The 57,671-nt window shown below is 63.9% G+C and carries 50 protein-coding genes and 2 pseudogenes (2 of these 52 cut by a window edge); 24 read left to right on the forward strand and 28 right to left on the reverse strand.

Features of this window, described 5'->3' with window-relative positions; translation table 11 throughout:
- Together ACFWO3_RS06100 and ACFWO3_RS06105 are read right to left on the reverse strand one after the other, a co-directional pair.
- Nucleotides 1-91 carry the 5' end (the start) of a methylated-DNA--[protein]-cysteine S-methyltransferase gene (locus tag ACFWO3_RS06100; RefSeq protein WP_378575018.1) on the reverse strand. Its footprint begins 521 nt before the window's first position, so only the first 91 of its 612 coding nucleotides appear in the window; it begins with the start codon at nt 89-91; its stop codon lies beyond the left edge, outside the window.
- Nucleotides 78-590 (reverse strand): RNA polymerase sigma factor, encoded by a 513-nt coding sequence (locus ACFWO3_RS06105; RefSeq protein WP_378575022.1) that lies wholly within the window; start codon nt 588-590, stop codon nt 78-80. The genes ACFWO3_RS06100 and ACFWO3_RS06105 overlap by 14 nt, the downstream gene beginning before the upstream one ends.
- Nucleotides 591-1,007: 417 nt before the next feature.
- Here ACFWO3_RS06105 and ACFWO3_RS06110 point away from each other — a divergent pair, with 417 nt between their 5' ends.
- The 3 genes from ACFWO3_RS06110 (at nt 1,008) to ACFWO3_RS06120 (ending at nt 3,676) form a co-directional block, all read left to right on the forward strand.
- Complete coding sequence (locus ACFWO3_RS06110) at nt 1,008-2,414, forward strand: protein kinase family protein (protein WP_378574837.1); 1,407 nt, start codon at nt 1,008-1,010, stop codon at nt 2,412-2,414.
- 159 nt (nt 2,415-2,573) lie between these two features.
- The gene (locus ACFWO3_RS06115) at nt 2,574-2,993 is read left to right on the forward strand and encodes a helix-turn-helix domain-containing protein (protein WP_378575024.1); all 420 of its coding nucleotides are present in this window, start codon (nt 2,574-2,576) and stop codon (nt 2,991-2,993) included.
- A gap of 197 nt (nt 2,994-3,190) precedes the next feature.
- Nucleotides 3,191-3,676 (forward strand): hypothetical protein, encoded by a 486-nt coding sequence (locus tag ACFWO3_RS06120; RefSeq protein WP_378574839.1) that lies wholly within the window; start codon nt 3,191-3,193, stop codon nt 3,674-3,676.
- A gap of 74 nt (nt 3,677-3,750) precedes the next feature.
- Here the strand turns inward: ACFWO3_RS06120 and ACFWO3_RS06125 are convergent, their stop codons facing one another.
- The 4 genes from ACFWO3_RS06125 to ACFWO3_RS06140 form a co-directional block, all read right to left on the reverse strand.
- On the reverse strand, nt 3,751-4,521 hold the full coding sequence (locus ACFWO3_RS06125) for an alpha/beta hydrolase (RefSeq protein WP_378574841.1): 771 nt from the start codon (nt 4,519-4,521) through the stop codon (nt 3,751-3,753).
- 855 nt (nt 4,522-5,376) lie between these two features.
- Nucleotides 5,377-6,078 (reverse strand): HAD family hydrolase, encoded by a 702-nt coding sequence (locus ACFWO3_RS06130; RefSeq protein WP_378574844.1) that lies wholly within the window; start codon nt 6,076-6,078, stop codon nt 5,377-5,379.
- 11 nt (nt 6,079-6,089) lie between these two features.
- Nucleotides 6,090-6,803 carry a cutinase family protein gene (locus ACFWO3_RS06135; protein ID WP_378574847.1) on the reverse strand — a complete coding sequence of 238 codons (714 nt, stop codon included), beginning with the start codon at nt 6,801-6,803 and terminating at the stop codon, nt 6,090-6,092.
- A gap of 103 nt (nt 6,804-6,906) precedes the next feature.
- The gene (locus ACFWO3_RS06140) at nt 6,907-7,239 is read right to left on the reverse strand and encodes a VOC family protein (RefSeq protein WP_378574849.1); all 333 of its coding nucleotides are present in this window, start codon (nt 7,237-7,239) and stop codon (nt 6,907-6,909) included.
- Between the two features lie 111 nt (nt 7,240-7,350).
- Between ACFWO3_RS06140 and ACFWO3_RS06145 the strand changes: the two are divergent.
- A pseudogene (locus ACFWO3_RS06145) lies at nt 7,351-7,635 on the forward strand (dienelactone hydrolase family protein); the annotation flags it as partial.
- Nucleotides 7,629-8,123, forward strand: coding sequence for a dienelactone hydrolase family protein (locus ACFWO3_RS06150; RefSeq protein WP_378575026.1), 495 nt, complete (start codon nt 7,629-7,631; stop codon nt 8,121-8,123). The pseudogene ACFWO3_RS06145 and the gene ACFWO3_RS06150, both read left to right, overlap by 7 nt.
- Before the next feature lie 15 nt (nt 8,124-8,138).
- Here the strand turns inward: ACFWO3_RS06150 and ACFWO3_RS06155 are convergent, their stop codons facing one another.
- Together ACFWO3_RS06155 and ACFWO3_RS06160 are read right to left on the reverse strand one after the other, a co-directional pair.
- Nucleotides 8,139-8,642, reverse strand: a complete 504-nt coding sequence (locus ACFWO3_RS06155) for a DinB family protein (RefSeq protein WP_378574851.1) — start codon at nt 8,640-8,642, stop codon at nt 8,139-8,141.
- Between the two features lie 188 nt (nt 8,643-8,830).
- Nucleotides 8,831-9,307: a GNAT family N-acetyltransferase gene (locus ACFWO3_RS06160; RefSeq protein ID WP_378574853.1), complete on the reverse strand. Its 477-nt coding sequence runs from the start codon at nt 9,305-9,307 to the stop codon at nt 8,831-8,833.
- Nucleotides 9,308-9,944: 637 nt separating this feature from the next.
- Between ACFWO3_RS06160 and ACFWO3_RS06165 the strand changes: the two genes are divergently transcribed.
- A complete protein-coding gene (locus ACFWO3_RS06165) occupies nt 9,945-10,322 on the forward strand; it encodes a hypothetical protein (protein WP_378574855.1) in 378 nt (125 codons plus the stop codon).
- A 955-nt stretch (nt 10,323-11,277) separates the two neighbouring features.
- On the opposite strand, the gene ACFWO3_RS06170 is transcribed toward ACFWO3_RS06165, so the two are convergent.
- From ACFWO3_RS06170 to ACFWO3_RS06180, 3 genes and pseudogenes are all read right to left on the reverse strand, one after another.
- Nucleotides 11,278-11,661, reverse strand: a complete 384-nt coding sequence (locus tag ACFWO3_RS06170) for an integrase core domain-containing protein (RefSeq protein WP_378574859.1) — start codon at nt 11,659-11,661, stop codon at nt 11,278-11,280.
- Between the two features lie 41 nt (nt 11,662-11,702).
- Nucleotides 11,703-11,801 (reverse strand): annotated as a pseudogene (locus ACFWO3_RS06175) (hypothetical protein); the annotation flags it as partial.
- A 295-nt stretch (nt 11,802-12,096) separates the two neighbouring features.
- Nucleotides 12,097-12,468 (reverse strand): IS3 family transposase, encoded by a 372-nt coding sequence (locus ACFWO3_RS06180; RefSeq protein WP_378574861.1) that lies wholly within the window; start codon nt 12,466-12,468, stop codon nt 12,097-12,099.
- A gap of 340 nt (nt 12,469-12,808) precedes the next feature.
- Between ACFWO3_RS06180 and ACFWO3_RS06185 the strand changes: the two genes are divergently transcribed.
- Nucleotides 12,809-13,462, forward strand: a complete 654-nt coding sequence (locus tag ACFWO3_RS06185; RefSeq protein WP_378575028.1) for a cutinase family protein — start codon at nt 12,809-12,811, stop codon at nt 13,460-13,462.
- A gap of 209 nt (nt 13,463-13,671) precedes the next feature.
- Here ACFWO3_RS06185 and ACFWO3_RS06190 read toward each other — a convergent pair whose 3' ends face one another.
- The 6 genes from ACFWO3_RS06190 to rpsF all read right to left on the reverse strand — a co-directional run bounded on the left by ACFWO3_RS06190 (nt 13,672) and on the right by rpsF (nt 19,066).
- Nucleotides 13,672-13,896 carry a DUF6527 family protein gene (locus ACFWO3_RS06190; RefSeq protein WP_378575031.1) on the reverse strand — a complete coding sequence of 75 codons (225 nt, stop codon included), beginning with the start codon at nt 13,894-13,896 and terminating at the stop codon, nt 13,672-13,674.
- A 344-nt stretch (nt 13,897-14,240) separates the two neighbouring features.
- A complete protein-coding gene (dnaB, locus tag ACFWO3_RS06195; protein ID WP_378574864.1) occupies nt 14,241-16,880 on the reverse strand; it encodes a replicative DNA helicase in 2,640 nt (879 codons plus the stop codon).
- Nucleotides 16,881-17,433: 553 nt separating this feature from the next.
- The gene (gene rplI / locus ACFWO3_RS06200) at nt 17,434-17,889 is read right to left on the reverse strand and encodes a 50S ribosomal protein L9 (RefSeq protein WP_378574867.1); all 456 of its coding nucleotides are present in this window, start codon (nt 17,887-17,889) and stop codon (nt 17,434-17,436) included.
- A 17-nt stretch (nt 17,890-17,906) separates the two neighbouring features.
- Nucleotides 17,907-18,149 carry a 30S ribosomal protein S18 gene (gene rpsR, locus ACFWO3_RS06205; RefSeq protein WP_378574870.1) on the reverse strand — a complete coding sequence of 81 codons (243 nt, stop codon included), beginning with the start codon at nt 18,147-18,149 and terminating at the stop codon, nt 17,907-17,909.
- A gap of 39 nt (nt 18,150-18,188) precedes the next feature.
- Entirely contained in the window at nt 18,189-18,713 is a 525-nt protein-coding gene (locus ACFWO3_RS06210; RefSeq protein WP_378574873.1) for a single-stranded DNA-binding protein, read from the reverse strand.
- A gap of 65 nt (nt 18,714-18,778) precedes the next feature.
- Entirely contained in the window at nt 18,779-19,066 is a 288-nt protein-coding gene (gene rpsF, locus ACFWO3_RS06215) for a 30S ribosomal protein S6 (RefSeq protein ID WP_378574876.1), read from the reverse strand.
- Between the two features lie 158 nt (nt 19,067-19,224).
- Between rpsF and ACFWO3_RS06220 the strand changes: the two genes are divergently transcribed.
- Nucleotides 19,225-20,589 carry a glycosyltransferase family 87 protein gene (locus tag ACFWO3_RS06220; protein WP_378574879.1) on the forward strand — a complete coding sequence of 455 codons (1,365 nt, stop codon included), beginning with the start codon at nt 19,225-19,227 and terminating at the stop codon, nt 20,587-20,589.
- Here the strand turns inward: ACFWO3_RS06220 and ACFWO3_RS06225 are convergent.
- The 4 genes from ACFWO3_RS06225 to ACFWO3_RS06240 all read right to left on the reverse strand — a co-directional run bounded on the left by ACFWO3_RS06225 (nt 20,536) and on the right by ACFWO3_RS06240 (nt 25,439).
- Nucleotides 20,536-22,119 (reverse strand): glycosyltransferase family 87 protein, encoded by a 1,584-nt coding sequence (locus ACFWO3_RS06225; protein WP_378575034.1) that lies wholly within the window; start codon nt 22,117-22,119, stop codon nt 20,536-20,538. The genes ACFWO3_RS06220 and ACFWO3_RS06225 overlap by 54 nt on opposite strands.
- An 82-nt stretch (nt 22,120-22,201) precedes the next feature.
- Nucleotides 22,202-24,436 carry a transglycosylase domain-containing protein gene (locus ACFWO3_RS06230; protein ID WP_378574881.1) on the reverse strand — a complete coding sequence of 745 codons (2,235 nt, stop codon included), beginning with the start codon at nt 24,434-24,436 and terminating at the stop codon, nt 22,202-22,204.
- Nucleotides 24,433-24,729: a hypothetical protein gene (locus tag ACFWO3_RS06235; RefSeq protein ID WP_378574883.1), complete on the reverse strand. Its 297-nt coding sequence runs from the start codon at nt 24,727-24,729 to the stop codon at nt 24,433-24,435. The genes ACFWO3_RS06230 and ACFWO3_RS06235 overlap by 4 nt, the downstream gene beginning before the upstream one ends.
- A 278-nt stretch (nt 24,730-25,007) precedes the next feature.
- Complete coding sequence (locus ACFWO3_RS06240; RefSeq protein ID WP_378574885.1) at nt 25,008-25,439, reverse strand: DUF5318 domain-containing protein; 432 nt, start codon at nt 25,437-25,439, stop codon at nt 25,008-25,010.
- Between the two features lie 217 nt (nt 25,440-25,656).
- On the opposite strand from ACFWO3_RS06240, the gene ACFWO3_RS06245 reads away from it, so the two are divergent.
- The gene (locus ACFWO3_RS06245; RefSeq protein WP_378574887.1) at nt 25,657-26,214 is read left to right on the forward strand and encodes a PadR family transcriptional regulator; all 558 of its coding nucleotides are present in this window, start codon (nt 25,657-25,659) and stop codon (nt 26,212-26,214) included.
- Nucleotides 26,207-27,313, forward strand: a complete 1,107-nt coding sequence (locus ACFWO3_RS06250) for an inositol-3-phosphate synthase (protein WP_378574890.1) — start codon at nt 26,207-26,209, stop codon at nt 27,311-27,313. The genes ACFWO3_RS06245 and ACFWO3_RS06250 overlap by 8 nt, the downstream gene beginning before the upstream one ends.
- Nucleotides 27,314-27,384: 71 nt before the next feature.
- Here ACFWO3_RS06250 and ACFWO3_RS06255 read toward each other — a convergent pair whose 3' ends face one another.
- Nucleotides 27,385-28,203 (reverse strand): hypothetical protein, encoded by an 819-nt coding sequence (locus ACFWO3_RS06255; protein WP_378574892.1) that lies wholly within the window; start codon nt 28,201-28,203, stop codon nt 27,385-27,387.
- Between ACFWO3_RS06255 and ACFWO3_RS06260 the strand changes: the two genes are divergently transcribed.
- The 8 genes from ACFWO3_RS06260 (at nt 28,202) to ACFWO3_RS06295 (ending at nt 44,795) form a co-directional block, all read left to right on the forward strand.
- Nucleotides 28,202-28,573: a putative quinol monooxygenase gene (locus ACFWO3_RS06260; RefSeq protein WP_378574894.1), complete on the forward strand. Its 372-nt coding sequence runs from the start codon at nt 28,202-28,204 to the stop codon at nt 28,571-28,573. The genes ACFWO3_RS06255 and ACFWO3_RS06260 overlap by 2 nt on opposite strands.
- 42 nt (nt 28,574-28,615) lie before the next feature.
- Nucleotides 28,616-29,233, forward strand: coding sequence for a GNAT family N-acetyltransferase (locus ACFWO3_RS06265; RefSeq protein WP_378574896.1), 618 nt, complete (start codon nt 28,616-28,618; stop codon nt 29,231-29,233).
- A gap of 9 nt (nt 29,234-29,242) precedes the next feature.
- Complete coding sequence (locus tag ACFWO3_RS06270; protein WP_378574899.1) at nt 29,243-37,069, forward strand: amino acid adenylation domain-containing protein; 7,827 nt, start codon at nt 29,243-29,245, stop codon at nt 37,067-37,069.
- On the forward strand, nt 37,066-39,426 hold the full coding sequence (locus ACFWO3_RS06275; protein WP_378574902.1) for an AMP-binding protein: 2,361 nt from the start codon (nt 37,066-37,068) through the stop codon (nt 39,424-39,426). Before ACFWO3_RS06270 ends, ACFWO3_RS06275 begins: the two co-directional genes overlap by 4 nt.
- A complete protein-coding gene (locus tag ACFWO3_RS06280; RefSeq protein ID WP_378574904.1) occupies nt 39,423-40,409 on the forward strand; it encodes an ABC transporter substrate-binding protein in 987 nt (328 codons plus the stop codon). Before ACFWO3_RS06275 ends, ACFWO3_RS06280 begins: the two co-directional genes overlap by 4 nt.
- Nucleotides 40,410-40,554: 145 nt before the next feature.
- Nucleotides 40,555-42,195 carry an ABC transporter ATP-binding protein gene (locus tag ACFWO3_RS06285; RefSeq protein WP_378574906.1) on the forward strand — a complete coding sequence of 547 codons (1,641 nt, stop codon included), beginning with the start codon at nt 40,555-40,557 and terminating at the stop codon, nt 42,193-42,195.
- 3 nt (nt 42,196-42,198) lie between these two features.
- Nucleotides 42,199-43,950, forward strand: a complete 1,752-nt coding sequence (locus tag ACFWO3_RS06290) for an ABC transporter ATP-binding protein (protein ID WP_378574909.1) — start codon at nt 42,199-42,201, stop codon at nt 43,948-43,950.
- Nucleotides 43,947-44,795 (forward strand): siderophore-interacting protein, encoded by an 849-nt coding sequence (locus ACFWO3_RS06295; protein WP_378574912.1) that lies wholly within the window; start codon nt 43,947-43,949, stop codon nt 44,793-44,795. The genes ACFWO3_RS06290 and ACFWO3_RS06295 overlap by 4 nt, the downstream gene beginning before the upstream one ends.
- Nucleotides 44,796-44,892: 97 nt before the next feature.
- Here the strand turns inward: ACFWO3_RS06295 and ACFWO3_RS06300 are convergent, their stop codons facing one another.
- From ACFWO3_RS06300 to ACFWO3_RS06325, 6 genes are all read right to left on the reverse strand, one after another.
- Nucleotides 44,893-47,073, reverse strand: a complete 2,181-nt coding sequence (locus tag ACFWO3_RS06300; protein WP_378574915.1) for a transglycosylase domain-containing protein — start codon at nt 47,071-47,073, stop codon at nt 44,893-44,895.
- 214 nt (nt 47,074-47,287) lie between these two features.
- Nucleotides 47,288-47,488 carry a hypothetical protein gene (locus ACFWO3_RS06305; RefSeq protein WP_378574918.1) on the reverse strand — a complete coding sequence of 67 codons (201 nt, stop codon included), beginning with the start codon at nt 47,486-47,488 and terminating at the stop codon, nt 47,288-47,290.
- 1 nt (nt 47,489) lies between these two features.
- Nucleotides 47,490-48,398, reverse strand: coding sequence for a carbohydrate ABC transporter permease (locus ACFWO3_RS06310; protein ID WP_378574920.1), 909 nt, complete (start codon nt 48,396-48,398; stop codon nt 47,490-47,492).
- Nucleotides 48,398-49,393, reverse strand: coding sequence for a carbohydrate ABC transporter permease (locus ACFWO3_RS06315; RefSeq protein WP_378574922.1), 996 nt, complete (start codon nt 49,391-49,393; stop codon nt 48,398-48,400). The genes ACFWO3_RS06310 and ACFWO3_RS06315 overlap by 1 nt, the downstream gene beginning before the upstream one ends.
- Nucleotides 49,394-49,440: 47 nt before the next feature.
- Nucleotides 49,441-50,706, reverse strand: coding sequence for an ABC transporter substrate-binding protein (locus ACFWO3_RS06320; RefSeq protein ID WP_378574924.1), 1,266 nt, complete (start codon nt 50,704-50,706; stop codon nt 49,441-49,443).
- A 179-nt stretch (nt 50,707-50,885) separates the two neighbouring features.
- Nucleotides 50,886-51,962, reverse strand: coding sequence for an ABC transporter ATP-binding protein (locus tag ACFWO3_RS06325; RefSeq protein ID WP_378574926.1), 1,077 nt, complete (start codon nt 51,960-51,962; stop codon nt 50,886-50,888).
- Between the two features lie 94 nt (nt 51,963-52,056).
- Between ACFWO3_RS06325 and ACFWO3_RS06330 the strand changes: the two genes are divergently transcribed.
- The 6 genes from ACFWO3_RS06330 to ACFWO3_RS06355 all read left to right on the forward strand — a co-directional run.
- Nucleotides 52,057-52,863, forward strand: a complete 807-nt coding sequence (locus ACFWO3_RS06330) for a DUF2786 domain-containing protein (RefSeq protein ID WP_378574928.1) — start codon at nt 52,057-52,059, stop codon at nt 52,861-52,863.
- The gene (locus ACFWO3_RS06335; protein WP_378574931.1) at nt 52,860-53,393 is read left to right on the forward strand and encodes a TIGR04338 family metallohydrolase; all 534 of its coding nucleotides are present in this window, start codon (nt 52,860-52,862) and stop codon (nt 53,391-53,393) included. Before ACFWO3_RS06330 ends, ACFWO3_RS06335 begins: the two co-directional genes overlap by 4 nt.
- A gap of 105 nt (nt 53,394-53,498) precedes the next feature.
- The gene (locus ACFWO3_RS06340) at nt 53,499-54,674 is read left to right on the forward strand and encodes a lipase family protein (RefSeq protein WP_378574934.1); all 1,176 of its coding nucleotides are present in this window, start codon (nt 53,499-53,501) and stop codon (nt 54,672-54,674) included.
- Nucleotides 54,675-54,746: 72 nt separating this feature from the next.
- The gene (locus ACFWO3_RS06345; protein WP_378574937.1) at nt 54,747-55,541 is read left to right on the forward strand and encodes an LLM class F420-dependent oxidoreductase; all 795 of its coding nucleotides are present in this window, start codon (nt 54,747-54,749) and stop codon (nt 55,539-55,541) included.
- A 96-nt stretch (nt 55,542-55,637) separates the two neighbouring features.
- On the forward strand, nt 55,638-57,452 hold the full coding sequence (locus ACFWO3_RS06350; RefSeq protein WP_378574939.1) for an ABC transporter substrate-binding protein/permease: 1,815 nt from the start codon (nt 55,638-55,640) through the stop codon (nt 57,450-57,452).
- Between the two features lie 3 nt (nt 57,453-57,455).
- Nucleotides 57,456-57,671, forward strand: the start of a protein-coding gene (locus tag ACFWO3_RS06355) for an amino acid ABC transporter ATP-binding protein (RefSeq protein WP_378574942.1). It continues 546 nt past the right edge of the window; only the first 216 of its 762 coding nucleotides appear in the window; the start codon lies at nt 57,456-57,458; its stop codon lies off the right edge, out of view.

Here is a 57,671-nt window from a genome sequence, read left to right on the forward strand (position 1 = left end):
GGTGTTCGAGTTGTTCGTGCAGACGTGCCAGCGCATCGGGCGTGACCGGAAACAGTGCAGCCACATCGTCTTCGCGCTCAGTGCTGTTCATCGCGTTCATGGATGTCTCTCTTCCTTTGCGTTCCCGGCTCGAAGCTCGCTCGCAACTTGTCGATTCCGTCTGCGGCCGCTCTTCGAACCGCCGACGGGGTGCTACCCGTCAGTTCGGCTGTCTCGACGTGCGATACACCTCCGAAGTAGTGGTAGGCGACCGCGAGCCGTTGACGCTCGGGAAGCGCCGACACCCGGTCCCACAAATCGCTGTCCTCGACGAGCGTGACCGAGTGATCGGCGACGTCGGGGAGCGTCTCGGTGGGAATCGGCGACCTTCCGCGTGCACGGGTGACGTCGATGGCCTTCCGCTTCGCCACCCGCACGAGCCACGCCTGGACGTTCGTGTCGTCTGCCAGCACATCCCACGACCGCAGGGCGGCGAGAAACGTTTCCGACCAGGCATCATCCGCGTCGGGCCCCGAACCGAGCACCGCACGACACACTCGCAGCACGGTTGCGCCGTGCTGCTCGACAGCCCGCTCGAACGGAATCTTCACAGTCATCGAAGAGTAGACGTGTGGGAGCGCCCGAATGTGAGGTCGCAGTACCGGCGATGTAGTCCGGCCAGCGCAACGTCTGCAATGATCGTGCAACACGCATTCGTGAGGGGGAGGAACAATGCGCGACAAACTGGGCAGGGCGCTGAAGAACATCGATCAGAACTCCATTCCGACCGACCGGAACGGCGCCATCGTTCTCGGCCCGAACACCCGACCTTCGACGCGATAGGGGATCACCATCATGCTCTACCCACCCGAGGTATACGACCTCGTCAACTCGATCATGAACTTCCTTCCGATCGGCACGACAGACTGGCTCAGCCGAGTGCTGCCCAGCTGAACCTCGTCACCAACACGGACGCCTGCCGACGGTGAAACTGGCCATCTCTCGCCAGAAACTGGAAGATGGCTGAGATGACTGATTCGACGCATGGAGACGAAGAGCATGGCGGCGCGCAACCGTCGCGACCAGCGCCCGGTGCGATGATCGGTGCTGGTCGCTACCGGCTACTCACGTCAAAGGGCGCGGCGAAAGGCTTCCAGTTCTGGTGTGCGTTCGATTCGACTCTCGAGCGTGAAGTTGCGCTCACGATCGTTCCCGCAGGTCCGGACCAGGCTTCGGTGCTGGAACGGACCTTGCGTCTCGGTCAGGTCGACAGTCCGGGACTGGCGCGAATCCTCGACGTTACCACGACCGGTAATGCAGACGGAATCGTGGTTGCGGAGTGGACGCCAGGCTGGTCCCTGCGCGAAGTCGCCGAGTCGTCACCCGCCGTATCAGCCGACGCCGTCCGGGCGCTGGCATCCGCGGCCGAACTCGCACACAGAGGTCAGGGTGCGCTGTCGATCGATCACCCGGACCGGATCCGAATCAACAGGGCCGGCGACGCCGTACTCGCCTTCCCCGCCGTGCCCGCCGATGCGGACCCGGGAGCGGACGTGCAGGGCTTGGGTGCGGTTCTGTATGCGCTTCTGACCGGAACGTGGGCACTGAGCGGGGAAACCGCGCGCACCGCCGGCAGCAATGTGGAAACGGTCGGTGGACTGCCGGTTGCACCCCGCGATCCCGCGGGTGCACCTCTGGCCCCGAATGCTCTCCGACCCGAAATCGATCATTCGGTATCGATCCTGGCCGTTCGCGCTCTCGACCGAGGGGAGCAGGGGCTACGCACCGCGGGGAGCGTCGTTCACGTGATCGATCAGGGCCCCGGCGCTCGGCCGATTCCCGAAGCTGCCGATGAGCCCGCTGCTGCCGAACCGGGCCGGGACCGGCGGTGGAAGTTCGCGGCGATCGGTGCGGGAGTTCTTGCGGCTGTACTCCTGATCTGGGGACTCGCCGGGGTGATCAGCGGGGGCGGTGAGTTGAAGACCAACACGCCCGAGATCAGTAACCCTCCCGCCTCCGGCGCAACGTCGACAAGCTCTTCCGCAGCGTCGCCGAGCGCTGCCGCCTCGAGCACGGCCCCCTCGACGACCAGCCCGGAGCCCACCACGCAGGACGAGGCGACCCCTCCGCCCGCCGCCGAGGAACCGCCGGTCGAGCAGGCGCCACCACCCGCGCCGGCACCGCCGCCGGCACCTGCTCCCGCTCCCGGCGCGCCTGACGTTCTGCCCTGCTACCCGGGCTACAGTCACCAGCCGGCGCCGGACGGCCCCTGCCTACCGGAGGGCGGTCCCCCTGCGCCTGCGCCTGCGCCTGCGCCGGCGCCCGCACCGGCGGAGGCGCCACCCCCGCCCGCGGCGGACGACCCGTACTCGCTGCCGTGCTACCCGGGCTACTACCACGACCCCTCACGCGGCGGGCAGTGCTGGGCCAACTAGCTCTGTTACATGAGCCGTTTCAGTTGCCACGCAAGGTTCCCCACCCCTGTGAGTGGTTGAGGAGTCCCTGGACTCGTCAACCACTCACAGGGGATCGGCGTACGAACAGCGCGGCTGCCAGGTGTGCTTCGTGGTCGTCGTCTGTAACAGGATCTGACACTGTCCACGCTCGCACGACAGACCGGTCTCTCCCAGTCGTTCTCGAGTCAGCTCGAGAGCGGGCTCACCAGTTCGGGCCTGAGGTCGTTGCAGAAGATCGCAGATGCGCTTGGCATCAGCGCCACTTCGCTGCTTGCCGAAGCAGGTACCTACCAGGTGCCTGTTTCACGAGCAGACGATCGTTCGATGGGCATATCGGCAGATGCCGACGGTCGAGCGCGATCGCTCGTCCGGGGGAATCGTTTGTTGAAGGGGCTCGAGTTCAGCGGGATGGCCCGCGACGATCGCGAGTTCACGCACGAGAGCGACGAACTGCTTTATGTAGTAACGGGTTCGGCATTGATGACACTGCGAGCGTCCCGTGCAAGTGGTCCGAGGAACTCGAGGCGGGAGACTCCCTCTATGTCGATGCGCACGTGAAACACCGTTGGCGTGCATGCACTCCCGACACACGTGTCGTCGTCTTCGGCGTCTCGGAGACTGCGACCCTTCGTCGGTCGTCGCGCAAGTACTGAAAATCAGATTGAACGTGAAACGATCGTTTTGCTCGGTAACGATAACGGCTACGTTGACGATGCTCGACACAGGCAAATCCACATGACGAAGGGTGTAGCAATATGCAGTTGGTCAACAGGACTTCCGTGCGTTCGTTCGCCATTGCGGCAGGGATCGCGATCGGCATTGCTGGATCGGCGGGCATCGCCAATGCGGCTCCGGCAGAGGAACCCATCCCCGGCGGCAACTCGAGCTTGGAGTCGTCGTCGACGACCGTCTTCCAGACTCCGGTATTCCTGCGGTACGTGGACGACCTGGCGCCGACGACGGCATTCGTACACCCGGCGGCCGGTCCGTCCGACAAAGAGGGCACCACGACCTTGACCGTCTCCGATCCGATTGCCAGCCTGTTCGCCACCGCACCGCAGATCCACGTGAACTGGCGCAACCTCAGCACCGGAGCCAGCGGAGTGGCGACACTCGAATCGGACAAGGCGCGCACCGAACCCGTGGACGTCGAAACCGGCAGCGGCAGAATTGTCGCCACCGTTACCGCAGACAACGACAACACGATCGTGCCGGGCTTCGGTACGTTCTCCGTCGACTGACCCCTGTGAGTGGTTGACGGGCCCCTGGACTCGTCAACCACTCACGGGGGTTGTGTCGCCGCCCGCAGGTCAGGTCACGCAGTCGGCGGCTGTCCTACGAGGTGCCGGGAAAGGAACCTGGCCGAGTTGTCACGTTCGTGTTCGGGTATCGCATAGTCCCTACCCGAGTACACGTGCAGCGCCTTCTCCTTCGAGGCGAAGGCGTCGAACAGTGCGATACCGGCATCTCGTTCGAATTCGTCTCCGTCCCAAGGCATGCGGCACTCGACCGGCACTGTCACCTTTCGCGCCGAGTCGATCAGAGAATCGTTCACGAACACTCCACCGAGACTCAGCGCGGCGATACGAGAGTCCGCTGCTGCCAACGCGATCCCGGTCACGACGCCCAGCGTCACACCGCCGTAGCCGACCTTGGTGTCGACGCCGATCTCGGGCATCGCCTGCAATGCGTCGAGCGTCGTCTGCCATTCCGGCACCGCACGCTCGGCGACCGACAAGCTGTAGTCGATGACGATGGGGGCAATAGGCTCGCGGGCCGACCGTGCCTGATGGATGGCATCGGCCCAATATTGATCCTGCTGGTTTCGCGTCCGGTCGCCGTGCCCGGGTGCATCGATTGCAGCAACGGTGAACCCGTATGTCGCAACGCACTGCGTCGCGTTGGCCACCAATCCGGGAGCCTTCTTGTGCATGCCGCCGGCATGCCCCGACAGTAGGAGCGGCGCGCCGATGGGTCGAGAATCCGGCAGCCACAGCACGCCAGTGATGTCGCCCAGGGTGAATGTGCGCTCGATGACGCCGCTCGGCAGCGTGCCGGAAGTGGTGGTTTCAGAAGTGAATTGCATGATGTCGCCTTTCGGGAGTGCCTGGTTTCGAGGCGCTCCCGGCGACACCTATGTTGTTCGCCGAACCGTGAACACGAGTGGGAGCACCCACATACGTACTGCGTTCATGGGTCTCACCTCCTGGCGTGAAGTCACGGTCCGCACACGCTAACGCTCGATCCGAGAGCGAGTCCAATCATTTTCCCGACCAAAGGGCAAATGCACACCGATGTGCGACGTCGGGTAATGAGAAACCGACGCACCCGCGATGTCGAGGGCAAGTCGATAACACGCAAGTCCGTATCCGTCGCCGCTACCGGTCTCATGGGGCTGCGTTGTTCGTGGCCGCACCGAGCTTCGCCAATGCAGCCCCGCCGATTATTGCCGGCTCGACTGGCCCAACGTAGAGCCGAGATCGTGCGTTCAGAACGATGTCAGCCTGCCTCCCGTCCTGACACTGGGCAACGGGATCTGCGCCGGAATCCAATCCGTCGGTAAACCGCATTCGACGGGCCTCTATGGGACCACTCCGACGTTCGGGCGCGGTCCATTCCATTGAACTGCGGATCTCGCAGGGCTTCTCACCACTCGGCGATTGGGCACCGACCATCCGCGCTTACGACGTCACCACGATCATCGGCTGGAAGAACCTCGACACGGGTCAGTCGGGATCGGTGAACCAGTTCGTCCCCGCCGGCAACAACGGCACACGTCCCGCATACGACCTACGTGGGTACGGGCCCAGGACGAGTTCAGCTCACCGTTCGCCCGAGCATCCCTGTCTCCACCGAGGTCTTCGTTCCCTGATCGAGCCGCGCCCGGGGCAGGTTTCCCGTCCCGGGCGCTCGAAGTGAGACGCGTCGTCCAGCACCTGCGTCAGTCCTTCGACCCAGGTCGCCGATCCTGCTTCCCGAGTGCACCGATGGGCGACGACTCGATGTGATCACGCAGCTCGATGGCATCCGCGTACACGGCGACAGCTCCCGCCTCGATGAGTCGATTGCTGCCGATCCCACCGCTGAGCATTCCTATCGTCGGTACCCCGGCGCGCTTCGCCGCGATCGCGTCCCACACCCCGTCACCGACCATCACCGCGCGACCCGCCGGGACGCCCGCCTTCTTCAAGGCCGCTTCGACCAGTGACGGGTCCGGCTTCTCCTGCTCGACGTCGGCACTCGAGGTCGATGCATGGATATGTTCGTCCACGTCGAGGATCGACCGCAGCACCTCGAACTCGTCGGATCCCGCCGACGACGCGAGCACCACCCGCAGGCCACGATCGTGGACAGCGCGGACGAGGTCTCGCGCACCCGGCACCACCTGCAGGGACTCCGAGTACTCACCGAAGTACAACGAGTGCAGACGCTTGGCCTCATCCATGTCTTCGTCCGACGGATCGCCGAGAAGCTCCTGCACCAGCAAGGTGCCGCCCATGCCGATACATTCGTGAATCCGCCTCGCCTGCACCGCTTCTCCGATGTCATGGAATGCCCGCTGCCACGCCACCACATGCTGGTAGTTGGAATCGACGAGCGTCCCGTCCACGTCGAACAGGACCGCACTGGAGGGGCTCGTCATCGCTCCCACACCTACAGACGGCTCAATGCGTATTGTGCGCCCTCCACCGTCATTCCGTTGACTGCATACAACACGTGCAGCGCGTTGGGCTGAGCAAGTGGCTGTCCGTCGCAGATGTTGTCGAACGGGATGCAATAGTCCACGGTCTTCGGTGCATACGCCGCATCGACGGTGAGGGGCGGAACTCCCGCGTCTTGCATGAAGCGAGCGGACGGCTTTCCGAAATTGACGACGGCGACGATATTGTCGGCAGCTTCGGGCGGCAACAACGCAGGAAGATTGTTCCGATATTCGGGCGGAATGATCTCCGGGACACTGGGCAGCGTGGCGTACCAGTTCACGACGGCCCCCTGCGAGTATCCACCCATCACAATCTTCGTACCCGGGCAGTTCGCAGCAACGTCCTGAATGTGCGCGCGGGCGTCGCGGATGCCGTCCACGACATTGTCGGCGAAGGCGGCGTGGTTGCCGAAATCGGCACTGGCCGGATAACCGACGGCATGAGAGCTCACCGACTTACCCCCGCCCAGCGCTCGCAACGCCTCCACGAATGTCGTGCCGGTGCCGCCCAGGCCGGCCGGCTCGGCGGTGCCGCGGGCGAACACCACGTCGATATCGGCACACGGTGCGGGAGCCGCAGCTGCCGATGGCGCGGACAGCGACAACGGCGCCGCAACGGCCACCAGTGCAGCACCCAGGGACGCCGCGACAATTCGGAGCTTCATCCTGTGACCGTAGCGTGGGCGATGCCCTTCGCGAGCCGGTTTCGCAGCGACGCCTCGAAGCGGCGATCGTGGTTCGACCGACGTTCAGGTCGACAGGGTGGGCTCAGACACCCGCGAACACCACGCGGTTGCCGTCGGGGTCTGCGAGTTGCAGTATTCGTGCCCCACCGCCGGGCTGCGGACCGTCGTGTTCGATTCCCACAGCAGTGAGACGCGTGGCGGTGTGGTCGATGTCGGTTTCTTTCAGCACGACGCAGGAGCGACCCGCGCGATCCGGCTCCTCCCACACCTGCACTCCGAAGGCGTCGCCGAGGTGCCATTCCAGGAGGCCGGGCATCGGCTTGGCGTCCGCGGGACGTTCGAACACTTGCCGATACCACTCCTCGGCGCGATCCAGGTCGGTAACAGTGCACTGGGCAAGAACTCCGCGGATCATGGTTCCACCTCCGGGTGATTGCGTCATGCAAGCACTTCGAGTGAACCACAACCGATGTCACTCTGCAACCAGTAGTGCCGTTACCCGTCCGAAGTACTACCGTGTGAAGCAATGACTACAGGTGCCACGACGCAAAGCAGATCGATCGGTGTGCACACATCCGACGGTGTTGCCGACTCATATCTCACCTACCCGGACGACGGCGTCCCACACCCTGGCGTACTGGTGCTTCAAGACGGGTTCGGTGTGCGACCCAGCCTGCGCTCACTGGCCGATCACATTGCCGCCCAGGGGTATACCGTCCTGCTCCCGAACGCCTACTACCGGCACGGCCGCGCCCCCGTGGTCGAACTTCCGGACTTCATCGACCCTTCCGGCCGGCCGGAATTATTCGAGCGAGTCGTTCCCATGATCCGCGAGCTCACACCCGAGCTCCTACGGGCCGACGTCGGCGCCTACCTCGAGTACCTCACCACGTCTCCCGAGGTGAGGTCACCGAAGGAAAAGTCGACCTCACCGGCTACTGCATGGGTGCGCGCCTGGCCGTCCTTGCCGCCGGGATGTTCCCCGATCGCATCGGGGCCGTGGGCGGCTTCCACGGCGGACCGCTCGTGACGGACAGTCCCGACGGCCCGCACTTGGCAGCCGAAAACATCACGGCTGAAATCTATTTCGCCCATGCCGGCAAGGATGCCCACATGACCCCGGAACATGTCGCCCAGTTCGACAAAGCACTGGACGACGCCTCCGTGCGCCACCGCACCGAGACCTACGAGGGTGTCGAACACGGCTTCACCCAATCGGACACCGCCGCCTACGACGCCGCAGCAGACGCCCGTCACTACCGGGAACTGCTGGCGCTGTTCGACCGCAACCTGCGCTAGGAGCAGGTCGGGAGGCTACCGTCGGCTGTCGCGCCCGGTCGGCTCGTCGATCTGCTCCCGGAGAATATCGCCGTGACCTGCGTGCCTGGCGAACTCCTGAATCATGAGAAGCAGCGTCCACCGCATGCTGACCAACCCTTCGCCTGGAATCTCGACTGTGTCGTCGAGTTGGAACCGGGACGCGATCTCACGTGAACGTTGGCTGGCACGCTCGAACTCGGTGATGACGTCCTCCAGGGATTCATCAGCAGAGACCGAAAAGGTGCCTTCGTCTCGGCGCGAGTATCCATCGCATTCGGATTCTGTGAGCCCACCCCAAAAACGCTGGAACCAGATCCTTTCCGCGGCGGCCGCATGCTTGATCAGGGAGATCGGTGTCGTCAGGGATGCGACACGGCGTTGGCGAGCCGCGCTCTCGGACAGTCCACTTGCGGTCTGGATCAGTGCTTTGCGGTTGTGGTCGAGCATGTTCTCCACCATCACACGCTCAGCACCCACGGTAATCATGTTGGTGTTCATCAGGTTTGACCCTTTCATTCTGGCGCACTTGATCCGGGCACAGGGTGACCCTTGCGAGGGAATCAATGCCGGCATCAGAGATGCCACGAGGAAGGCCTGCGGAAGCAACCGCGGCGAGACAGGAGAAGCTGTCTCCGCTCAGCGTATCGGCAATCCCGGGGCGAAAGCCAGAGAAATGGGTTACGAATTCACGCACCGGTACCAGAATCGCTGTGGCGCTCGACCTCGGCAGGACCAGCCATCAAGTACACATCAACTGGGTCTTCGTGGTCGAGTGTGAATCCGTGACGTTCGTACAGACGGCGCGCCGCGCTGCCCTGCAGTACGTTCAGCCGAAAAGGTCTGACACCATCGCACTCTCGCAACACGTGTGCGAGAACGTCACGACCGATGCCCCGTCCTTGATACGACGGGGCGAGGTAGAAGTGCTCGAGCCATAGAGCATCCGACTCGGGCCGAACGGCAACAAGACCGACGTCGAGGCCGTCGGCAACGATGACACGGGTATGAGCGGGAACGAATGCGTCGAGGAAGCGCCGACGAACCCGAACCTGGTCGTAACGGCCCAACCTTTCGAGGTCGTGGCGCATCACTTCTGCACGCAACTCCGACATCCAATGCGCATCGGCTCGGTCGCTCGCCCTGAATTTCCACGCCACTGCCATCGAGTTGACAGCGTACGTCCCGAGCGTGCGCGACGAACCACCTTGCCCTAATCCGGCCCGCAAACCCCATCTACCGGGTCCGGGTGTGCGATCGTGAACACTGAAGCCGAATCGAAAACGCGGAGCGATCGCTGGCTCGATAGGTTTGACCATTGGTTTCGGGCTGGTGTGGGTGACCAGTGGATCGTTCGGTACAGCATTGTTGACCGTGTTGGTCGGCACTGCATTTGGCGGCTTGGCACTGTCGGTTACGGGCCCGGATACTTCGCGCCGTGGATGAGTGCGGTTTCTCTAGAACTCTTACGTTCATCCCCCCCCGCGAACGGCGCCTCGGACTCCAGCAACTGCTGAGTGGACCTTGATGTGGTGTGACGGTTCCGCCAATGTTCATACATGCTGAAATCGCTGCTCCGGTCGATTGCCCATCTCCTGTGGCCACCGCCGGGCCAGACGGATCCAACCCGCCAGACTGGTTGGCCACACCGAAAAGCTGCCGGAGAAGCCTCCTTGTACGAGTAGTAGCGCGCTCACGACGTTCCGGCACCACTCGCCACCGCTCTCGTTGTCGTAACGACTGCGGGATTGCGCCCGATTATCGATGAACGAACGGTCACGTCAGCGACTCGGGAGAATACGCATGAATCGAACGAAACGAACAGCGATCATCGCCGCAAGGGCAACCGTCGCTGCTGCGACCGTGCTCGGCTTCAGCGCGGTAATCGGCCCAGGAACAGCTCGAGCCGCACCACAGGATTGCTCGATCACCCGCGACCTCGTCAGTGCGACGGCGACCTGCCACGACTTCGGAGCTCCCCCTCGCCGGGAGTACACCGTGGTCACCGAGTGTTTCGGACTGCATTTCGTTCCGAACATGTTCCCCATCGTGGCGGTCGGCCCTTACCGAGGGACGTGGGGCGGTTCCTTCAGCCCGGACAGGCAGGGTTCGTCCACCTGCCTCGGCGGGGCAGGCGTGGGGACCCTCACCGACGCCTACGTTTCCGTGTACGTCGAGTAATCGCGCGTCCGCAGCCCTGGGGTGCGAGGCGGGGGTCGAACAGTTCGATTCCTTCACGAACCGAACAGGGGAGCACGTATGAAGAAGGTCGTTGCGGCAGGATTGATCGCGGGGGCCAGCATGATCGGGGTCGGGCCGACGACTCGAAGCGGGACCCGAACAGCAGGTACGAACTCTGGGTGAGTGGGTCCCGTTGGGAAAGCTCGCATCTGGAGCGAGGATCGCCGTAGCACGGCACCTACCCGAACCCGCGCAACCGATTCCCGTGGATGATCCCGAGCTGATACTGCTCGCCCGCATGATCGACGATGGCTCCTGCATACGGAGACAACCAATCCGGTATGCCAGCATCGACGGAGCCGACCTAGCTGCGGTTGCATTGGCTGCCAAGCCTTTCGGGGTCGAGGCGGTCCGTGACGAGTATGCCGCAGCACGGTGCATCACATTTTGCGGCTGCGAGCACCGTACCGATTGACCCACGGAACGCGTAACCCATCGCGTCGTGGCTGGACAATCTTGGATTGTTCAGACTCAGAAGCTATGAAAAGTTCATTCCAGCACCAGTATTCAAGGCATCCCATTCTCAGAACGCTCTCCTTTCTTCACCACTTATGGACGACCGACGGGTCTGCGATCAGAGACTTGCAGAACTGGCGACCAACCACGCCTATTGGGACTAGGACGTCTAAGTTTCCGTGGATACTCCGACTCGACTGTTGACACCGAGGATTGTCGGCGCCGAGGGATGCTTCGTCAACGGAATCGCAGTGCGCGCACTGCCACCCGGAGACAACGTCACCAGGTAGGTGTAGGTTCCGCTTCTCGGTGTCATGTCCCGATCGACCTACCTGCAGGATTCCGGACGTGTCATATTCGGCATTTTGCTTAGGGTGTCATCTCTTGCTGACGTGAATGCGCTTGCCAGAGCCCAATGTGTGAACGAAATCCCACAAGCTCAGCAAGTTGACGGATTATGGTCACCTTCATGCGACCGGCACCGTCGGGTGCGGATCAGAACCTTGCGGCGGATCCGATCGCCCGGGTCAGCCGACAACGGGCCCTGACCCCGGATGTTGGACACGGGGGAATTCTGGCTACGCGGCCGCATTGAGGTTACCGGTGGTGAGGCTGTCCTCGGAGGAGGCGGGGCTGACGTACCGGCAGTACGAGTGGCGACGACGGTGTTGTAGCGCGTGAGCCACCGGAACACCTCGCGTCGACACTCACCGCCGTTGGTCCACCTGTTCCGGTCCTGCAGAGTTTCGCATTTGAGGGCGGCGTTGAACGATTCGGCCAACGCATTATCTGCACTCGTGCCAACCGCACCATCGATTGCCACACTCCGAACTGCTCACACAGCGACGCGAAATCCTCTGATGTATAAACTGATCCGTGATCGATGTGGAAGATCGCGCCACCGAGGCCACCCCGCGACAGACGAGCAGCTGTGAGGGCGTCCGCAACGAGTTCGGTGCGCATGTGGTCAGTGATCGCTAGCCCACCACCCGCCGTGAACTGCAGTCGATAACGGTCGCCAGGTACAGGTTGCCACCGAACTCCAACGGCAGATAGGTGATGTCGCCGACGTGATCGCACACAGGTACATATCACCTTCCCCGAAGGTCAGATAGGTGATGTCCGAGGTCCAGACCGCATCGAGGCGGCCCTGATCGAACCGGCGTAGCACCAGGTCGTCCGGGAACGAGGCGAACGGATCGACCACGGTGGTCCGCACATTGAAGGTGCGAGGGCTGATGCCGACGACGCCGAGCGATCACATGATCTTCGCGACCGTTTTCTCGGTAATGACCTCGCCGCCAGCACGTAGTTCAGCCGTGATCCGAGGCGCACCGTAGACACTGTTGGACACCTTGCGGATCTCACTTATCTTCATTTCCAGATCCGCACGCCGCTGCCGAGGCTTGTTCAATTGTGTTCGCACACTGCGTCCTTGATGCTTGTAGAAACCGGAGCGCGAGATGTCGAGCAGCCTGGCCATCCGGTGGATTTCGTAGGTCGCGCACTCTGCGGCCATCAACGAGTAGCGCTCTACTTTTGTTGATTCGCCGCAAAGTTCCCCCAAGATCATCCGGTGGGCGGCCTCGACCTTGTACTCGGTCGTGAACGACCTGCGTTTGCGGGACATGGGGACATCCATCCAGCGGAACCTTCGATCCCGCTATCTCGGTGTCCACCATCCGGGGGAACCTCATTTGACACACTTCGTGGTAGGCGGACACGCATCCGCGCAAGATCAACCCGAGCGAGCTGCCGTTGGCCGCAATCCATCCGGGCGGCTCTGGGCTCCGAATGTCAGGAGACACCGGTGTGCACCTGCACTCTGCGTAACCTTAGGAGTCGCCTCAATGGGGAAGAACCGATCCGTCAACGCTCAGCTGGTGGCGTGGCACTCGAAATCGGCAGTGGCGCAATGTGCCCTGCGTTCGATCGCTGGATTCTTCGTCGCCGCAGTCGTCGCAACAGCGATGCAGTTCTGCCTACCGACACAGGCTGCATCAGCATCACCGTGCCCTGACATCGAAGTGATGTTCGCTCGCGGTACCGGTGAAGCACCCGGTCTCGGCGTCACAGGAACCTCGTTCGTCGAAGCCCTGCGTGTGCGGGCGGATGGCAAGTCAGTGGGGTCTTATGCTGTGGACTATCCGGCGAGCAACGACTTCCTCAACCCGGTGCCGTTCGCCCGGACAGTCATGGACGGGGTCAGGGACTCGCGATCGCACGTGGAGTTCATGGCGACACACTGTCCCGGCACCAGGATCGTGCTGGGCGGATATTCACAGGGTGGCGCGGTAGCGGGCTTCACGACCATGGGCGCAATCCCTCCCTCACCGAACCCGGGCTACGCGTGGAGCGCGCCCGCGCCGATGCCGGCCGAGGTAGCCGGCCACGTCGCTGCCGTTGTCCTTTTCGGCACGCCTTCGGATCGATGGCAGAGTGGCATCGGAGCGCCGCCCATCGTCCTCGGACCGGCCTACGCAGCCAAGAGCACTTGGCTATGCGTTCCCGGTGACACCATCTGCAACGGCGCAGGTGCCGGCCTGCCTAACGCGCAGCACACGCTCTACTCGGTCAACGGGATGGCCGATCAAGCCGCAGGATTCGTGACCAGTCGACTGTAGAAACTCGAGTCGCCTCGGAAACTGCCCCAACAACGGAGGCTGCGGCGTTCAGCCGACACGCCGCAGCAAAATCTCACGGACGCGAGAATATGACACGAGCGATGAGAACCTACGGCAGCATCTCTGGGCTCTCGATTTCGATGACATCTCACACCTCGCTGAACAGTGCGGACGTCAACGTCGCAATTGGTTGCGAGCGGCGGCTCGTCTCAGGTATGGACCGAATCCCCAGCGGGGCAAAGCAACCTACAAGGTTGGCCCGGCATGCTCCAACTCCCGATTGACGGCCGCGACGAGGCCGTGCCGTCGAAGGTCAGCACCCACTGTCTCGACGATAAGGGGGTCACGACTTCGCGCCTGCACCCGCGCGAAGAGATGCGCGGCGGTCGAGAATCGAGGCGATATGTAGGGGCATCCAGGTTCCGAGTGCTCAGGAAACGAGGAGAGGGGGTGGGGGTGTCCCTATGTTGGTGTCAACCCGCTCGGGGACGCCACTGGTGTGCGGTCTGGTAGGGGCTGGAATAGTCGACGCGCATGGAATCCGTTGGAAGCTGTCGGGTGGGGACGCCCGTGAGTTGCTGACGTTGTAGCGGGCTGCGTATGTGACTGAGGCGCAGGCCGACGACGACGTGAATCTTCCGCCGTTGATGCAATCCCTCGATGAGTTGGTGGGCGAGCTGGCGTAGCCCGCGAGGCAGGTGAAAGAAGTCATACCGAACCTGGCGACCATGGCCCCGCGGTGGGGGCCTACGAAGAAGGTAACGGGCTCGCTCGAGCCCTATCCTCGTGCCATGTCCACGAACTTGGACAGGTGAAGCTGGTGCGCCACAGTGATTGTCGCGGTTGGACCGTTACGATGCTTCCCGAGAATGAGGTCGGCTTCGCCACCGCGAGGGTCGTCCCGCTCGAAGGCATCAGGCCGATGCAGCAGGATCACCATATCCGCGTCCTGCTCGAGCGATCCCGATTCACGAAGGTCGGAAACCATGGGCTTCTTGTCCGTTCGCTGTTCGGGACCACGGTTGAGCTGGCAGATCGCGACCACGGGAACCTCGAGCTCTTTCGCCAAAAGCTTGAGGCTGCGCGAGAACTCGGAGACTTCTTGCTGACGTGACTCGACTTTCTTGCCGGACGTCATGAGCTGTAGGTAGTCGACGATAATGAGTTTGATGTCATGCTTCTGCTTCAAACGCCTTGCCTTGGCACGGATTTCCATCATCGTGAGATTGGGGGAGTCGTCGACGAACAGCGGCGCCTCGCTGATCTCACTCATACGGCGCGCCAGCTTGGTCCAGTCGTCGTCGGTCATCTTGCCGGAGCGCATGTCGCCGAGCTTGATCTTCGCCTCCGCCGACAATAGACGCATCACGATCTCGGTCTTACTCATCTCCAGTGAGAAAATGACGCTCGACATACCGTGCGTGATGGAGCACGACCGCAGGAAGTCCATGCCGAGCGTGGAATTATGGGTCGGCACCATCGACGCGCCTGCCAAATACAAGTGGGCCGGGTTATCGACCTCGACACAACGAACCGGAACACTGTCGATCTTGCGAACGTCGACGATGTATCGCGAACCCGAACGCGCTGTGCTGTGGCTTGCGCGACGCTCTTTGTGCAGCAGCGCCTTACGTTGGAGACCGAACACCTCATCGTCCGTCGCGAAGGTCAGGGTATACGCCGTTGACGACGCCTCGGTCCGGCCCTTGACCCGCTTCGTACTCATCTGGCAGCGGTAGCCCAGGCTGACGATCAATTCTTGCACGTCCCGGACTAGTCGTGGACTGGTCACGGAAAACTGCGCCGAGCCACCGTTGGTGACCGTTCCGTCTGTGTCGAGAAGTCCGGCCAGCAGTGCTCTGCGCTGCTGTTCCGAGGCCCGGAGGTACGTCGTTGGAATGTGCTTGTTCCCGAGCACTCCGAGCGTACGTAGCCGTGCTTGAACTGTGCCGACCTCGTTGCGGCACGCTTGGCACATCTTCAGGCCGATCGACGGCTGACCGCAGCGCGAGCAGGTGGGCGCAGGCACCGGGTCGGAGACGAACCGCGCCTTGCCTCCGCAAGACTGTCCACATGTACGAACCTGGCTGGTGAACGGAATGAACTCCTTGCCGCACACAACGCATTCCCTTGGAGCGGTCGGCGCATCCGGCGTCAGCTGCAAGCTGTAGCGCAACGCCGCTGATTTCGACGGAACCGCGACCAACCCCTCGGACTCGATTCGCATGACGATCTCTGGGTCAGCGGAGGTGAGATGTGAGGTGGCGGACGTCCCATCCCCGAGCCACGCCCCGAAGGTGTAGGGCGGAATCAGGAGATCCTGCTCCGGCAAATCCAGCGGCAGCGCATTGGTGACGGAATGATTGACTCGTGCATCGGCTGTGGGACAGCGGAGAGTCTCCCTGATCTCCGCTGTCGTCCGCACGTCGGCGAACGTCTTCTGGTTCTTGTACCTGTTGTAGCCGGCTGCGGCCTGCTGTGCAGACCGGCGTGACGCACGGGTCTCCGTCAGCCACTGGTGCTGTTCGTCGGCGACAATGACGGTGCCGTCCGAGAACTCCACCTCGTAGCAGGGGCGCCCCTCCATCACCTCGGTCGCCGCAACGACGCGGGTGGGCTTGCCGTCGGCGTCGATGAGGTGGTCGCCGACCTGGACCGCATGCATGGTTGTCCACCCGGTCGGCGTGGCCAAGGGTGTGTTCAACGCCAGCGCCTTGCCCACACCAGGTCTCGCCGCAACGATGATCATCTGGCCTGGGTGGAGGCCGTTGGTGATCTCGTCCAGATCCTTGAATCCGGTGGGCACACCGAGTGAGATGCCGCCGCGGCTGGCGATGGAGTCGATCTCGTCCATCGTGGGCTGCAGCAGTTCTTCGAGAGGCACGAAGTCTTCTGTGGTGCGGCGTTCGGTGACCTCGAATATCTCCGCCTGCGCACGGTCGACCACCTCGGCGACGTCCTGGCCGTCCGAGCCGGTGTAGCCGTACTGCACGATGCGGGTACCCGCGTCCACCAGACGACGCAGAACGGACTTCTCCGCCACGATCTCGGCGTAGTAACCGGCATTGGCCGCCGTGGGCACCGTCTGCGTGAGCGTGACCAGATACGGGGCGCCACCGATCCGACGCAACTCACCACGGCGGTCCAACTCCGCAGACACCGTCACCGGGTCGGCGGGCTCGCCACGACTGTAGAGATCGAGAATCGCGTCGTACACCGACTGGTGCGCCGGCCGATAGAAGTCCCCGGGCCGCAGAACCTCGAGGACGTCTGCGATGGCGTCCTTGCTCAACAGCATGCCGCCCAGAACCGACTGCTCTGCGGCCATGTCCTGGGGTGGCTGGCGGCCGAACTCCTCGTTCGGTTCCTCGGGCGGACCCGGGTAGTCGGACCGTCCCCGATCGTCTACAACAGCCACTCGCCCGACCTTCCCCGTCGATGTTGCACGCCACCGAATGTGCTCATCCGATGGTTGCCACCACACACGTTCTACGCCGACCCACCGACAACGATTCCAGCCTTCCCACAGCCGTCCTCGAACCATCGGCAAGACACGCCGGGACGACGTTAGGGATTTGCTGCGGGCCGATCAAACCGGCTTGTGCACACAGTTGTGGACAGATTGTGGAAACTGCTGGGTAGCTTTGTTAACCCCATGGGGACAACCTGAGGATAAGTAGACATCACACCCCAGTAATACCAGGTCATCGCGTATTTACTATGTTCAAACATTGTGGATGACCACACCGTCGGCGTGTCTCTCGTGTTGACAACTCGGGCGTGTTGAGTAAATGGCGCATGAATGGCGATATGATGCAGCTCACAAGTCCTCGAGAGGTCCGTTAACTTCCAGACACACCTGGGAGCGGGGACGGCTGTGCGCATTTCGCGCCTATCGGAACCACCCACGGACACGAAAAGGTCCCCACCCGCACAGCGCGTGGGGACCTTTTACGAACGTGCGTCGAAGACTAGCTCGCGACGACGTCCAGGTGGAACTTCGCAACCACATCGGGGTGCAGGTTCACGACGATGGCGTGCTTGCCGGTCGACTTGATGTGAGCCTTGGGCAGCTCGATGTTGCGCTTGTCGAGCACCGGGCCACCGGCAGCCTTGATTGCGCCTGCGACGTCGGCGGCCGTGACCGAACCGAACAGCTTGCCCGAATCGCCGGCGGACTTGACCGACAGCGACACCGACTCGAGGCCCTCGATGGCCTGCTTCAGCTCGTTGGCGTGCTCGAGGCCGCGAACCGCGCGAGCCTCCTGGGCACGACGGATGCCCTCGACCTGCTTCTGTGCGCCACGGGTGGCAACGATCGCCAGTCCACGGGGCAGCAGGAAGTTACGGCCGTAGCCGTCCTTGACCTCAACGGTGTCGCCAGGCGCACCGAGGTTGTCCACTGCAGCGGTGAGAATGAGCTTCATGTCTTCCCTCCCTTTCCTTAGCGAGCCACTGAGGCGTAAGGAAGCAGGGCAACCTCACGCGAGTTCTTGACGGCCATGGCCACGTCGCGCTGGTGCTGGACGCAGTTGCCGGTGACACGACGGGCGCGGATCTTGCCGCGGTCGCTGACGTACTTACGCAGCAGCGTCGTGTCCTTGTAGTTGATCTGCGTGTTCTTCTCTTTGCAGAAGGTGCAGACCTTCTTCTTCAGTACCTTGTCGCGCAAGGGCGGCTTCGGCATTTCTTTGCTCTTTTCTCAGATGTTCCGATCAGGTACGGATCAGAACGGGGGCTCGTCGCTCCCGGCACCGCCGCCGAAGGAACCCGATGCCTGAGGCGCGCTGCCCCAGGGATCGTCTCCGCCGGCCGCTGCAGCCTGGGGACGTCCACCGCCCGATCCGCCGGAGGAACCGAATCCACCGCCACCGCCGCCACCGCGCGAGGTCTTGTTGACCTTGGCCGTGGCGTACTTCAGCGAGGGGCCGATCTCATCGACCTCGAGCTCGACGACAGTGCGCTTCTCGCCCTCGCGGGTCTCGAAGGAGCGCTGCTTGAGCCGGCCGCTCGCGATCACTCGCGAACCGCGGGTCAAGCTCTCAGCTACGTTCTCTGCTGCCTCGCGCCAGATGTTGCAGCGCATGAACAGCGCATCGCCGTCTTTCCACTCGTTGGTCTGACGGTCGAAGATGCGAGGCGTGGATGCGATCGTGAAGTTCGCAACCGCAGCACCCGCGGGGGTGAAACGAAGCTCCGGATCAGCCGTCAGGTTTCCGATGACGGTGATGACGGTGTCGCCTGCTGCCATGTGGTTCCTCCTGCGTAATGTGAAGTTCGGTTGGCACCGAGCCTAGAGGCCCGACCCGACACAGATCACTTGTTGTGGCGCAGAACCTTCGTACGAAGCACCGACTCGTTCAGGCCGAGCTGACGATCCAACTCGTTGACGGTGGCAGGCGTAGCGCTGATGTCGATCACCGCGTAGATGCCTTCGGTGTGCTTCAGGATCTCGTAAGCGAGACGACGCTTGCCCCAAACATCGACCTTGTCGATCTTGCCGCCTTCCTGGCGAACAACATTGAGGAACGTATCCAGCGAAGGAGCAACAGTGCGCTCGTCCAGGCTGGGGTCAAGGATGACCATCAATTCGTAATGACGCATAAGACCTCATCACCTCCTATGGACTAGTGAAACGGCCACGGGCTGTCCGTGGCAGGAGGGTCGTTGCGTCAGCAACCTTTGCAGGTTACACGTGCACACCCTGACCTGCGAAATCCGCTCCCACCCCCAAAAAGCACAAATCGACCTAGGGTGGTCTCATGTGCACAGCCGTTCGACGCACCACGACGTCAACGGTGCTGGTCATGGTCACGTGCGCCGTCGCGGTTCTCCTCGGTTTCGTCAACAAGGCCCGGTGCGCGGGCGCGCCGTTCGCCGAGAACGGCCGCAGCCTCGATTTCGACCGGCTCAAGAACACCACCGCCTGCTACTCCGACATTCAGATGCTGTGGATAGGCCGCGACCTCGACCTGCACGCGTTCCCGTACGTCGGAGGCGGTATCACCGGTGACGGGACGCTCACCGGTGGCACGGTCGAATACCCGGTGCTCAGCGGGCTGCTCATGTGGCTCGGCAGCATCGGTGCACACACGGACGCCGAGTTCCTGCTGCACTCTGCGATGCTCCTCGCTCCGTTCGCCCTGCTCACCGCGTGGATGCTCGGGCGCCTCGCCAGAAAGTGGGCCTTCCTCTGGTCGGCGACGCCGCCACTGGTGCTCTACGCCTTCCACAACTGGGAGCTCCCCGTCGTCGCCACGGCGGTCGCCGCAGTGTTCGTGATGACGTTCGATCGCATCCCTCTGCGCACCCGTGGCGTCCTCGCCGCCGTACTGCTCGCCGTCGGATTCTGTCTGAAGCTGTATCCGGGCATCTTCGTACTGCCACTTGCCGTCTACGTCCTCACACACGGCGACCTGCGGAGACGAACCGGCTACGACGTGCGCGGTGCAGTGCAGGTCGGCATGGCAGCCGTCGGGACGGTCGTCGCAGTCAACTTGCCCTTCATGCTGCTGTCCTACAGCGGCTGGCGGGCATCGATCACGTTCCAGCAGAACCGAAAAGCCGACCTCAACACCAACTCGATCTGGTACTGGGGGCTGCGCCCACTGTTCGGACCCGAACCCGACTCGCTCGCACTGTCCTACGACCAGGTGGTGGCGGTCGCGTCGCCCCTGTTGGTGTGCGCGACGTTCGCACTGGCGATGCGGCTGGGGTGGCTGCGCTACCTCCGCGAAGGCACGTTCCCGTGGATTGCGGTGAGCGGCGGGATGCTGTGCGGGTTCCTGCTCTTTCACAAGGTGCACTCGCCGCAGTACACGCTGTGGCTCATTCCGTTCTTCGTCCTGCTGCGTGTCCCCTGGGCGACCGTCGCCGCGTATCTCACCGTCGACGTGGTCCTCGGACTCGGCGTGTTCAAGTACTTCGGCGCACTCGCGTCGTTCACCGATGCCGGCGGATACGAGGCTGTGGTGAAGACGAGCGTGTGGGCCAGGGCCGCACTGTTGGTCGTCCTCTTCTACACGTTCGTGCACGCAAGCTTGCGCTCGGAGCCCGAAGCGGGCGAAGGGAACTCACCCGACCGGGGTGGACCTGCCGTCGTCGCCGAGCCGCAACCCGTCCCCTGACGGCTCGGTGGCGGAGGCGGCGGCCTTGGGCTTCAGGAACTGTGGCAACCATTTCGGCGGATCGTCCTTCGCCTGATCGAGCACCCCGCCCACGGGATCGTCGATGAACCCGAACCGCACCAGGTCGGTACCGGGCCGATAGATCTGCCGCAGAATCAGAACGCAGATCACGACAACGGCGGCATCGCGAAGCAGAACCGTCGCGGTGAACCACTGCTCGGGCAACCCCTTGTTCGATTCCCCCAGGTAGTAGTACATGCGCGGCACCCACACGAGCGCGTCGACGGTCATCCACGCCAACAGGATTCGGGTATGCGGGAAGGCCAGCACCGCCAACGGAATCAGCCACAACGAGTACTGCGGACTCCACACCTTGTTGGTGAGCAGAAAGCCCGCAACCAACAGGAAGCACAGTTGAGCGACGCGGGGCCGAACCGGGGCCGTCGCCGCGACGTAACCCACACCCACACAGACGAGGACGAAGAGCAGCAGCGACACCGCATTGAGGATGCTCGGCGGCTCACCGGGGAGCAGTTGCCCGTCGAAGCCCGACCAACCCGTGAACGACGAGATCACGTTGTAGATCGAATCGGGGTCGGCGCCGCGCTCGGAATTGAGCCGGAAGAACTCCGCCCAACCACGCGGAAACAGCACCAGGATCGGCAGGTTCACCGCCAACCACGCGGCAGCGGCCGCAAGTGCGGTCTGAAACCACTCACGCATCTTGCCCGAGCGCAGACACAGCACCAGGAGAGGTCCGAGAAACAGCAGGGGATACAGCTTCGCCGCACCACCGAGGCCGAGCAGAACGCCCGCTAGGACGGGCCGCTTACGGGACCAGGCCAACAGACCACCGGCGGCGAAACCGGTTGCCAGCGGATCGAAGTTCGTGAACGCGTGCACGGCGACGAGTGGAGAACACGCGGCGAGCGCCGAATCCCACACCCGCCTGCCCGCCAATATCGCGGTTGCCCAGATGGTCACGAGCCACGCCAACGCCAGACCCAACGCGACCACGTTGAAGTACAACGCGACCTGAAGCGCACCGGGTAGGAACGACGCGGCGTGCCACGCCTTCGCCACCGTCATCGACGCGTACTGGTAGAGACCCGAAATCACCGGGTACTCCATGTATCTACGCTGCGTCGAGCCGTCCGGCTTCTCCTCGTCCCACCACTTCTTGTAAGGGAAGGCACCTTGATCGAGACGCTCCGCGCCGTACAGCGGCACCGTGTCCGAGTAACACATCGCCACGTACTGGCGGCTCCCACCCCAGTCGAGCCCGAGGGCGCCTTCGGTACCGACCGGCGCCTGCTGAATGCACGCGGCCTTGGAGAACCAGCCCAGCGCCAGGAAGACGATTGCCAGCATCAAGATCACCCGCATCGGGGTGAAGAAGCGGGTGCGCCCCACCACCGCATGGCGGCCGATCGGCCCTCCGATCGTCTCGGAGAGCCGACCGACCAGGGGATCGGTGCGACTGGGGACATCCCGCCAATCGGCGGACCGCCGGTCCGGCGCCAACGGCATCGGTGACACCAACGTCGCGTCGTCCGACTCCCGGTCTCGGCGCGGGGGAAGGCTCTCGGTCACCCCGCGAGGCTACCGGGTGCTAAGGGCCGGGAACCTGCTGCCCGTTCCGGTTGGCGTTCCCATTCCCGTTTGCATTCCCGTTTGCATTCCCGTTGCCGTTTCCACCCTGTCCGGCACCGGGACCACCGGCCTGACCGGATTCCGGACCGCCGAGCTGCGGTTCCTCGGGAACTTGCTGCTGCTCACGCGGCGCGAGCCCGGGGATCGGAATCGTGATCCCCGGCAGGATCTCCACCGGCTTCGGGGAAATCGTCACCGAGGGAATGAGCTCGGTCGGCAACTCCAACTTGGTGCTCGGAGGCGCGGACGTCGTCGACGGTGCGGGGGCGGAGTAGGTCGGCACACCGGCCTGTCCGCCGATCGAACCCGGCTTCGGGAACTTCTCGATTTCCGTGCCCTCCAGGGAGCCGTCCATCGTGTCCTTCCAGATGTCGGACGGCAGACCGGAACCGTAGATCATCGCCCCGTTGCTGTTGCGCAGCGGCTGACCGTCCGGCGTACCGACCCATACTGCTGTCGACAGCGAAGGCGTGTAGCCGACCATCCAGGAGTCCTTGTTCTCACCGGAGTCACCGAGCTGCGCCGTACCGGTCTTGGCAGCGGACGGACGTCCCTCGGCCAGACCGTGGTTCTTCGAGTACTCGGCAATGGGTGTCATCGCTGCCGTGACGTTGTCCGCCACGTTGTCGTCGATGCGCTTGTCGGCGGTCTGTTCGGTACCCCGGTCGAGCAGCACCGTGCCGTCGTTCGTGGTCACCTTCTGCACGAAGTGCGGAGTGTGGAACGTGCCCGATGCGGCCAACGTGGCGTACGCGGACGCCATGTCGAGGGGGCGCGACAGGTACTGGCCGAGCACGACACCGTTGTTCGGGCCCTCACCGTTCGGTCCCGTCAACGACGGCCCTACGCCCGGAATGTCCTCCGGGATGCCCGCCTTGTGCGCCATGTCGGCAACCGCCTGCGGGCCACCGTCGAGTTCGAGCATCTGACGGTAGAAGCTGGTGTTCAACGACCGTTTCAGAGCCTCTGCAATGGTGCACGTACCGCAGGTCGCCCCTTCGGCGTTGGAGATCTCGATGCCGTTGACCGTGAGGTCTGAGCTGTCGTACATCTGCGAAAGCGGGATGCCCTGGTCCAGGGCAGCCGCGAGACCGAACACCTTGAACGAGGAACCGGTCTGCAGGCCCGCATTCGCGAAGTCGTAGCCCTGACCGTCCTCGCCGCCGTAATACGCGCGAACGCCACCGTCACGGGGATCGACCGACACGACCGCTGTCGTGAGCTCCTCCGGTTCGCCCTCCATGTTCGAGCGCGCCGAATCGACGGCTGCAGCCTGCATCTTCGGGTCGATCGTCGTGGTGATCTGCAGGCCTGCAGTGTTGAGCAGGGTCTCACTGATGCCGGCTTCACCGAGCTCTCGCAGAACCTGGTTCTTGATGAGGCCTTCCGGACCGGACGCACCCGAACCGTTGTCGACCTCGGCGAGGGGCTGGTACGCCGGGTACTGCATGGTCGAGCGGGCCGCGGCATCGAGCGTGCCCGCGCTGACCATGCCGTCGAGAACGTAGTTCCAGCGCGCCTGTGCACCCTCGGGATTGGTCTCCGGGTCCAGCAACGAGGGCAACTGGATCGACGATGCCAGGACGGCGCCTTCCTCGACCGACAGCTCGCCGACCGGCTTGTTGAAGTACGCCTTCGCCGCCGAGTCGATGCCGTATGCGCCACGACCGAAGTAGATCGTGTTGAGGTAGGCCGCGAGGATGTCGTCCTTCGACCATTCGCGCGCCATCTTCGAGGAGATGACGAGCTCCTTCATCTTTCGAGTCAAGGTGCGCTCGGAGCCGACCATCGTCTGCTTCACGTACTGCTGGGTGATGGTCGAGCCACCACCCGCACTGTCTGCACCGGTGACGTTGTCACGTGCGGCACGCGCGAATCCGCTGATCGAGAACCCCGGGTTCGAGTAGAAGTCGCGGTCCTCGGCCGCCAGTGCCGCGTCACGAACATGCTTCGGAATCTGGTCGAGTGTCACCTCGGTGCGGTTGCCCTCCGGCGGCACGACCTTGGAGATGACCGAGGACCCGTCCGAGCCGTAGATGGTTGCGACTTGATTGGCCTGCAGCTCGCCTGGCTCCGGGACGTCCTGGACCACGTACGCGGCCATGAACGCCAGGATCGGCACGACGAGACCGATCGCGACCAACGCATAGGCGACCCGGCGAACCGTTCGCCACGGAGACTTCTTCTTCCTCACAGGCTTCCTTCTCGGCGGCTCCCCACCGCTGCCCCCACTTCCGCCAGGGCCACCGGTGCGCGGCGGCGGGCCGGGCGGGCGCCCACCGGGCGGACGAGAACCGGGTGCACGAGCTCCGGGAGGCGGAGAGTTCCGAGCAGCAGGCTGGGCACCCTGCGGCGCTTGACGACGGGGTGGTCCCTGCGGAGGAACGCCCCTGCCGGGAGGCGGCGCGTTTCGAGGCGCCGGAGCCTGGCGCGGCGGCGGAGCGCCGTGCCTTCCGGCGGGCCGAGGCCCTCCCGCATGACGGCCACCGGGTGGTGGTCCCACCGGTCGACCCTGCGGCGGCGGTCCCATCGGCCTTCCCTGTGGGGGCCTGCCCTGGCGCGGCGGGCCGGGCTGGCGCCCCTGCGGCGGCGGGCCGGGCGGACGTCCCTGCGGCGGCGGACCGCTCGGTCGGGGCGGACGGCCCGGTTCGTCGTTGTGGGGGGAACTCACGTACAAATCTCCAGTGGTTGTGGACCGATCGCGGTCCTGCATTGTGTCTGCCGGCGCCGACCGAGACTAGCCCCACCCGTTATCGGGTGTCGGCCTACTCGCTCGCCGTACGCCGACCGGGGGGACGCGCCCTCGCCGACGATCGCCGCGGCCGTTTGGGTGCCGGTATCGACCCGAGGACGTACGACTGAACCAGGTGGTTCCAGTTGCACGTCCGGCACACCTCCACGACGTGGACGGAGAACTCCTCCTGAGTGGCAGCCAGCCGAGCCAATTCGTCCGGGTTTCGCGCCGAACCCGATACAGCCCCCAGCTTTTCGCCGAACACCCAGGAAACGTGGGTCAACTGCTCCTTACGACAGATGGGGCACATCACGTCACTGCCCCGGCCGTGGAACTTGGCGGCCCGCAACAGGTAAGGGTCGGCGTCGCAGACCTCTGTGACACCCGTCCTACCCGAGTAGACCTCGGCCAGTAGCGACCGACGCTGAAGCGCGTAGTCCACCACCTGCCGCTGTAACCGCACGGTGACCAGAGTACGTGCGCCGGCTGACGGGCAGTGGGTTCGGGGACGGATCGACCGGGATTCGTGAGATCGATCGAGGCGTTCGCAGATGCGAAACCACACCTGCGGCATGTGACTTGTTGTCACACCTACCGGAACCGCCGTACTCTCGTATATATCGCTGCGATATAGTTTGCAGTCGCATCGGGTACATGGGACAAATCCAGGAGGTGGAGACATGCTCGAATTGGCGATTCTCGGGCTTCTCCACGAGTCACCCATGCACGGATACGAGCTGCGGAAACGGCTGACCGGGCTGTTGGGAGCGTTTCGCGCGTTCTCCTACGGATCGCTGTATCCGACGCTTCGGCGCATGCAGTCCGACGGGCTGATCGCCGAGAACACCGGCACACCGGCACCCGTCAAGAGGCGGGCCCGCCGCGTGTACCAGCTGACCCCCGTCGGCAAGGAACGGTTCACCGAGCTCGTAGCCGACACAGGTCCACAGAACTACACGGACGACGGATTCGGTGTTCATCTCGCCTTCTTCAGCCGCACACCGGCCGTGGCGCGGATGCGAATCCTCGAAGGGCGGCGCCGCCAGGTCGAAGAACGCCGCGAAGGACTTCGAGAAGCCGTCGGCCGTGCGAGTTCCTCCCTGGATCGCTATACCCGTCAGCTACATCAGCTCGGCCTCGAGTCCAGCGAACGCGAAGTCCGCTGGCTCAACGAACTGATCGCCGCTGAGCAGTCAACAGCAACGCACAAGAAAGAAGGAGAACCCGACCATGGGTGAGAACAACACCGCCGGGGCGCGCGCAGTGCGCGTCGCCATTGTGGGAGTGGGCAACTGTGCCTCGTCCTTGGTTCAGGGCGTGCAGTACTACAAGGATGCGGACGAGAACGCCACCGTTCCCGGCTTGATGCATGTGAAGTTCGGCGGATACCACGTCCGTGACGTGAAGTTCGTCGCTGCCTTCGACGTGGATGCCAAGAAGGTCGGCTTCGACCTGTCCGAGGCCATCCTCGCCAGCGAGAACAACACCATCAAGATCACCGACGTCCCGCCGACCGACGTGACCGTCCAGCGCGGCCCGACCCTCGACGGCGTCGGCAAGTACTACTCCGAGACCATCGAGGTCTCCGACGCCGAGCCCGTCGACGTCGTGCAAGCCCTGAAGGACGCCGAGGTCGACGTCCTCGTGTCCTACCTCCCCGTCGGTTCCGAAGAGGCCGACAAGTTCTACGCCCAGGCTGCGATCGACGCGAACGTCGCGTTCGTCAACGCACTGCCCGTCTTCATCGCCTCCGACCCGGAGTGGGCCGCCAAGTTCAAGGACGCCGGCGTCCCGATCGTCGGCGACGACATCAAGAGCCAGGTCGGCGCCACCATCACCCACCGCGTGATGGCCAAGCTGTTCGAGGATCGCGGAGTCGTGCTCGACCGCACCTACCAGCTCAACGTCGGTGGCAACATGGACTTCAAGAACATGCTCGAGCGTGATCGCCTCGAGTCCAAGAAGGTCTCCAAGACGCAGGCCGTGACCTCCAACCTCACCGGTTCGCTCGCGGGCAAGGTTCACGACCGCAATGTCCACATCGGACCTTCGGACTACGTGGAGTGGCTCGACGACCGCAAGTGGGCGTACGTCCGCCTCGAAGGTCGCGCCTTCGGTGACGCCCCGCTCAACCTGGAGTACAAGCTCGAGGTGTGGGATTCGCCGAACTCGGCCGGCATCATCATCGACGCCGTCCGTGCAGCCAAGATCGCCAAGGACCGCGGCATCGGCGGACCGGTCTACCCGGCCTCCGCGTACCTGATGAAGTCCCCGCCGGTCCAGATGGCCGACGACAAGGCTCGTGCCGAGCTGGAAGCCTTCATCGTCGAAGCGTAAGCGTAAGCGCAAGCGCTTGTGCGCGGTCGAGGAGTCCTGAGACTCTTCGACCGCGCACAGTCGTTAATACCTCACTCGGGGAGGGTGTTGGCCAAGCCCTCGTTCAGGTCGTCGACAAGCGCCTGCCTGGTCTCATCGTCGAGACCCGGTATATCGGGGATGAGGTGCTCCGGGATCAGGGGGCCCGGACCCGGCGTGAAAGCGCCGAGGACGTCGGCGGTGTGATCCTCGGGGGAGCCGTAAGTGTTGGCCGCGATCGTGAAATCGGGCCCGAACGATGCCGACGCGACCACCGGCGACCCACCTTGATCCGACCAACCCCACTTCGTGCCCACGACGCCGGGCAACCGCGCCGTACCCCAATCCTGAACCGTACCGTCGGCTGCGGTCGGCGATGCAGTACTCATCCATACCGGAATGGGCGAGAGCGGGTCGGCCCGCTTTGCCATCAGAAAAGCAACGGTGTCGGCCGTGCTCGTGTACGAATCACCCCAGAAGGAGGAGCGTCTGGTGTCGGCCAAGCCGAACTCGGCGGCCACCGCATCGATTGCACCGGGGTACTTGGCGTCGAGTTCGGAGGCCGCCGTATCGTCGGAGTATCTGATCATGCGCTCCGCAAGGGCGCGATCACTCGGCGAACCGTCACCGCGACGAAGCGCGTAGTCGGCCATGTACAGCTTGACGGTGGAGAGGCCGGGCCGGGAATCGTGCTGGTTGGTAGTGCCGATCAGAATGCCACCTGGCGCGTACTCGAAGGTCAGCGCGGTGCGTTCGGGAACCCCGTTGAAGTCGTCGATCGGCGCCGGTGCCGCGAACGCAATGCTCTGGCCGGACACCGCCACCATCGCCGCGAGGCAGATAGCAGAGGCCGTCGATCGGCAACGGTCCATGATCAAGTCCTCTCACGATGTGAAATGGCCCGTCGAGCGTAACGCCGATCTCAGTTTCGGCACTGTGGAATTGGCCCGCAGAACACCCGGCTGCCTCGACTTCAGCGTCGGTGCTGATTCATTGGATCCGAGGCGCGTCAACGTCAGGGAACGGTGGACCGACCGCGAGTCGTTGGACGCATTTCGTGGAAGCGGACATGACACGGGGGACGATGCATCTCCGATCCGCGCCTTCCGTGCGGTCACTCGTCGATCCCTCCGTCGAGACGCCGGACATACTGTTCAGCACAGTTCTCCGAACGGCCTGGAGGCCGCTATCACGGCGAACATGCAGCCGGCAACATCCCATACCGCCGCGTATTTAGGTTAGGCTACCCGTCAGTTCGCTGGAGAGGAACTGTGAGGGGGAGCAATGTCGACCACTGAGTTCGAGGCGCACGGGCGGCTGTTGGTCGGACGAGACCACCCACCGATCGGCCCCGTCGGCAAACGGCTGACCGTATCTGGATACGGCGTCCGTGTCGTGAACACCGGCTCCGGCGAACCCAACGACGTCACCGTCGTGCACCGGTGGATGAACAGCCCCGAAGTTGCCGCCGGTTGGGAACAAGCATGGCCACGTGCCCGCTGGCAAAAGCACTTGACCCAACAGTTGGACGGGACCTACTCCGTACCTCTGCTGGTTTCGGACGAGGGTTGTGACGTCGCATACGTCGAGATCTACCGCGCCCACGCGGACGTGGTGTCGCACTGTTACCCATCGCAGCCCCACGACATCGGTTTCCACATCGCCATCGGCCCCGACGCTCTACGCGGACGTGGCCGCGGGACACTACTCATTCGCTCCCTGCTCGCCGGCATCTTCGATGCCGCTCCCGAATGTGCCCGAATCGTGTCCGACCCCGACGTGCGAAACGAAGCCGCACTGCGCGTAGACCAGAAGCTCGGCCTCACCCGCGTCGGGGACTTCCAACTCCCACACAAGACCACAGCACTGCACTTGCTCGAACGTGGCAGTTTTCATGCCTGAAAGGCCCAGATGACCACCACGACGCCCTACCGATTGCAAGCACAGTCGATCGGCACAGCGCTCGACGGCGTGGATCTGTACGTGTTGGATTCGGCGCTGCACCACGTACCCACCGGCATCGTCGGAGAACTCTACATCGGCGGACACGGAGTCGGACGCGGCTACACAGCCCAACCCACCACCACCGCAACACGATTCATCGCCGACCCCCACAACCCCGGCACACGCATGTACCGCACCGGCGACCTCGTCCGATGGGAACACACCACCACAGAACCCACCCTCGTCTTCATCGGCCGATCCGACGACCAAGTCAAAATCCGCGGATTCCGCATCGAACTCACCGACATCGACACAGCCCTGACCGCCTGCCCCGGCGTCACCACCACCCACACCACCGTCCGAGAAGACACACCCGGCACCCGCACCCTGACCACCTACTACGTCGGCACCACCGACACCCACACCCTCCGCACCCACGCCACCGACACCCTGCCCGCCTACATGATCCCCTCGGCCATCGTCCACATCGACGCCCTACCACTGACCACCACCGGAAAAATCGACAGAACAGCACTACCCGCACCCACCACCGACACCACCGGCCGAGAACCCCGCACCCCCACCGAACACACCCTCCTCGACATCATCCGCACCATCGTCGGCATACCCGACCTCACCGTCGAAGACTCCTTCTTCGAAGTCGGCGGCGACTCCATCTCCTCCATCCAAGTCGTCTCCCGCGCACGCCGCGCCGGACTGACCATCACCGCCCGCGACATCATCGAAACCCAAACCGTCGAACGAATGGCCCACCGCACAACACAACACACCCAGGACACCGAACCGACGGTCGATGCATACGGCGAAGCACCACTCACCCCGGTTCAGCGGTGGCTGGCTCGTCGCACGCCCGATTTCGGCGGCTTCTGCCAGTCCGTCCTGGTGTCGGTGCCGAGATTCGAACTGGATGACGTCCGGAAAGCGATCCTGGGCTTGCTCACGCTGCATCCCATCTTGGGTGCGCGTTTCAGCGCGAGCGGATTGACGGTCGGCGCCGATCCCACCGCCGCTCTGGTGACAACCGCGTCCGATCCGGAGGAGGGATTGTCGCTGGCACTGGAGGCCATCGACCCCTGTGTTGGCGCTTGTTTCGGCGCAGTCCTGGTCGACCACGATCGGTTGCTGCTGGTGGCCCATCATCTTGTTGTCGATTCCGTCTCGTGGAACATCGTACTGGACGACTTGGCGCATCTGGCAGCGGGAACGGAAGCAATCGCAGCCACGGGTTCCAGCTTCCGCGAATGGGCCCTTCGCCTCGCGGGCCGCCCTCCTCGGCATGGGAACGGTGAAATTCGTTCGAACACAACCGGTTCAGCGCTACAGAAGTTGACCGCGATCAGCGCGGACCCCGCTCTGGACACCGCGTCCGCCATCACCGAAACCGAGGTGCTTCTCCCTCACGACGTGATCTCCGATCTGACCAAACGGCTGCCCCATGAGTTCGACAGCACCGCTGAGGTGATCCTGCTTGCCCTGACCGTCCAGGCATTCGGACGAGCACTCGGCGCTGCCGATGGCGACGCGCTGGCAATAGCGATGGAAACACATGGCCGCGAGAAGGACTGGGCCGGTTCGGCGACTGCGGTGGGGTGGTTCACTGCAATGTTCCCGATGTCGGTCCCGTTCACGAGCACCGACTCGGCGCAGGTTCCGTGGTTGGAGCAGATTCGCGCGATCAAACGAGCCAGGCACGACGCCGGTGACGGCATCGCCCGTTCACAGGAGGTCGCAGCCGACCTCGCCAACGCGATCGAGCGTTGGCCCGCAGTCGGATTCAATTACCTGGGGGCCTTCGACACGCGATCCGATTCGTCCGCAGGGCCATGGCGTCGTGACCCCGATTGGGGTCCGCTTCGCGCGCACACGGCTCGGAACCTACCGGTGCCCAGCCCCGTTCTGATCAACGCTCACGCCGATACCGACAGCGTCACGATGAGTATCGGATATCTGGCGCGGAGGGTGCCCACAGCGGTGATCGCTGCCGTTGCCCAGCAACTGCCCGTCCTCGCCCGGGAGTGCGCTCGGATCACCGGGCGTCCCCTGATCCCGGAGACCGCCACCGCAGACGTCGATCAAGACCAGTTGGAATCGGCAGAGGCCACGCTGGGACCGCTGTGCGACATCCTGCCGTCCACCCCCATGCAGGCCGGAATTCTGTTCCACACCAACGAACTCCGCGAGACCGGCGCGGGCGACCCGTACCTCGTGCAGGTGCGCTACGCGTTGCACGGTCGCATCGAATTCGCCGCCTTCGAACGCGCCGTCGGCCGGTTGAGTGAGCAACTCCCCGAACTGACCGGACGATTCTTCCAGGATGCTGACGGCAGAATGCTGTTCGCCACACCCGTGACGGGTGCGATTCCACTCGCCGTCCCCGGTGCATCCTCCGACCCGACTCCCCAGGATCCGATCCAGATCTCGTTGCGGCAGACGGACGCGGGATCGGAAGCCGGTCAAGGCTATGAACTGGTCCTGAAGAACCATCACTCATTGCTCGATGGGTGGTCGATGCCGCTCGTGATCGGAGAACTGTTTCGACTCTACGACGAAGAGACCGGTGGGCAGCCGGAACCGATGAGGACGCGCGCAACCATGGCGGACTTCCACCGGTGGTTCGAGCGTCTTCCTGCCGACGAAACCCTGGCCCTCTGGCGTGAGTACCTACGGGACGCCGAACCGACCCTTGTCGCCCCGTCGGAGGTATCCGGATCTACCCACTGCTCCGAGGTCGAGTTCTCGAGGGACGATTCGATACGCTTGCGTGAGAACGCCCGCAGTCTGGGAGTCAGTCTCAACACCGTATTTCAAGTTGCGTGGGGACTCGTGCTCGGCCGACTCACCCGCGCAACCGATGTCGTCTTCGGCACCGTCGACTCGTGCCGTGACATCGATCTGCCCGATATCGACTTGCTCGTCGGCCAGACCAGCTCGGCCGTCCCGGTCAGGGTCGCAGTGAACCCATATGAGGCACTGGCCGATGTACTGAGGCAGCACGCGTCCACTCAGCAGAGGATGGTCGGCGCCGGAGTTGTCGGTCTGCCGTCGATCCAGAGCGCCTCGGGCCATCCCCAGCTCTTCGACACCATGATGGTCTTCGAGAACTTTCCCGACAACGACGAAGTGGAGCTGGCACCTGGCGTACGGCTCACCGATGTCGACGTAGCGGATGGCACCCACTACCCCATCACCGTGGTTGTCGTTCCCGGCGAGCGCATCAGAGTGATCGCCAACGTGCGCGGAGCCGCGGGAGTACGTGCCGAGGATGTGGTCTCACGATTGACGGCCGTAATCGAGAGCTGTCTCGGTGACATGTCCGAACCCACAGGAAGCATCGGCGCCGTTGCGCTGAATCCACGGATCGTAGCTGCGGGCTTCGCGGCGGAGTCGGTGGCCGAAGTCGACCTCGTCGACCGTATCGAAGCGGCGATGGCTGCTTACCCGAACGAGCCCGCGGTGCTCGATCGAGGCCGGACCTACACATATGCGGAACTGAACGATCGCACCAGCACTCTGGCCCGGGAACTCCAGCGCCGCGGCTTCGGGCCCGAATGCGGGGTGCTCGTACCCCTCGATCGTGGGATCGATCATGTCGTTGCACTCGTCGCGATTCTCCGTGCCGGCGCAACCTACGTACCCGTCGATCCGAACCAGCCCGAGTCGCGTCTCGCGTCGATCGTGCGGACAGCACGTCCGAGTGTCGTTCTCACATCGGGAGCGAACCCCATCGCCGACGTGTCAGGTGTATCGGCACTCGACGTCCTCGACCTCGGCGACCACGCGGTTACGCCGGCACCGGATGCGGAGTTTCGCTCGATGCGCCTCTCGAAGGCGTTGGCCTACGTCATCTTCACGTCGGGTACGACGGGCGAGCCGAAGGGCGTCGGGATCGAGTACGGAAATCTAGCCAAGCTGTGGGCAGTGCAGAGCCGGTCCTTCGCCGTCACCGAGCACGATCGAGTTCTGCAGTTCGCGTCTGCAACGTTCGATGCCGGCCTTTGGCAAGCGATCATGCCGCTGAGTTGCGGTGCGACCTCGGTGGTCATACCCGACGATCTGAGATTGCCGACAACAGAGTTCGTGGACTATCTGATCGAGCATTCGATCACCGTCTTCGGGGTCACTCCGTCGTTTCTCGCCACTTTGCCGTCTACACCGGCGATTCCCTCCGACGTTCGCATCATTGCAGGCGCCGAAGCGCTCACCGGTGACATCGCAACACGACTGCGAGAAGTGAACGGCCACATGCGGCGCCCTGTATTCAACGCGTACGGACCCACCGAAACCACCGTCAACACCGCAACATACGCGGTGACCGGTCGTGAGCGAGGCGCCGTTCCCATCGGAACTGCCGACCCGGGCACGAATCTGTACGTGTTGGATTCGGCGCTGCACCACGTACCCACCGGCATCGTCGGAGAACTCTACATCGGCGGACACGGAGTCGGACGCGGCTACACAGCCCAACCCACCACCACCGCAACACGATTCATCGCCGACCCCCACAACCCCGGCACACGCATGTACCGCACCGGCGACCTCGTCCGATGGGAACACACCACCACAGAACCCACCCTCGTCTTCATCGGCCGATCCGACGACCAAGTCAAAATCCGCGGATTCCGCATCGAACTCACCGACATCGACACAGCCCTGACCGCCTGCCCCGGCGTCACCACCACCCACACCACCGTCCGAGAAGACACACCCGGCACCCGCACCCTGACCACCTACTACGTCGGCACCACCGACACCCACACCCTCCGCACCCACGCCACCGACACCCTGCCCGCCTACATGATCCCCTCGGCCATCGTCCACATCGACGCCCTACCACTGACCACCACCGGAAAAATCGACAGAACAGCACTACCCGCACCCACCACCGACACCACCGGCCGAGAACCCCGCACCCCCACCGAACACACCCTCCTCGACATCATCCGCACCATCGTCGGCATACCCGACCTCACCGTCGAAGACTCCTTCTTCGAAGTCGGCGGCGACTCCATCTCCTCCATCCAAGTCGTCTCCCGCGCACGCCGCGCCGGACTGACCATCACCGCCCGCGACATCATCGAAACCCAAACCGTCGAACGAATGGCCCACCGCACAACACAACACACCCAGGACACCGAACCGATGTACGCTCCCGGACCCATCGCTCCCACGCCCGTACCCGCTCGATTCCTCAACTCACTCGTCGAATCCGACCACCAAGGCCTCGTCTCCGAATACGTTCAGTGGGTCGACGTCGCGGTGCCGCGGATACCCGAGTCGCAATGGCGCCGACTCCTCGGCCGACTCGTCGAGGTGCACCCGATACTCGGGTCCGTCGTATCCTTCGTGGCCGACGATGTACTCGCCCCGGACGGTTATGTGTGGTCGAACCCGGAGGTCGTGGAACCTTCGGTGCTGCTCACGGGTTACCAGGACCCTGACTCCGCCCTTGCTGCCGCCCGATCCCGGATCGATCCGACCACCGGCGCAATGTTCACCGCAGCCCTCGTCGCGACCGACGACCCGGACCACGATCGGGCGCTGTTCGTCGGACATCACCTCGTCGTGGACTCGGTGTCGTGGACGAACATCTTCGATCTCCTCCGCTCCGAAGCCGACGCACCGGGCTCCGGGCCGCAGCGGGCTAGTCAGTACGCAGCCCTGTCTGCGCGGCACCCAAGCGAGCCTTCGGACCGGTTGGACCCGGTCGGACATGGGGTGCTCCCGATGGACAGTCGCATCGATGTGGTGAATTCGATGATCCCGGCCAGGTTCTCGCTGAGCGAAGAGCAGACGACGGCTCTCCTCGACAAAGCGACGATCGCGACCGGAACCGAAATCGACGTGTTGTTTCTGACAATGATCGCCTACGGAGTGCACGAGGTCCTCGGGTCCGACGCACAGAGCGCACGCATCTGGGTAGAAGGCCACGGACGCGAGGACGCCGCTGCAGGGGATGTCGTCGGCTGGCTGACCACCATGTACGAGGTTGCGGGAGCGATCACCGACGCAACGACCTGGCACGGCCGCGTCGCTGCAGCCAAGCAGGCGCACCTCACCCGACGGGAAGTCGACACAGTCGCAACCTCGGGCGGAAAGACAAGTCGCGCAGACGTAGTGGTCAACTTCCTCGGCCGACAGACCAGCGCCGAGGTAGGGGAGCCAGTCCCTTTCACTGCCTGGCCGGGCTCGGAGCCCCTGTACGGCGCAGCCGCACCGGAACTTCCCCTGCCTGCGGCGCTGACGATCAATTCGATGGCATTGGACGGTGTGTTCGGAGTCCGGTTCGGTGGCGCGGGCGGGCATATCTCGCAGGACGTTCTCGACCGTATCGTCGCCCGCACCGCGGAGGCGGCCGAAGCGCTCACTTCTCTTTCGGAGCCGGTGTTGGTGCCCGCCGAAGTGAACGGAGCGTGCCTCGATCAGAACGAGCTCGACAGCCTGATCGCGGCATCGCACCCCGACACAATCACCGGTATCGCCGGCGTGACCCCGTATCAGCGGCTGATCCTCGACGCCTACCGCAGTGGACGGACGGACCTCGATCCCGCTGCCTTGCATTCACAAGCGCGGTTCCGAGTACGCGGAGCACTCGACCCGCAGGCACTCGGCGGCGCCGTCGACGACCTGCTGGCCTCCTACCCCCTGCTCGCTGCCCGGTTCACGACGGTCGAGCGCACCGCCGTTCAGATCTGTGTGGACTCCGCCGGCACCGACCCCATCCTGGAGGTCGTGGAATGCGCTGCCGAGTCCGTCCCGGAACGGGCGAACCTCGAACACGCACGTAGCTTCGATCTCGAGAAGGAACTACCGATCAGAGCAACCCTCTACAGGCTTGCCCCCGATCTCCACGAGTTCGTGTTCACCAGCCACCACATCCTCACCGACGGTTGGTCCGCGCCGATTGTGTTGCAGAGCCTGTTCGGGCACTACACCGACCGCATTCGACCCTCTGGAATCGCACGACCCGTGACGGTGGCCGACGGTGCACGGGCGTTCGACGCCTACCTGGATTGGGTGGAGAGGCAAGATCGCGCCGAGGCCGACGCGTATTACTCGGCGCTCGCGGACGACGACGCTCATTACCTCGCTCTCGCTGGTCATTCGGGGGGCGGCGCCGAGTCGATACATGTCCGGGCGTTCACGGTGCCTGCCGATGCGGTTGCTGCGATCGATTCGGACGCCGCAGACCACAACGTGACCAGAAGCGTAATGCTGCAACAGCATTGGGCGGAGTCACTCATCGCTGCCGAGTCTTCGGACACCGGCGAGAAGGGCGAGGCTCGAGCCGTGTTTGCCGTGATGGCGAACGGACGCACTGCACCCGTCGACAGAATCGACACTGCCGTCGGCCTGGTGGCCAATCCTGTTCCGGTCGTGGCAGGCCGCGAAATCACACCGAGGCGGCTTCAAGATCAGCTGACACGTAACGCCGAGTTCGCGTGGTTCGACCTGGCCGACGCCGTCGACGCAATGCGGGCCCCGCTACCGGGATCGCTGATCGTAATCGAGAACTACCCCGAGAGCGACGGAATCGTCGGCCGTGAGCTCGCGCCCGGATTGGTGGTGGAGGACGCGACGTTCCGGGGCGGTGCCGACATGCCAGTCACCATCGTCGTCGCACCACGAGAGGTGGACGGCGGTGACGAACTGGACGTCGACATCGAGATTCGACCCGGGGCTCCCGCCGCCGCCACCGGAGCCGCCGATCTCTTCGCCGCCGCGCTCGCCCGACGAACAGCGAGCGCCCCTGCCTCCGAATCGACAACCTCATGACCGAATGGTTCGAACTCGCACCGTCGCAGCGAGAGGTATACCTCGGTAGCTTGGCCGCCACCGAGGAAGGCCTCTACACGACAGTCGAATTGCTACGCCTACCACCCGAAGCCGACGACGATCGTCTCTGCGAGAGCATCGAGGCCGTCTATCGACGCGTCGATGCCTACCATGTGCAGATTCGTTCCGAGGACGGAAAACTGCTGCAACGGGTGGTCGACCCAGACGTGCGCCCCGGCGCGGTCGTACGGCTCGGTGACCGCCCTGTCCAAGATGCGATCGCCCAAGCACGCTCGATCGTTTTCGACCCGTATGCCGGCCCGCTGGTCACCGGTTTCGTCGGCAGAGACCCGGACGGCCTGTACTGGTTGCACTGCGCAGACCACATTGCACAGGACGCGTACGCGGTGGGGCTGGTGCTCTCGGCGGTCGCCAAGCGCTATCGAGACGGCGATGCAGGTAAGGAACGCGCATTCGGTTCCTTCGTCGACCTCGTCCGACGGGGATGCCGATACGAATCCTCCGAGGCCGGCGCCGCCGACGCGCAGTACTGGACGAACGTACTTCCCGAGCTCGTCGAATCGGCGCGCTTTCCGCACCACAACCGCGGGGTGACACGCGCCGCGAACCGCGCGCACGCCACTGTCGACGGCGATCTCGTCACCGCTCTCGATGCCTCCGCGAAGGCATTCGACGCCAGTTTCGTGGACGGGCTGTTGACGGCATGCGCGCTGGTCGCCAGCCGTTATTGCGGAGAGAATCGACTGTCACTCGGCGTGCCGATGATGAACCGCATGCGCAACGGCTCGGCCGATGTTCCGAGCAACTGGATGAACGTGGTACCCGTTGGGACGACGTTGTCTTCACACGCACTGATCGGGCCGTCGATTCGTAGTCTTGCCGAGCAGGTGCGTGGTGCCCGGGATCACTCACAACTGCGGTTGGAGACCGTGTTGCGGTCGAATCAGACCGACATCCTGAAACTGACAGACCTGATGACCTGCGTCGTCAACATCATCCCCTTCGAGTTCACTCCTTCCTTCGGAACCACCACGCCGCCTGTGGCCAGAAACATCTGCGCCGGACCGATCGCCATGCCCACGTTCACTTTCCGCCGTCGTGGCAAGAATTGGGAACTCGAGGTCGACGACTCGGGCCGCGGCTTCGACACTGCCGACCTCGATCTGATCCTCTCGTCCGTGCAGCGGGCGATAGCGGGCCTCGCCGAATCCGAATGGTCCGAGACCATGCTCGGTACCATCGACGTCCTCGGTGTGAATCACACTGTGCTCGGCGCCTCCGGTTCGGCACCTCGCGCGGATCTCCGCCGGACGTCGCCCGGGGAGTCCGATGTCGTTACCCTCCTCGCGAGCATCGCCGGCACGCATCCGGACCGCATTGCACTGGTCGAGAAGAACGGCGAGCAATGGTCCTGGGATCGATTGTGGCGAAGCGCGGCATCTCTCGCGACCACGCTGCGTGATGCCGGTGTCGGTATCGAGGATCGAGTTCTTCTCGCTCACGCTCCCGACGGCGGATCGGTCGCCGCACAGCTGGGGATTCTGATCGCAGGCGCCGCCTTCGTACCCGTCGATCCGAATGCCCCTACCAACCGGCTGGAAATCATCGTGGCAGATACGGCTGCCAAGGTGATCGTGACCGACTCGACCGGCCCGACGGACTTCGGATGGGAAGAGCGTGGCCTCCTGGTGCTCGAGCACACCGCGAACGATCTCATCGCGCCGGCCCTGGAACCTTCCCGATTCGTGTCGCCACCCGCCGGTTCTTCGTCCAGGCTCGCCTATACGATCTTCACGTCGGGGACCACGGGTAGCCCGAAGGGCGTGGACATATCGGTGGAGAACCTGACCACCTTCGCACACGCGGCCGTATCGGCGTACGGAATAGGAGTGGGGGACCGGGTCCTTCAGTTCTGCGCACTGCATTTCGATGCCAGTATCGAGGAAATCTACGGAGCGCTCGTTGGCGGCGCAGTCCTCGTGATGCGGGGCGCCCGCCCCGACAACGGCGCTGCCGCGCTGGCTGCGGAATGCGAGCGACAACGAATCTCCGTGTTGGACCTGCCCACCGCCTATTGGGCCACGTTGACATCGGAGCTCGCACAGGAACCGACCTCAGCCCTTCCCGACTCGGTGCGCGCGGTCGTACTCGGCGGCGAAGCGCTTCCGGAATCCGCCCTCACCGACTGGACCGAATTAGCCTCCCGTCGCACCCACCCGATCAACCTCGTGAACAGCTACGGGCCGACCGAGACAACCGTGGTCGCCACCAGCGCCACGAACTGCTATTCGTATCCCACCGATTACCTCAACCGAATTCAGGAGCACCGTCGATGAACAACCCAATTTCTCCCATCTCCGTGAACAGGCGCGGTTTTCTCGTAGGCGCACTCGCGCTCGCGGGCACGGCAGGACTGGCCGCATGCGGGAACGGCGGAAAGGAGGCCGCCACGACGTCCTCAGGAGAAGCGGGCACGCGCGAGATCGTCGGTCAGCGCGGCGCGGTCCAGATTCCGGTCGACCCGCAGCGGGTGGTGTGCGTCGACCACTACACACCGGGCGCGCTGCTCGACGTGGACTACACCCCCACTGCGATCGCGGAGTTCGACGCATCCCAGGTCTTCGCGGAATACACCGACGTCTACAAGCAACTGCCGAAGGTCGGCAAGACCAACAGTGCCGATGCCGAGAAGGTGGCCACCTTCAATCCCGACTTGATTCTCGGCACATACCTGCCGCACGCGCCCGATCCCGGCTACGACCGCTACCTTGCGTTGGCCCCGACAGTCCTGTTCGCAACCAGCCAGGCCGGTGACTGGAAGGACCGTGCCGTCGCAGCGGCCGACGCCGTCGGACGCAAATCGCAGGCCGAGGATCTTCGCAAGCGCTACGAGGAACGTGCCGCGGACCTGAAGAAGACGTACGCCAAGCAACTCGAGAGCACCAAATGGGCGATGGTGCAGGGGTCGCGGAGTCCGAACAACTGGATTCTCACCCTGCCGCAATCCTGGGGCGGAATCGTTCTCACCGATATCGGTGTGCAGTTCATCGACTACCCGGACAACGGTGAGAGCACCGCCATCGAGTACTCGTTCGAAGAAATGGGCACACTCGACGCCGCAGACGTGATCGTGGTCCAGGCCGACAACACCGGGGCGATGACCGCGCCCATGAAGACGGTCACCGAGCAACCGATCTGGCAGTCCCTCACCGCCGTCAAGGCAGGCAAAGCGATCCCTGTTCCGTACTTCAACATCTTGCACTACAAGATGGCCATGGCCATGCAGGACAAGGTCGAAGAGATCCTCCAGGGCCTCTGAGAGATTAGGACACAGTGGACACTATGCAGTGCCTGGCGCCCGTTTCTCAGCAGTTCGACCAGCTGCCCGTGACGTGACGACCGACATTCTCCGCTCGGTACGCGGCCGAGTTCTGTGCGCATGCGCGCTCCAGACACTGTGCGCTGTGACGACAGTAGGCGCCGTCGTCGGGGTGTCGGAGCTGGCTGTGGGTCTGGCAACCGAAACCGCAGACGTTGGGTGGCTGTGGTTCGCCGCCGTGTGCTTGTTCGCGACGCCACTGCTGCATGCTGCCTCCTTCGCACTGAGTTTCGCAGCCAGCCGCAAGATCGAACTCGACCTCCGCGGCGCACTCGTCGACCATTTGGGACGCGTTCCACTCGGATGGTTCACCGCCAACACCAGCGGAGTCCTTCGCAAGACGGTCAATGGTGACGTCGGGTCTCTCACCGGCGTGATCGGCGAAGCAATTCCCATCGCATTCAGATACGTTCCCGTCACGATCCTTTCGCTCGTGTATCTGTTGTCGGTGGATCCGCTACTGGCCTTCGTGCTCTTCGTTCCACTGACCGCGGCATCGGCGTCGATGTCCCGGCAACACAAGCCGGGTTCGGCTGCGGATATCGCACACCAAGAGGCCGCTCTCACCCTCTCCGACCGCTCCACCGAACTCAGTCAGGGCATCGCCGTACTGAAAGTATTCGGCCAGGCGGAACGCGCAAGCCATCGGTTCAGCTCGGCAGCAGACGATTTCGCATCCACTTACCGAGATCGAGAGAACGCGCAGGCACAACGCACTCGCGTGACGAACGTGTTGTCGTCGTGGATATTCGCACTGCTCGTGGTGGTGATCGCCGGGACCGCGCTCGTCGCGGCCGGGCGCACGGACGGGGCCGATCTGATTCCGTTTCTGCTCCTGTCGTGGATCGCTGCACGCGGGGTGTGGGCGCTTCCCACTGTGTTGATGACGATTCGACGGGGCCGAATCGTCATCGACTCCGCAGCAAGACTGTTGGACGTACCCCCTCTCCCGGTACCCGAGACACCGGCGTCGATTACTGCCTCCCACACCGAGCCGCCGCTGGTGCAGTTCTCCGGAGTCCGATTCGGGTACACGTCCGAATCGGAAGTGCTGCGCGGAATCGAATTCACCCTGGAACCGGGTACGGTGACCGCGCTCGTCGGTGCTTCCGGCTCGGGCAAATCGACCCTGGCACGCCTGCTACCACGTTTCTGGGATGTGAGCGAAGGAACGATCACGTTGGACGGCAACGATATTCGCCAAATTGCTCCGGACGACCTCTATCGAAAGATCGCGTTCGTATTCCAGGACGTACAGCTGCTCCGGCGCTCCGTCGCCGACAACATACGGCTCGGTGTGCCGGATGCGGGTGAGGACGACGTCCGTCATGCAGCACAGCGGGCTCGGATCCACGAGCGCATTGTCGAGCTCCCTCGTGGTTACGAATCCGTGGTCGGTGAGGATGCGATCTTCTCCGGTGGTGAAGCCCAGAGAGTGTCGATAGCCCGGGCGATCCTCGCCGACGCGCCAGTTCTCGTCCTGGACGAGGCCACTGCGTCGGCCGATCCGGAGTCGGAATCGCTCATCCAGGCCGGGTTGTCTGCACTCAGCGATGGCAAAACGCTCCTGGTCATCGCGCATCGTTTGTCGACCGTGGTCGCCGCCGATCGGATAGCAGTCCTGGAAGACGGCAGAATCATCGAGCTCGGCACCCACGACGAACTTCTAGCGGCAGATGGCAAGTACACCGACCTCTGGCGTTCCAGCCACGCAGAGGCGGTGTAAGGCATGATTCGCGCCCTTCTACCCGTTGTCGGATCCGCCGCGACCATGCGTATGCGTCGAGCGCTGACCCTCATGGCGGGCGCCGCCGTGATCGAAGCGGTGTGCTTCGCACTGTTCGTCCCGCTGCTCAGCGATCTGTTCGACCAGCGCTTCCCTCGCGCGTGGGTCTGGGCGACAGCCATACTGGTTACTGGGACAGTAGCGTTGGTCGCCGAACAGCGATCCGCTGCGGTACAGCGAGCCGTCACCACTGAGGTAGTTGCGACGCTGCACCACCGAATTGGAGACCACATAGTTCGGCTGCCGTTGGGCTGGTTCACACCCGATCGGCAGGACCGCCTCGGCAGATTGCTCGGCGATGCCGTTACGTCACTCGCCTTGATACTCAACGGGATCGTCGCCATCAATGCACGCGGGATCGCGCTCGCGGCAGCGGTGTGGGGGGTCATCGTCGTCGTCGATGTTCCGACTGCGCTCGTGGGCGGTGTGGGCCTTCTGGTCCTTTCCTTCGTGTATCGGATGGTCGCACGCAGTCTCCGGTCGGCAACCAATGCTGCCGACCGAACCTCGGAACAGATCAACGGCCAGATCGTGGAGTTCGCCCAACACCAATCGGTGCTGCGCGCCTATGGGCGAACCTCGGATGCCGGTCGCGAGCTGACCGATGCGCTCCGCGAAGCTCGTCGCGCCGCTAACGGGTACTTTCGACGCGCAATCCTCGGTGTCGTCGGATTCTCCGTGGGCACCGCGTTGTTCACCACCGCCGTCCTGATCGCGGCACTGTGGCGGTCAGATCACGGACTCCTCAGCGGTCCGGGGGCCGTCGGCGTTGTTGTCCTGGCGGTGCTGTTGGTGGACGCACTCGCCCCTCTCGGTAGAACGGGCAGCGTTATCTGGGCATCTGAGAAGACATTGGCCGAGATTCGAGAGGTGCTCACCACCGAACCTCTTCCCGAGCCCGAGCGCTCCGGTCAGATCGTGGACTCGTCGATCGAATTGCGCGAGGTGTCGTTCGGATACACCCACACCCGGCGGGTGCTCGACTCGGTGTCGGTGCAGATACCGGCGGGCACGACGTGTGCCGTCGTCGGGCAGTCTGGATCGGGAAAGACCACGCTGGCACGACTCGTCGCGCGATTCTGGGAGGTCGATTCCGGCTCGATCCTTTTGGGCGGTTGCGATATTCGTGATCTTCGTACCGTCGATCTCATGTCGCAGATCTCGATGGTGTTCCAGGACGTGTACCTCTTCGACGGAACCATCGCGGACAACATCATGATCGGCAGCCCTGACGCGAGTCGAGAGCAGTTGGAACTCGCCGCCCGCCGATCACGGGTCGACGAGATCATCGATCGCCTTCCGCAGGGTTGGGAAACTCCCGTCGGTGAACGTGGTGCCGCTTTGTCGGGAGGTGAACGCCAACGTGTTTCCGTTGCCCGCGCACTCCTCAAGGACGCGCCGGTCGTTTTGCTGGACGAGGCGACCTCCGCGCTCGACGGTGAGAACGAGAATGCCGTCCGCGGGGCGATGGAAGAGCTAGGGACGGGACGCACCCAACTCGTTATCGCTCACCGCCTGCAGACTGTTCGATCGGCCGACCAAATCGTGTTCCTCGAACACGGACGCATCGTCGAAGCAGGAACTCACCAAGAACTGATGGCGGCGGGCGGTCGCTACACCGACTTCTGGCGCGATCAGGACTCGAGCAGAAACTGGCAGATAACCACCCACGGCAGCCGAGAGAGGACACGATGACGCAACCGGACACCCTGCCACTGAAAGACGAGGTCAAGCTCGTCATGCACGAGCTCACCCCCAGGATCGTGGAGGTGGTGCAGATCACGGATCTCGCGATCGGGATGCGCCGTGTCGTGTTCGCCGGATCCGAACTGAGCGGGTTCCGCTACGTGCACATGGCACCGGACGACCACGTCAAGCTCTCGTTCCCCAGCGCAGAGACCGGCGAGATCGTGATGCCGGTGCTGGGTCCCCAGGGCGTGGAACGCCCGGACCCGAACGGGCCGCAGCCGATCTTTCGTGATTACACGGTTCGCGCATTCGATCCCGAGAAGTTGGAGTTGACCATCGATTTCGTTCTCCACACCCACGGCGTGGGTGGATCGTGGGCGGCAGGTGCTCAGCCCGGCGACAGGTTGGGCGTACTCGGTCCCCGCGGGTCACACGTCTATCCGGTGGGCTACGACTGGTATTTGCTCGCAGCGGACGAGACGGCATTGCCTGCCATTGGGCGCTGGTTCGAGGAGCTACCTGTCGATCGGGAGGTCGTCGCGTTCATCGAGGTTGCCGACCCCGAACACGAAGTGCCGCTGCCGCCGCGGCCCGGCGCCACCGTCCGGTACGTGCACAGGGCACCGGCAGAACCGGGAAAGACTGAGCTACTCCACAAAGCCATCCGCGAGTACGAGTTCCCGTCCGGAGAAATGTTCGCGTGGGTGGCCGGGGAGGCCAATTCGCTCAAACCGATTCGCCGGTACCTGAGGCGGGAACTCGGCGTCGAGAAGAAGCAGGTCAAGGTCGACGGATACTGGCGATGCGGCACGGTCAACCATGACCACCACGAGCCGGAGGACGACGACTGAATCACTGATCCCGGCCCGGCTGATCGTGGCAACCACACCGGTCGGGCGGCATGCGTAGCAACCGAGTCAAGAGACTCTTCAACCGAACGCCGGTGTGTTACCCGGGCAGGGGGATCACGACCCCCGGCAGAATCTCCACCTGCTGCGGCGGCTCCGCCGGTGTCGGAATCTCGACCGGCGGCACCTCGACGGGCGGCGGCGCGGCGGGCTCCTCGGCAGGAGGAGGCGGCTGCTGCTGCTGTCCGCTCTCCGTGTTGCCGCCACTGTTGCCGGTGGTGGTGCCCCCGCTGTCGTAGCTGCTGCTGTCACCGCCTCCGCCGGAGGGCACACCAGCCTGGCCACCGATCGAATCCGGCCACGGGAAGTCCTCCCAGTCGGTGTCCTCGAGGGCACCGTCCATGGTGTCCTTCCAGATGTCCGACGGAAGTCCCGAACCGTAGATCAGCCCGCCCCAGCTGTTGTTGATCGCCGTGGCATCGGCCGTGCCCATCCACACTGCCGTCGACAACGAGGGTGTGTAGCCGACCATCCAGGCGTCCTTGTTCTCGCCGGTCTCGCCCAGCTGCGCCGTACCGGTCTTCGCCGCAGACGGGCGTCCACCGGCCAGCCCGTGACCCTTCGAGTAGGACGCCACCGGCATCAGCGCCTGGCTGATGTTGTCGGCCACCGCCTCGTCGATGCGACGCTCGCCGGGGTCCGGCCGGCGTTCGAAAAGCACGTCACCGTCCGCGTCCACGACCTTCTGCACGAAGTGCGGCTTGCGGTAGATGCCCGACGCGGCGAACGTCGCGTACGCAGAGGCCATGTCGATCGGCCGCGCCTGGTACTGGCCGAGGACGATGCCACCCTCCGGTGGGCCACCTTCGTGGCTCAGGCTCGGACCGTCGAGTCCGGGAATCTGTTCGGGGATGCCGGCAGCGTGCGCCGCATCGGCAATGGCCTGAGGTCCGTCCTCCATGGACATCATCAGCCGGTAGAAGCTCGTGTTCAGCGATCGCTTGGTGGCTTCGGCGATGGAACACACCCCACATGACTCACCCTCGACATTGCCGATCTCGAGGTCGGCGACCGTCAGAGGAGCACTGCTGTAGCGCGCGGATAGGGGAATGCCCTGGTCGAGGGCAGCCGCGAGACCGAATGCTTTGAACGATGAGCCGGTCTGCAACGGAGCCTGCGCGTAGTCGTAACCGTTGCCGTCCTCGCCTCCGTAGTAGGCGCTGACTCCACCGGTCTTCGGGTCGACCGAAACCACCGCGGTACGCAACTCGGGATCTTCGCCTTCGAGGGTGCTGTGCACACCATCGAGGGCAGCAGCCTGCGCCTTGGGGTCGATCGTGGTGGTGATCCGCAGCCCCTCCGTGTTGAGGGTCTGCTCACTGATCCCGACCTCGCCCAGTTCCCGCAGCACCTGATTGCGAATCAGTCCGTTGGGTCCCGGTTCGGAGTTCGCCTCGGTCGGGCGGTTCGCCGGTGCCGCGACCGGCATCTCGGTGTTCGCCCGTTCTTCGCTGTCGAGCACACCCATGTCGACCATGCCGTCGAGGACGTAGTTCCACCGGGATTCGAGCTTGTCCGGATTCGCTTCGGGATCGAGGTAGGACGGGCTCTGGATGACCGCCGCGAGCACCGCGCCCTCGGCGACACTCAACTCGCCGATCGGCTTGTCGAAGTACGCCCGGGCAGCGGAGTCGACACCGTAGGCGCCACGCCCGAAGTAGATGGTGTTGAGGTACGCGGCAAGGATCTCGTCCTTGGACCACTCGTTGTTCATCTTGGTCGAGATCACGAGCTCACGCATCTTGCGGGTGATGCTGCGGTCCGAGCCGACCAGCACGTTCTTCACGTACTGCTGGGTGATCGTGGAGCCACCACCCGCACTGTCCTTGCCGAGGACGTTGTCACGTGCAGCTCTGGTGAAACCACTGATCGAGAAGCCGGGGTTCGAGTAGAAGTTGCGATCCTCCGCCGAAAGCACCGCGTTACGCACGTGCTCGGGGATTTCCGTCAGGTCCACCTCGGTGCGGTTCCCCTCCGGGGGGATCACCTTGGCGAGTTCGGAGGTGCCGTCGGCGGCGAGGATCGTGGCGACCTGATTGGTCACCATGTCCGAGGGCTTGGGCACCTCTGCGCGGACGTACGCGATCGCGAAAACGAGGGCCGGCACCACCAGCAACACAACGGCAACCACGAGAATCGAGCGCCGAACGTTGCGCCACCGATGGTCCGTTTTGGGAGTATTCGAACCCGCAGGAGGGGGTCCGTCCGCACCAGTAGGCACGCCTGTACTGGCGTTTTCCGCGGTATGACGGCCGGACGGCGAGGGCCCCTCACCCGGCGGATTGGTAGGTGAACTCACTTACACGCTCCCGGTTGGCGTATCCGATCTTCACGGATCATTCCATCCAGGCATACCTATGTTTGCCATTTCCCGCCAACTGTGACGAGCTCAGCTCTGCCAGGCCGCAGGGACACAGGCCACAGTTTCGGCCCGGTCAGGACCTGCGCCGCACCCGCATCAGGGCGGTTATCGCCAGCCCCGTCAGCACCACGCACACCAACAGAACGAGCGAGGACATCATGCTCGGTGTGCCCTGAACGATCTGGCCGACCGCGGAGATCAGAGCCATCACGGTGAAGAAGCCGAGCAGACCTACCAGCAGTTCCAGCCGCTGACGCTTGGCAACAGGGTGCATGTCAGCTCTTGACGCCGCCGGCGGTCAGTCCGGACACGATGCGACGCTGGAAGACCAGAACCATGATCACGAGCGGCACCGTGACGAGTGTGCCTGCCGCCATGACGGCGGTGTAAGGCTGTGTGAACGCGTCACCGCCCGAGAAGCGAGCGATCGCGACCGTCACCGGCTCGGTTGCCCGGTTCGACAGCTGACTCGCCAGCATGTACTCGTTCCAGGTCGCGATGAAGGCGAGGATCGCGGTGGTGAACAGCGCCGGCGCCGCCAGCGGCAGGATCACCAGACGGAATGCCTGCGCGCGCGTTGCGCCGTCGACGCGCGCAGCTTCCTCGAGTTCCCACGGCATGTCCTGCATGAACGACGTCAGCGTGTAGATCGTCAACGGCAGCACGAACGAGATGTTCGGAATGATCAGCGCCTGATACTGACCGATCCAGTTCAGGTCGCCGAACAGCTGGAACAGCGGCGTCACCAAAGCGACGCCCGGGAACATCGACGCAGCCAGGACGACACCCGTCACGACGTACTTGCCCCGGAACTCGATTCGGGCAAGCGCATAGGCGGTGAAGATGCCGAGCAGCAGGGCCACCGCAGTGGTGACGGCTCCGATGACGAGGCTGTTGACGATCGAACCGAGGAAGTCGTTGCCCTTCGAGGTGGACAGCGCATCCCGGAAGTTGTCGAGCGTGACGTACGTCGGCCACGGGGTGGTGTCGAAGGTGTGGTCCACGCTCCTGAAAGCGGTGACCACCATCCAGTAGAACGGGGCGAGACCCCAGATCAGGATTGCCACGACGCCCACGTAGGTCCGGACGATCGGTGCGATCGGTCGGCGATACACCGGCGGCTTCTCCGGGCGCGTCACTTCGGTGTCCGAATCCAGATCCGGTGACCGATGCCTGCCCGCCATCACTTGACTTCTCCCTTACGTTGATCGTCCTGCGTGCGGACCGCGTTGGCCCCGAGAAACTTCACCATCACGAACGCCACCGCGAAGATCATCAGGAACACCAGAGTCGACAGGGCCGAGGCGCTGTTGAAATTGCCGCCCTGCATGTCCGCGACGACGAGGATCGACACCGTGGTGGTGGGGGTTCCACCGCTCGTGCCCGAGAGAATCGCCGGCAGGTCGTACATGCGCAGAACGTCGAGCGTGCGGAACAGCACCGCCACCATCAACGCCGGCTTCACCAGCGGCAAGGTGATCTGAGTGAATCGCTGCCACGCGGTTGCACCGTCCACCTTCGCCGCCTCGTAAACGTCCTGCGGAATCATCTGCAGGCCCGCCAGAATCAGCAGGGCCATGAACGGTGTCGTCTTCCAGACATCCGCGATGATGACCGCGAATCTCGACGCCCACGGGTCGGTGGTCCACGAGATGTCCGTGCCGAGCACGCGGTTCACGATTCCGTCGTTGGCGAAGATGAAGAACCACAGCTTCGCCGTGACGGCGGTCGGGATGGCCCACGGGATCAGGACGCTCGCCCGAAGCATCGACCGACCGAAGAACGAGCGGCCCATCACCGTGGCCATCCAAAGTCCCAGAAGGACCTCGATGGACACGGTGACCACCGCGAAGAACAACGTCGTCCCGACTGCCGGCCAGAAGTTGGCGCCGAGAGTACCGGGCGGGCACGAACCCGCACCCGAACCGCAGTTCTGAGTGAGCCACTGCAGGTAGTGATCGAAACCTGCGAATCCACCATCGGTGAATCTGCCGGTATCGGGATCGATCCCCTTGTCCTGCTGAAAGGACAAGTAGATCGCACGAAGGACCGGGTACGCGATGACGACCGCGAGAATGAGCATCGTCGGTGCGATGAGCCACACCGCTCGCAGATCCCGCTTCTTGCGGACAGAGACCTCCGGCTCGTCTTTCTCGGTCCGCACAGCGGTGTCGACCATCTCCTCGGTACCCGGCCCCTCGTCTCGAATCCGAACTGACTAACTGACTACTTGGAAGCGACCTCGATGGCAGAGGACATGTCCGCTACCGCCTGATCGACCGACTTCCCGCCCGTGATCGCGGCGTAGGCGTTGTCCTGGATCGCACGGCTCACGTCGCTGTAGTACGGCGTGACCGGGCGCGGGACGGCGGTCTCGAGGGCCGTCTTGAGCGCCGGGAGGTACGGGTACTTGGCGATCAGCGACTCGTCGTCGTACACGTTCGCGAGAACCGGCGGGAAGGACTGGTCCGCGAAGGACGACTGCACCTCGGGGCTCTGGATGAACTCGATGAAGTCACGGGCGGTCGCCTTGGCCTCGGAGTTCACGTTGATGCCGTTGTTGTAGCCACCGAGAGTCGAAGCGCCGGGTCCGTTGGGGCCGGCGATCGGCGCGACGCCGACCTTGCCCTGCACGGCCGAACCGTCCTCTTCGGCATTGCTGTACATGTACGGCCAGTTGTAGGCGTACATCGACTTGCCGTCGACGAACGCGAGGTTCGTCTCCTCCTCGGTGGAGCTGGTGGAGGTCTTCGCGATCTGGCCCGCAGCGTAGGCGTCGACGAGAGCCTGCAGGCCGGCCTTGGCCTCGGGGGAATCGACCTCGGGGGTGCTTCCGTCCTCACCGACGACCGAACCGCCCCACGAGTTGATCGCCTCGGTGGTGTTGACGGTCAGACCCTCGTACTGCTTGAGCTGCGTGAGCAGGCAATCGACGTTGTTCTCTGCCGCGACGCCACAGCTGTCCGTCAGCGCCTTCCAATCCGCGGGCGCTGCCGGAACCAGGTCGTTGCGGTAGTAGAGAAGCTGCGCATTGGTGTTCTGCGGGCCTGCGTACAGCACGTCACGGTAGGTGGCGCTGTCCACGGTGGCGGGAAGCAGTCCGGAAGTGTCGATCGCCAGCTCGTCCGTGAGCGGCTGCAGCCATCCGTTGGCCGCGAACTCTGCGGTCCAGGTGATGTCGAGTGCCATGACGTCGTACTCGGAGTTGCCGGCCTGCAGCGACTGGACCAACTTGTCGCGCTGCGCATCCGCCTCGCCGGCCAGTTCCGCCAGCTCGACCTTCTCGTCCGGGTGAGCGGCATTCCACTGCTCGATGACCGGCGTCAGCTTGTCCGTGTCGTTCTTTCCCATCGCGAACGTGATGGGTCCGCGGCCGTCGAGGTTCTCCGACTGGGCATCGCCACTGTCACTCGAGCAAGCGGTGAGCGTTACCAGCGACGCAGCTGTCGCAAACACGGCTGCGCGGCGAACCGCTCTCGTAATCTGAACCATGGAGTACTCCCGGTTGGTAGGCGGATGAACCCGCGATCGGCATCACTGAACTACGGCACCGGTCGCGGTGTCGGAACATACTGTGGCATGGACCACCCGGCAAACGGGGCATTACCCCCAAGCTGAATCGGTCACGTCGCGTGTCGTGACCGGCGCGCCGGGATCCCCATGTCGCCCGCTCAGCGGCTCAGACGTCGTCCATCCACGGCCGAGAACAGGTGCAGCTGCTCCGGATCGACATGCAGCTTGACGGTCTCACCCTTGCGCGGCGGGTTACGCCAATCGGCACGGGCGACGATCTCCTGGGCAGCACCGTTGATGGAGGTGCGGCCGTAAATATAGGCGTCCGACCCGAGTTCCTCGACAACGGCCACGTCCATCGAGATTCCGTCCGCCGCAAGTTCCAGATGCTCGGGGCGCACACCGACGACCACCTCGGGCTCGCTGTTCTCGCCACGCAACTGACGGGGGACGGGAATCGCCGTGTCGCCGAACTGCACACCCTGCTCCGTGACGGGGAGCGTGAACAGGTTCATCGACGGTGAACCCATGAATCCGGCCACGAACACGTTCGCGGGGCTTCGGTAGAGGTCGCGGGGGGTGGCGCACTGCTGCAGCCGGCCGTCTTTCAGAACAGCGACGCGGTCCCCCATCGTCATCGCTTCCACCTGGTCGTGCGTCACGTAGACCATGGTCGTCTCGAGGCGACGCTGCAGCTGGGCGATCTGGGTGCGGGTCTGCACCCGCAGCTTCGCGTCCAGGTTGGACAGCGGCTCGTCCATCAGGAACACCTGCGGCTGGCGGACGATCGCACGGCCCATCGCCACACGCTGACGCTGACCGCCGGACAGGGCCTTCGGCTTACGGTCCAGGTACTGCTCGAGATCGAGGAGCTTGGCCACGTCCTCCACGCGTGACCGAATATCCGACTTCGACGCACCCGCCAGCTTGAGGGCGAATCCCATGTTCTCCGCAACCGACATGTGCGGGTAAAGGGCGTAGTTCTGGAACACCATTGCGATGTCGCGTTCCTTGGGCTCCTGGACGGTGACGTCCTTGTCGCCGATGAGGACGCGGCCGCTGTGAACCTGCTCGAGTCCCGCCAGCATGCGCAGCGACGTCGACTTTCCACATCCGGACGGGCCCACGAGGACGAGAAACTCGCCGTCCTCGATCTGCAGATCCAGTGCGTCCACCGCCGGCTTCTGCGAGCCGGGGAACAGGCAGGTCGTGCGGTCGTACGTAACTGTCGCCATGAGTCGATAGTTCCCTTCCACCGGCAGGAACGTGCCGGACGATCCGAGTCGAAGTGGGTGGGCGCAAGCGGCACCGGCGCCTAGTATCGCCCACGTGAGTTCGGAGAAGATGCTGACCCGCATCGGTGGACTCCTCCGGCAAGCGGAATCCACCGACAATTCGCACGAGAGCGACGCCTTCATGGCGGCCGCGCAACGCCTGGCAACCACCGCGTCCATCGATCTCGCGGTCGCTCGGGCGCACGCGTCCGGACGTGAGAAGCGGGCGACGCCGACGCAGCGTCTGATCACCGTCGGCGAACCGGGCCGAAAGGGCCTGCGAACGTACGCGCAGCTGTTTCTGGTGATCGCCGCCGCCAACGACGTCCGGTGCGACATCGCGCAGAGTTCGGCCGTCATCTATGCATACGGGTTCGCGGGCGATATCGATGCGTGCGAGGCCCTGTACTCGAGCCTCCTCGTGCAGATGGTGCGGGCGTCGGACGCCTACATCAAGTCGGGGGAGTACCGAAACGAGACGACGGTGCGCACGGTGGTCGAGAAGCGCGGGCGTCGACGTGCCGCGACGAAGGTGCGTCGCCCCGTGGCAGGTGTGACCGCACGCCTGAACTTTCAACTCGCGTACTCGGAGCGGATCGGCAAGCGACTGGACGAAGCACGCACGGAGACCCGCACGGTTGCCGAGACCGACACACCGGGAACTGCAATTGCTCTGCGGGACAAGGAATTGGAACTACGCGATTACTACACGACGGAGTCCAAGGCGCGCGGCACCTGGCGTGGCGGGAAGGCTGCAGCGGGCCATTCGTCCTCCGCACGCAGGGCCGGCGACCGCGCCGCTCGGACGGCAAAGCTCGGGCCGGCCACCGAGCTCGGGGTCGCCAAGAAGCAGCTGCCGTGAAGCCGGGACGGGACTCGCAGCGCGCACTCGTCTACGAAGCAGAGCAGTTGGTGCGCAACATGTTCGATCGAGCAGACGACACCGGGGTACGGACGGTGGAACTGATCGGGTCGGAGGTCACGCTGCCGGTCGAGCGGCGGTTCGCGTCGATCGAGTCGATTCAGGATTACGTCGATCGGGTGCTCGCGTTGAACTGGGTTCGTGCGCGATGGGAGCGGGCCTCGGTACCCGTGCACGTTCGCGCCCGCGCTGGAAACAGCGCAGCACACTACGAGAGCGACTGCGCCGCAATCGCCGTTCCCGAGTACCACAGCGGGACCGCGTGGGCGTTCCGTGAGCTGGTCGTGCTGCACGAGCTGGCACACCATCTCGACCCGTCGCACCCGGACGACCCAGGGGCCCGCGTCGACCCGGCCCACGGCCCCGAGTTCTTGGACCGCTACCTGACGTTGGTGAGCGAGATCATCGGCCCGGAGTCGGGTTTCGTTCTGCGTGCCACCCTCACGGCGGCCGGAGTCACCCTCTCCTAACCCCCTTCCCCCGGCGCGTTGGCAAGCAACTGGCAACCGAACGTGCTGTAATTCGTACAGCGAAACGAGAGCATACGAAACCAGGGGACCATGGGGGTTGTTCCAGTGAATCGTTCCATTGCTTCTGTCGTCGTCACATCCTGCGCCGCATTGGCCTTCGCCGCCGCGCCCGGCATCGCGAACGCCGACGATCGCACCGATCTCTATCAGCAACCCGTCCTCGATCTGGCGGAGCATGCTGACGGCGACGTCGTGCGTGCCGTGCCGATACCTGCGTTGCCGGCCACCCACGCCGAGCTGATCCTGTACAAATCCACCGATACCAACGGAAACCCGATGGTCGTTTCGGGGTACACGATCACCCCGGACGTTCCCTGGAACGGACCGGGTCCACGACCCGTCGTCGCCTACGCGCCGGGCACGAGTGGTTTGGCGGACCGCTGCGCCGGGTCGCACGGTGTGGGCTCCTCGCAGGACATGGCGGTCATAACACCATTTCTCGCACAGGGTTATCAGGTAGCTGCCACCGATTACCAGGGGCTCGGCACCCCCGGAGTCCACACCTATCTCAATCGGCAGGGCGCGGGTAATGCGCTCCTCGACGTGGCAAGAGCCGCGACGACGGAGGCGGACACACCCGTTCTCGTCTACGGCTATTCGGAAGGTGGCCATGCATCGGCGGCAGCGGCGGAACTGGCGCCGTCCCACGCCCCGGAGCTGAACCTGAAGGGAACCTACGTCGGCGCACCGCCCGCGGACATCACCCTGAACATCGACAACACGGACGGCACTTCGCTCGCCGGCAATCTCTTCTACGTTCTCAACGGCATGATCGCCGCGTACCCGGACAGGGCAGAATCGATTCGCGACATCTTCAACGACGAAGGCCTGCGAATACTCGACGAGACGACGAACGACTGCGTCAGCGACTCCGCGCGATTCGGTGGTGTGCAGTTCCACAACGTCACCAAGGACGGTCGGGGACTGCGAGAACACCTGGCGGACGAGCCGTTCGCGTCGATAGTCGACGAGAACACGATCGGATTCACGGCCCCGAGCAAACCCGTCTTCATCAGTCACGGAGTCCCCGACGACACCGTTCCCGTCGAACAGACCCGGACACTCGTGCAGCGTTGGCACGACGCCGGCGCGACGGACATGACGGTTCGCGAGTTCGACTTTCCCCCGATTCCCGTGGCGGGCATCAACCACCTTCCCGCCGGCCCGGCAGCCTTCCCCGAGCTGTTGCAGTGGATGACACAGCGCCTGGCTGACAGCTGATCTCGTTGTGCCTGCCGTGTGAGGCGCGCAAAATGGTGAGAGCCTCCGAAGCCAACTCCAAGGAGCCCTCACATGCACCGTCAGGTTCGTATCGGCGTCCAACTTCAACCCCAGCAGGCCCCTGATTACGGGCAGATCCGCGACGCGGTGTTGCGCTCCGAGGATGCGGGCGTGGACGTGGCGTTCAACTGGGACCATTTCTATCCGCTGTACGGAGATCCCGACGGCGCCCACTTCGAGTGTTGGACGATGCTCGGGGCGTGGGCGGAGCAGACCGAGCGGGTCGAGATCGGCGCCCTCGTGACCGGCGGCGGTTATCGCAATCCGGATCTGTTGGCCGACATGGCGCGCACGGTGGACCACATCAGCGGCGGGCGTTTGATCCTCGGGATCGGTGCCGGCTGGTTCGAGCGGGACTACGACGAGTACGGGTACGAGTTCGGGACGGCAGGTTCGCGTCTGAAGCTGCTCGGTGAGTATCTGCCGCGCATCACTTCTCGGCTCGATAAGCTGAACCCGGCGCCCACCCGGCACATCCCGATACTGATCGGCGGCGGTGGCGAGCAGAAGACTCTGCCTCTCGTCGCCGAGCACGGAGATATCTGGCACAGCTTCAGCGACATCGACACCCATGCCCGCAAGGCGGGGATTCTCGCTGATCGTTGCGCCGACAAGGGCAGAAATCCGGCCGACATCGCGCATTCGCTGGCGTGGCCGGGCATCGAGGAAGCAGGAAAGTTCGTCGATGCGGGTGTCACGCTGTTCACCGTGGGTGTCGGCGGACCTGAGTACGACCTCACCGAATTGAAGCAAGCCATCGCCTGGCGCGACGAGAACAATCCGCCGCCTCTCTCCGGGCTCGCCTGACCTCTTCCACTGCCGACCAATGTCACACCGGTCGCATTCGGCGAAACCGGTGTGACATTGGTCGGGATTCGGGGTGGTGGGGCTTACGCTGCAAAGATGCTTTCCTCCGTCGCCCGCAGACTGCGCGTCGCTCTGGCACTGATACTCGCCACCGTCCTGGCCTTCACCGTGGCGTCCTGTTCGAGCGGCGATGGCGGTAGCGACGCTGCGCCGTCGGATCTGTGCGCCCCACCCGGCGTGGGGGCGTCCACGGCCGTACCCACGAACTTCGATTCTGCGGCGGCCACCGAGACCGAGGATCGGTACACGACCCCGGCCGTGACCCCGATCGATCAGATCGACACGTCAGCACTGAATCTGATCACCCCCGGAGTCCTCACCGTCGGCACCCTCTCCGACGCGCCCCCGAGCATCTGCGTGAACTCGGAGAACCAGTTCACCGGCTACGACAACGAACTTCTGCGAGCCGTCGGCGAGAAACTCGGATTGCGTGTCGACTTCGTAGGCACCGAGTTCGCCGGACTACTCGCGCAGGTCGCGGGGCACCGTTTCGACGTGGGGTCGTCGTCGATCACCACCACCGATGAACGGCGCGGCACCGTCGGGTTCACCAACGGCTACGACTTCGGGTACTTCTCTCTCGTCGTTCCCAACGGCAGCGCCATCACCGGATTCGGCTCGCTGGACCCCAGCACCCGCGTCGGTGTCGTGCAGGGAACGGTGCAGGACGAATACGTGGTCAACGAACTCGGCCTCGACCCGGTGAAGTTCCCGGACTACAACACCGCGTACGCGAATCTGAAGACCGGGCAGATCGACGCGTGGGTTGCTCCATCGCAGCAGGCCGAAGGTGCAATCGCTCCCGGCGATCCGACGTCGATCGTGGAGAACACGTTCAGTGTCAACAACTTCGTCGCCTGGGGTGTCGCCAGGGACAACCAGCCGTTGATCGACGCGCTGAACTCCGGGTTGGACGCCGTCATCGAGGACGGCACCTATTCGCAGCTGTACTCGGACTGGGTTCCGCGCCAACTTCCGGAGGGATGGAAGCCGGGAAGCAAGGCGGCGCCGAGTCCCGAGCTGCCCGACTTCGCGGCCATCGCCGCCGAGAATGCCGCGAACGAACAGCCCACCGAGGCTGCCGCGCCCAAATCGACACTGCAGCAGTTGAAGGACACGTTCTTCGACTGGGAGCTGTACAAGCGTGCGTTCCCCGACCTGCTGAAAACCGGCCTGCCGAACACACTGATCCTTGCGCTCGCGTCCGGCATCGTGGGCACGGTCCTCGGCATGCTGCTTGCGATGGCAGGAATCTCGCGCACCCGGTGGCTGCGGTGGCCCGCCCGCATCTACACGGACATCTTCCGCGGACTTCCTGCGGTCGTCATCATCCTGATCGTGGGTCTCGGTGTCGGTCCGGTCGTGAAGAATCTGACAGGTAGCAACCCGTACTGGCTCGGCGCCGCAGCTCTCGCGCTGCTCGCCTCCGCGTACATCGGCGAGATCTTCCGATCGGGTATTCAGAGCGTCGAACCCGGTCAGCTCGAGGCGTCGCGCGCCCTCGGCTTCAGCTACCGAAAGTCGATGTCGCTGGTGGTGATTCCGCAGGGTGTTCGGCGAGTGCTGCCGGCGTTGATGAACCAGTTCATCTCGCTGATCAAGGATTCGTCGCTGATCTACTTCCTCGGGCTGTTGGTCACTCAGCGGGAACTGTTCGCAGTTGGCCGAGACCTCAACGCACAGACCGGAAACCTGTCGCCACTCGTCGCGGCCGGCCTGTTCTACCTGGTCCTGACCATTCCGCTCACCCATCTCGTCAACTACATCGACAACCGTCTGCGCACCGGCCGCGCAGACAAGTCCGGCACGCTCGATCCGGTGGAACAGTCCATCGTCGTGGAAAGGGGATAGGCCATGACGGTCTCCGACAAGAACTCCGTTTCCCAGAAGAGCTCCGTGTCACTGACAGGCAGCAACATCCATCTCGCGTTCGGCAACAACAAGGTGCTGCGCGGCGTCGACATTCACGTCGATGCGGGCAACACCGTCACGGTCATCGGCCCATCGGGTTCCGGAAAGTCGACGTTGCTGCGTGCACTGAACCGACTGCACGAACCCGATAAGGGCGAC

Origin of the sequence: Rhodococcus sp. NPDC058521 (genome assembly GCF_042719695.1) — a bacterium.
GTDB lineage: Bacteria > Actinomycetota > Actinomycetes > Mycobacteriales > Mycobacteriaceae > Rhodococcus_F.

What these genes read in the sequence shown, in the direction of transcription:
- ACFWO3_RS06110 (WP_378574837.1), top strand. Translation starts at nt 1,008, where the DNA reads ATGACTGATTCGACGCATGGAGACGAAGAGCATGGCGGCGCGCAACCG.
- ACFWO3_RS06120 (WP_378574839.1), top strand. Translation starts at nt 3,191, where the DNA reads ATGCAGTTGGTCAACAGGACTTCCGTGCGTTCGTTCGCCATTGCGGCA.
- ACFWO3_RS06125 (WP_378574841.1), bottom strand. Translation starts at nt 4,521, where the DNA reads ATGCAATTCACTTCTGAAACCACCACTTCCGGCACGCTGCCGAGCGGC.
- ACFWO3_RS06130 (WP_378574844.1), bottom strand. Translation starts at nt 6,078, where the DNA reads ATGACGAGCCCCTCCAGTGCGGTCCTGTTCGACGTGGACGGGACGCTC.
- ACFWO3_RS06135 (WP_378574847.1), bottom strand. Translation starts at nt 6,803, where the DNA reads ATGAAGCTCCGAATTGTCGCGGCGTCCCTGGGTGCTGCACTGGTGGCC.
- ACFWO3_RS06140 (WP_378574849.1), bottom strand. Translation starts at nt 7,239, where the DNA reads ATGATCCGCGGAGTTCTTGCCCAGTGCACTGTTACCGACCTGGATCGC.
- ACFWO3_RS06155 (WP_378574851.1), bottom strand. Translation starts at nt 8,642, where the DNA reads ATGAACACCAACATGATTACCGTGGGTGCTGAGCGTGTGATGGTGGAG.
- ACFWO3_RS06160 (WP_378574853.1), bottom strand. Translation starts at nt 9,307, where the DNA reads ATGGCAGTGGCGTGGAAATTCAGGGCGAGCGACCGAGCCGATGCGCAT.
- ACFWO3_RS06165 (WP_378574855.1), top strand. Translation starts at nt 9,945, where the DNA reads ATGAATCGAACGAAACGAACAGCGATCATCGCCGCAAGGGCAACCGTC.
- ACFWO3_RS06180 (WP_378574861.1), bottom strand. Translation starts at nt 12,468, where the DNA reads ATGTCCCGCAAACGCAGGTCGTTCACGACCGAGTACAAGGTCGAGGCC.
- ACFWO3_RS06185 (WP_378575028.1), top strand. Translation starts at nt 12,809, where the DNA reads ATGCAGTTCTGCCTACCGACACAGGCTGCATCAGCATCACCGTGCCCT.
- rplI (WP_378574867.1), bottom strand. Translation starts at nt 17,889, where the DNA reads ATGAAGCTCATTCTCACCGCTGCAGTGGACAACCTCGGTGCGCCTGGC.
- rpsR (WP_378574870.1), bottom strand. Translation starts at nt 18,149, where the DNA reads ATGCCGAAGCCGCCCTTGCGCGACAAGGTACTGAAGAAGAAGGTCTGC.
- ACFWO3_RS06210 (WP_378574873.1), bottom strand. Translation starts at nt 18,713, where the DNA reads ATGGCAGCAGGCGACACCGTCATCACCGTCATCGGAAACCTGACGGCT.
- rpsF (WP_378574876.1), bottom strand. Translation starts at nt 19,066, where the DNA reads ATGCGTCATTACGAATTGATGGTCATCCTTGACCCCAGCCTGGACGAG.
- ACFWO3_RS06220 (WP_378574879.1), top strand. Translation starts at nt 19,225, where the DNA reads ATGTGCACAGCCGTTCGACGCACCACGACGTCAACGGTGCTGGTCATG.
- ACFWO3_RS06225 (WP_378575034.1), bottom strand. Translation starts at nt 22,119, where the DNA reads ATGCCGTTGGCGCCGGACCGGCGGTCCGCCGATTGGCGGGATGTCCCC.
- ACFWO3_RS06245 (WP_378574887.1), top strand. Translation starts at nt 25,657, where the DNA reads ATGCTCGAATTGGCGATTCTCGGGCTTCTCCACGAGTCACCCATGCAC.
- ACFWO3_RS06250 (WP_378574890.1), top strand. Translation starts at nt 26,207, where the DNA reads ATGGGTGAGAACAACACCGCCGGGGCGCGCGCAGTGCGCGTCGCCATT.
- ACFWO3_RS06260 (WP_378574894.1), top strand. Translation starts at nt 28,202, where the DNA reads ATGATCAAGTCCTCTCACGATGTGAAATGGCCCGTCGAGCGTAACGCC.
- ACFWO3_RS06255 (WP_378574892.1), bottom strand. Translation starts at nt 28,203, where the DNA reads ATGGACCGTTGCCGATCGACGGCCTCTGCTATCTGCCTCGCGGCGATG.
- ACFWO3_RS06265 (WP_378574896.1), top strand. Translation starts at nt 28,616, where the DNA reads ATGTCGACCACTGAGTTCGAGGCGCACGGGCGGCTGTTGGTCGGACGA.
- ACFWO3_RS06270 (WP_378574899.1), top strand. Translation starts at nt 29,243, where the DNA reads ATGACCACCACGACGCCCTACCGATTGCAAGCACAGTCGATCGGCACA.
- ACFWO3_RS06275 (WP_378574902.1), top strand. Translation starts at nt 37,066, where the DNA reads ATGACCGAATGGTTCGAACTCGCACCGTCGCAGCGAGAGGTATACCTC.
- ACFWO3_RS06280 (WP_378574904.1), top strand. Translation starts at nt 39,423, where the DNA reads ATGAACAACCCAATTTCTCCCATCTCCGTGAACAGGCGCGGTTTTCTC.
- ACFWO3_RS06290 (WP_378574909.1), top strand. Translation starts at nt 42,199, where the DNA reads ATGATTCGCGCCCTTCTACCCGTTGTCGGATCCGCCGCGACCATGCGT.
- ACFWO3_RS06295 (WP_378574912.1), top strand. Translation starts at nt 43,947, where the DNA reads ATGACGCAACCGGACACCCTGCCACTGAAAGACGAGGTCAAGCTCGTC.
- ACFWO3_RS06305 (WP_378574918.1), bottom strand. Translation starts at nt 47,488, where the DNA reads ATGCACCCTGTTGCCAAGCGTCAGCGGCTGGAACTGCTGGTAGGTCTG.
- ACFWO3_RS06310 (WP_378574920.1), bottom strand. Translation starts at nt 48,398, where the DNA reads ATGGCGGGCAGGCATCGGTCACCGGATCTGGATTCGGACACCGAAGTG.
- ACFWO3_RS06315 (WP_378574922.1), bottom strand. Translation starts at nt 49,393, where the DNA reads ATGGTCGACACCGCTGTGCGGACCGAGAAAGACGAGCCGGAGGTCTCT.
- ACFWO3_RS06320 (WP_378574924.1), bottom strand. Translation starts at nt 50,706, where the DNA reads ATGGTTCAGATTACGAGAGCGGTTCGCCGCGCAGCCGTGTTTGCGACA.
- ACFWO3_RS06325 (WP_378574926.1), bottom strand. Translation starts at nt 51,962, where the DNA reads ATGGCGACAGTTACGTACGACCGCACGACCTGCCTGTTCCCCGGCTCG.
- ACFWO3_RS06345 (WP_378574937.1), top strand. Translation starts at nt 54,747, where the DNA reads ATGCACCGTCAGGTTCGTATCGGCGTCCAACTTCAACCCCAGCAGGCC.
- ACFWO3_RS06350 (WP_378574939.1), top strand. Translation starts at nt 55,638, where the DNA reads ATGCTTTCCTCCGTCGCCCGCAGACTGCGCGTCGCTCTGGCACTGATA.